The sequence below is a fragment of the Exiguobacterium sp. s143 genome, assembly GCF_018618895.1.
In the GTDB taxonomy this organism is placed as follows: domain Bacteria; phylum Bacillota; class Bacilli; order Exiguobacteriales; family Exiguobacteriaceae; genus Exiguobacterium_A; species Exiguobacterium_A abrahamii.
In genome coordinates this window covers 172,891-230,561 of record NZ_JACSMX010000002.1, presented here as the reverse complement: position 1 = coordinate 230,561, position 57,671 = coordinate 172,891, and the positions used below count along the sequence as shown (strand labels likewise).

The window sequence follows — 57,671 nt, the reverse complement described above, 5'->3', positions numbered from 1 at the left end:
ACCCTGTCCCTTCTCTCCTATTGTTTCATATTCTTCCCATGAAAGCCATTTCAAAATTGTTTGATTCCGGCAGTTCGTTTGATTTCCTCCTGGAGTCGACGACCTTCCGTCACCAATTGGCTCGCTCCTTGCTTCACACGATTTCCTTCTTCAGTGATTCGATTGATATTCCCTTTGATTTGATCGATTCGCTGCGTCGTATGATCAATGTTCGTCTGCAAGGTTTGCTGACGAATCGTAAAGCGCTCCATCAGTTGTTTTAACTGCCGAATATCCTGAGACAGCTTCTTTTTGTAAAGACTGAATCCGAACAACACGAGTCCTATGATAGCCAATAAAATAATACCTAACGTAATCCAAATCATGACTTCTCCTCCAATACAGTTTCAATCGCACGCGTTAATTCTTCGATTGATGCCGTTCCTTCGAGTCGGACAGTAGCTACTCCAGCATATAAGGAATAGCGACGTTCAAACAATCGTCTCACTTGTTCCCGTTCTGTCACGAGTGGACGATTCGGATCAGCGGCGATACGTTCCCAAATCAAATCAAAGGGTGTATCGATCCAGACGACTGTTCCGGACTCCTGCATGTACAGTCGGTTCTCTTCTCGTTCGATGATCCCGCCACCTGTGACAATCACTTCGGCTTTACTACTCTTCAACAATTCGCTTTCATGTGTACGAAACCCTGCTTCGCCATGCTCAGCGAAAAAAGCGGTAATCGTTTGTCCATGTTCCTGTTCGAACCGTTCATCCAATTCGTCGACCTCGTACTGTGAACCCAATCGATGTCCGACGGCTGTTTTACCACTTCCCATAAACCCAATCAAATAAACCTTACTCATGTGTGACGACCGCCTCGATTCTTTGACCATTCTCTAATCTCGCTTCCATTTTAAAGCCTTTATCGGTCGCTGTACAGCTGACTTGTCCGATTGGGTAGTGGAGGGTCTCGTCCTTCGTACAATCTGCTTTCGCCGCTCGGATGAGAGACTCGAGTTGAAGGGCTTCTTGCTCTAACTGATGATGCCGCATCTCTTCGTCAATTTGCTGACAAGAAATCAAGAGCACGACTCCCATTCCTAGAAGTAACAGTAACGTTTGAATCAAGATGAATCCTTCCTGACGCATCGGAAGGAACGTCTGCTGTCGTTCAACTGAATCGAGAGAATCTCGGCATCCCCTGTCACGGTATAGTGTTTGACGTCGCGGGCGTATGTCAGTTCACCTCCCTGTTCTTTCTTGAGACGTAGTTGATCTTGCACACGGACGAGACGCCACTTTTCAGCCGTCTCTCCCGGATTGACGTCCATTCCACGAATCTCGTCTCCGACGCGCTCACACATCGTACTACGCCACATCAGTCGTTCCACGGTATGAAAGAACAATTCTTCATTCATTCGGTTGACTTCCGGCGGACGAACGAGTGGGGTCAATGTCAAGATTGCCAGCAGAAGAAGTGGGCTCAGCCATAGGACGAATGAGAGTTCGAGAAGGGTCATTCCGGATTCCGCTCGCAAGACACATCGTTTCATTGCACCACGCTCCTTGTTTCAGGACATAGGACGCTGTTCGGTTTTCAACTTGATCCGTAGCCATCTGCTCAAGCTGTTCCGTCTCTTGTTCCCATTTCATTTGTTTCGTCCGTAAATCGAGATAAGGATCAATCGCTAACATCATAAAGATACCGATTGCAACGATCGAGAGCATCACTTCAAGCAAAGAGAAGCCCGCTTGGCGTTCGTTCTGCATACTTCTCACCTCACTTTACGGATTGCCATTTGATAGTTCCCAAGTAAGAATTTGATTTCATATTCGGCTGTTGCCGAACGGCAAGACCAAGTCGCTGCATAAATCGAGTGATAGCTTTTAAAATAGATGATGCGATTCGAGGGTGGAACGGTACACGTATGACCATTTTGGAATGTCCGTTGCCATAACAACCGGTCATCCGCAAGGACAAGGTATCCTGTACCGTCTCCTCGAAATCGAAACTGCATCAATGATTGATCTTGCTTTGAGTACTGCATCAGTCGAAGTGTCTGAATATCTTGTTCCATCAGACGAACCTCTTGTTCAAGCGGAATCCAGTCCGGTCGTTTCTCAAACAGTGCCGGTAATAAAAAAACAAGTAAACAAGCAATGATTGTCAGCACCGCCGTCATCTCAAATAAGGTAAATCCACGTTCACTTCGTAAGTTCGCCAGTCTTCGGATCATACGTATACGTCTCCTGATCACAGACGAGGGCATTCGGTTTATCAGCTGTTCCGCGATTGATCGTCTGAAGCGATTCTGGGTACTTCTTCTCTTTGGCATAGTAAAGGTTTACTTCTGACCGAATGACTCGAATGTTCGCCTCACAACTGACACCTTTCGCCTGGTCCTTTCCACTTGTCATCGTTGGAATCAAAACGAGCAGTAATAACGAAATGATCAATAAGACGGCTGCCATCTCAAGTAAGGTGAATCCATCCTGTCGCTTTAAGAATTGTTTCATCGTATCGTCTCCTCTGTTTAGAATGGAAGCTGCTGTATCGCTAGCTGTATCGGATAATACAAGATGAGAAACAACGTTCCCGTCATGATCGTCAATCCACCGTACAAAATCGGCTCGATCCATAACAACTTTTTCTCTAGTTCCTCTTCCATCGACTCATGTAAGAGTGTCGCTTGTTCAAGCAACAACGGTCCAAGATCGCCACTTTCCCGTGCCAAATGGACGATTCCAATCGTCTCGGCTTCGACGATCTCATCTTCGCCAAGCGCTTCTGCAAGTGGTTCCCCTGCCTGTTGTTTAGCATGTAGACGAGCATAGAGATGCCCTTTTTTATTCGCTTGTCCTTGCTCTAGATGGCGAAAGGTCTCTTCGAGTGAGAAGCCAGCATCGATGAATGATCCTACTTCGATCGTGAATAAATAGCTGTAGTAGAGGCGAATCAAACGCTGTAGCGGTTTCAGTCGTAAAACACGGTTTAACGGAAAGAAGCGAAAAAAGAGGTACCCGGAGGTCAACAAAATAACGGGAATACTTGCGAGCAGATATTTCGCAGAGGGGTGAAGAAGGAGATGCAGAAATGAGGGGAGAGTCTTCGGGTCCGACATCTCGAGGAGAGACGGAAATACGTAGAGGGCGTAAAAGAAGAACAGAAGGAATAGACTGGTCGCTAGAACAAGCGGATACCGAATCATCTTCCAAAACTTCGATCGCATTTCTGTTTCGAGGTCGAGCAGTTTCACGATTTGGCGAAGAACGAGCAATGGTCGCTCTGTCCTTTCTCCAACGAAAAGAAGTCGTTTTAAGGTATTCGTTAACGCAAGCGGTTCAAGCGATGCTGCAAAGGAGTCTCCTTTCTCAAGACGTTGTTCCATTTCTCCGACTACTTCCGCGAACGGCTGACGCTCGAATCGTTTTAAAATGAGTAACGTCTCTTTCGCGGAAATGCCTTTTGATAACAAACGGTGATATCGTTTTAAGAACCGACTTTGATCGCGGCTTGTAAGTTTCTGACGGTACAGCGGACATCCTCTCCTTTTCGCTCGAGATGAATGATACGTTGACAGACAGCTAGTTCTGACTCTTCGATCCCTAAACTGCGCAATCGCAATCGCGCCTCATCAATACTTCCAGCGTGTAATGTAAATAACACGACGTGACCACTAAGTGCGGCATTCATCGTCAAACGTGCTGCCTCTCTCGTCCGCACCTCACCAAAAGCAATCCAATCCGGATCCGCTCGCAATATTTCCTCAAAACATCGCGTAGCAGTGAAGCCTGCTTTTTCATTTAGTTCCAGTTGCAAGACGTTTGGTACCGTACACTCCACCGGATCTTCAATCGAGATGATTCGCTTTTCTTCCATCGCACTCATCAAGGAATATAACATCGTCGTCTTTCCTGCACCTGTCGATCCAGAAATGACGATACACCCGTGTCGTTGTTCAGCTAACCAAGCAAAGTCCAATTGATCGTGTAACGTTCGTAAAGCCGTTTCTTGAGAGACCGTCGAACGATAAAATCGCCACGACATCGCATCCCCTTGTCGACTCGGCAACAACGAGACACGCATTCCCTTTTTCCCGTGCGGATACAAACCACTTTGCGGAATCCGCTCATTTTGTTCCTTTAAGTTCGCCTCATAGCGAACATGACTGACAAGCGTTCGATAACGCGTCAATTCCACCTCTTCTTGTTCACACAAACCGTCACCCGTTCGACAAACGATTCGGACGCAAGCTTCATTCGGTACGAAATGAACATCTGTTGCACCAAGTGATTCGAATCGTTCCATGAGTTGTGTCGTCCATTCCTTCATTTCTCTTCACCTCCCTACCGCAAACAATACACAAAAAAAAGAAGCCGACCAAACCGGCTTCTTTACGATACGTGTGCGATTGTCCGATGTTTACGCTTCGCCAATGTCTCAAGACCTGGTTTATCGTATCCGATAACAAGTTGTTTTCCATCAGTGATGATTGGGCGGCGTAATAATTTCGGATTGTCACTCATGAGGCGTAATAACTCACTGAGTTTCATGTCTTCAATATCAATGCCGAGATCCTTGAAGGCTTGACTGCGTGTTGCGAGCAAACTTTCAATCCCATCCGTCGATAATTTCAACAGTTCCATGAGTTCATCAACTGTTGGAGCATTTCTGAACAGATGACGTTCCTCTACATCAACATGTTCCTCTTTTAACCATGATTTCGTTTTACGACATGATGTACAGCTTGGGTATGTGAAAAAGACTAACTCATTCGTCATTTTTGCTCCTCCTCTCAAAGTGTGGGGTTTCATTACAGTTACTATAGCACGTCAATTTGACTTTGTACACCTTTTGTACAACTATTGTACAACTTTTTTTGAAACTTCATCTTTTGTTCACAGTTATTCCTTAACAATCACTAGAACAGGATGGACGGATGATTGTTTGCTTGGTAAAATAAGTACGTATATTGACTATCTGTCGGATTTAGGGGGTTATAGGAATGGGGAGAATGTACCGCGTACTCGGTTTCTGGACTGGTATCATCGCAGTCATGGCATTTATCGGCGCATTGGGTGGCGATGCAAGCTCAAGTGAGCATACGGATTCATTTTTAGTCATGGGCTTCGTCTTCTTAGCACAAACTGTCTTTTTTGCAGCGCTCGGTTACTTGCGCTTAACTGAAAAAACGTATGTCTATATCTTTGGAGCTTACTTAACTGTATTTTTCATCGTCTTTACGTACTGGTCGAACTTCCAGATGTAATGAAAAAAACTCGTCATCCTTTTGGATGGCGAGTTTTTTTAGTCAGAGGAATGGATTCGATTTCATTTCTTGACGAATCGTCGTACTCGGACCATGCCCTGGATAAACCGTCGTATCTGCCGGTAGTTCCGCGATGAGTCGATCCAGTGAACGCATCAATACGTCTTGATCCCCACCGTGTAGATCCGTTCGTCCGACGCCTTGCTGGAACAGGAGATCTCCACCGAACGCGATCCGTTCTCCTTTAAAGTAGAACGTCACACTTCCTGGTGAGTGTCCTGGCGTCTCAAGTACATGCATCGAAAAGCTACCGATCGTCAATCGTCCTGGTTGCAACAAATGATCCGCTGGTTTCATCCGCATCGGTGGCATTCCAAATTTTGCTGAACCATTCCATTCTGGATTACCGAGCCATCCTGCTTCTTCCGGATGCACGTAGACAGGGGCTTCCGTGAAGCGTCGTAACATATCCACACCACCAATGTGGTCAAAATGCGCATGCGTCAACAAAATCGCTTTTAATGTTGCTCCCCGACTTTCAATCTCATCGAAAAACCGCATATCTTCTGTACCCGGATCAATGAGGAGACATTCCTTATCTTTAAATAACAAATAACCATTCTCAGATGCCATACCGGAAGTGATCATTACGATTTCCATTCTATAAAACCCCTTTACAATAGACTCTTCTCCTACTATACACGAAATTGTCGAAAGTTCCTGCAACGCCCTCTCGACTTTATCCCGCGAGTCGGATAAACTAAAAAGTGAGATTTAAGTGAAATCTTCGTGAAATTCATAACGTGATTGTTTAAGGGGGAGTACGTCATGCATTTGGATCAACCAATCGGTTGGCTTTTCTTCTTCGTCGCACTCGTCGGCGTTTGGGCCGTCGTTCGTTCACTTAAGAAACGCCAAATGTTTCCACTCGTATTCGCAGGTCTGACTGTCGTCTTATTCGGCTGGTTCGGGATTGCGACATTGATTTACGGCGGTATTCCATCGTAATCAAGATACGCTAAAAAGAGGCTGACTCAAAAGTCAGTATCTACAAAGATAAGGGAGGCAGATTGATGATCTGCCTCCCTTATCTCGTAATAAAAAGAATGACGCGTCACACGCCACTCCTACAGGGAAAAGCGCATTTATGCGCTGTCAGAGACGAACAAGACCCGCTTTCCTGCTTAAATGAAGCAGGAAAACTGGCTTGTGTCTCGTCTGAGGAAAGGGCGTGAAAAGATGCGTCATTTTTTGGTGTCAGCCCTTTTGTCTAAAATCTGAAGAGAGATGCCTCACGCATCTCTCTTTTTATTTGCCTTTCTACAAAAAAAAAAACGAATCCACTCGAAAGTAGATTCGTTTTCCTCATCTTATTTTGAAGTTTGAAGGAAACGGAGCAAGTCACCATAGATGACTTTATCCGAAAGTCCTAACTCCTTCTCGGATTGTTTCGTAGATTGTTTACACATCTCCGCTAACTCTCCATCTTTTACTTCTTCACCTGTCTGACGATCATAACATGTTTCCTGCGTATAGACCGTTTTGTCTGTTATGACGGAACCATCGCGGAACAGCGCATAATCCTTGTGCTGCTTCGAGAAGAGATCGGTACCGAACAATACTTCATTCTTGAAGTCTTGTCCTAACAGATGTAGCAATGTCGGTTTAATGTCGATTTGGCTCGCGACGTCTTCATGTTTCACACCTTTCGTTTGACCCGGTAAATGGATCACGAATGGTACACGTTGCAATTGCGCGACATCATACGGTGTCAACTCATCTTTGTTCATGAGTTCTGCCATCGCAGCATTGTGGTTCGTCGAGATACCATAGTGGTCGCCATAGACCATGAAGATCGTGTCATCCCACGTACCATCTTTTTTCAGACCCTCGATGAATTTACCGAGTGCCATATCTTGATACGCTAGTGCCTGAACATAATGGTTCAACGTCGTAGAACTTGTCTCAAGCGGTGGTACGAGTTCATCTTCTGGTTTTGGCATCTCAAATGGATAGTGGTTCGTCAATGTGATGAACTTCGAATAGAACGGACGTGGTAAATCTTTCAACATCGGCAATGACTGTTCAAAGAATTTATCATCGAGCAAGCCCCACTCCGTCAAATCTGCTGGATCACCTAGGTCATAATCCGTCTCTGAGAAGAAACGATCGACGCCAAAGCTATTGTAGACGATGTCTCGGTTCCAGAACGATTTGTTGTTTGCATGGAAAACAGCTGAATAATAGCCGTCTTCTTTCAACATTTCAGGAGTTGCCCGGAATTCGTTTTCTCCGTTCGTAAAGAATGCTGCACCGCGTCCAAGTGGATAGATCGAGTTTTCGAGAATGAACTCAGCATCTGCCGTTTTCCCTTGTCCTGTGTTGTGATAGAAGTTATCCCATGAATGCGATTCCTTGATCAACTTATTCAGGTTCGGTGTAATCTCTTGTCCGTTTGGTGCTTTTAATCCAACTGCAAAGGATTGTGCCGACTCAAAGGAAACGACGATGACGTTCTTTCCTTTGTACTTTCCGAACATAGCTGGGTTCGGTTCGGCATGTTTTGAATCAATGAAGCTTTGAACTTCCGACAGTTCAGAACTGTCTGCGAGTGCTTTTTGCGCAGATGTCTTCGACTGAATGAGTGCATCATACATATGGAAGTTAAATGTTCCGATGTTTTTAACGAGCAATTCTCGGTCGAAGGCACGTGTGAGCAATTCTGGACGTTCTGTCTCAGCGAGCGTCAAGTTTCCAAGGAAAACGACAACTGCTGCAACGAATGCGAGAATCGCGCGTCCACGTGACGCAACATTTTTTGACATGTCCATTTTCCGTAGGAAGAACGGTAAGATGATCAAGTCTCCGACAATCAATAAATCGGACCAGTTCAAGAGTGACCCGAGCGATGCAGAAACGGTCTCTGCATTCGATGTTTGGAACAATACCGGCAACGTCAGATAGTCATTAAAGAAGCGGAAGAAAATGATGTCCGCATATAAAATGAGTGTCGCGACGAACAATGTACCGTAGATGAACCATTTTTGAACATTTCCCCGGAAGAAGAAGCTGAACCCGAACATGAAGAGCGCTGAACTAATTGGGTTAATTAGTAGAATGAATGCTTGCGCAGAGTTTGTTACGGGAACGTTGAAGAAAAGTGTATACGCTAAATACGTTTTTAACCAAATCAATAAGGTCGCAATCCAAAAGAGCTTATGCTCTTTATAGGTGCTGCGAACGCCTTGACCCATCTTTAGGCGCATTCGCGACCAGATGTTTGCGTCTTGCTGCATAAAAACCTGCCTCCTAATTTACATGTGCTTTCTGCTTTCAGTTCACACAACTTACATCATAATTTACATATACCCATATCACGTGAAAATTTTACGCTTAGTTTTACAAAAATGCAACTGGAATCCGGAAGATACTTAACAATCACATAATTACTGTACGTTTGTAAACAAAAAAAAGATTCGCCGAAGCGAACCTTTTACTGAAATTGAATATTATCATTTTTTGAGAAACATCTGCTTCGCAAGCCATGCACAGCCGATGACTCCGGCATCGTTTCCAAGCTCGGCAATCTTGAACGTCGTCGATCCGAAAACCCGTGGTAAAGCAAAGCGTTCGAACTGTTGACGGAGTGGTGCAAGCAATGTCTCGCCCGCTTTTGAGACACCACCACCGATGACGATGATTTCCGGGTTGATACTGTTCGCTAAGTTGGAGATGGCAAGACCGAGGTGGAACGTCACTTCTTCTACGACTTCCGTTGCGATCCGGTCCCCTTTCTCATACGCTTCGAATACGTCTTTCGCCGTCACTGCCTTGATGTCGTTGAGTAACGTTTCCTTCCCTTTACGCTTCTCAAGACCAAGACGGGCAATCCCTGTTGCTGACGCGATCGTCTCAAGACATCCTTTACGACCACATCCACATAGAACGCCACCTTCAGGCAACATCGTGATATGACCGATTTCTCCAGCCATTCCGACTGTACCATGCACGATTTGTCCGTTCGTGATCAAACCACCACCGACGCCCGTACCGAGTGTGACCGCAAGGAGTTCGGTTGCACCACTACCGGCACCTTTCCACATCTCACCGATTGCCGCTGCGTTCGCATCATTTTCAAGAACAGCCGGTAAACCCGTCAAACGCTCGAATTCACCGATGAGTTCAAAATTACTCCAACCGATATTGACCGCTTTCTCAACGACACCTGTATTGAAATCAATGAATCCCGGCGCACCGATGCCCGCTCCAACGAAATCTTCTGGTCGTTTATTGCTCTCTTGACACTTCTCAAAGAAGGATTTTGCGATATCTCCAGGAATTTGTACGCCATCATTCAAAACGACCGTCTCGATTTCCCACTTTTCTACGATGATCCCTTGCAAATCCAAAATTGCCATCTTGACTGTCGTTCCGCCGATATCAATGCCGAGTAACCATTTCATTGCTTCGTCTCCCCTATACTCATATAATGTCTGCTTCCTCATTTTACCGGACATAACTCGTTTGCGCAAAGGGTTGCACAACCTTAAATGTTATCGGATTGTGAACGCTTTAATTCATGTCGCAAGATTAGTTTTGCTGAATCGTACTGTCGTTGTTCCAAAACGCCTGCTTCTTGTAATTCATCGAGTTCAAGCATCATCATCGCGATATCGGACGCCCGGTCCCCAAGATAGATGAATGTCCCGTATGTCTTGAGTAATTGCTGTACGTCATACAGTGTCTTCATCGACCATCGGCTCCTTTACATAGGCATGTAGCAAATCATATGTCGCTTGTAACGACGTCTCATGCGTACGTTCGTACGAATGACTCGATTCGATTCCCGGACCGAACAATCCGTGCCGGACGTCGTGACCCGCACTTACTGCTGCTGAGGCATCCGAGCTATAGAACGGATAGATATCAACTTTATATGGAATACTATTTCGTTGTGCTAAGCGCGTTAACTGGTGTCGTAAAGCCAAGTCATATGGACCTGAACCATCTTTCGCACAGATCGAGACCGTGAATTCATCCGAATGCTGACCGTCTCCTAGCGCTCCCATGTCGACCGCGATGTATTCTGCGACCTCGTCCGTGAATCCAGCATTCCCACCGAATCCGACTTCTTCGTAATTTGAAATCAGAATCTGGACCGTGTGTGGTAGTTCGATTGTTTTCCATTCCTTGATCAATTCAAGTAACAAAGCAACGGATGCTTTATCATCGAGATGGCGCGACTTCACGAATCCCGTTTCCGTATAGAGGAATCGCGGATCAAACGTTACGATGTCTCCTACTTCAATCCCCGCAACGCGCGTCTCTTCTGCTGTCGTCGAACGAATGTCTAATCGTACTTCGATATTATCAGCGGATCGTTCCGTTTTGTTCGTCTCGCGCGACGTATGAACACTCGAATGATGGAACACGATCGTACCTGAAACCGTTTGACCGTCCATCTTGTGAATGAGACAGTTCTCTCCTTCGATCGCTGTCCAAGCATATCCCCCTAGTTGTGATAAACGAAGTCGTCCTGTTGGTAGAATCTCTTTCACCATCGCTCCTAGTGTGTCGACGTGTGCCGTCAGTAACCGCGTACGCGTTGAAGCACCAGGTAGTGTCGCTAAAATCGCTCCTTTTTCAAGTTTTCGATACGTGATCCCTTCTGCGATCAATCGCTTTTCTACATATGTAATCGCTTCTTTTGTCGAACCTGTTGGACTCGGAATCGAGACAAGCTCTTCAATCGTACGTATGACTTCTTTCATGTTCATTCGCTCCCTTTCAATCGGACTACGACGTGATATCCGCTTTGTTCTCATGATAACAAATATTCATTCTTTGCCGATACTGATATCCTACGGATACCATGCGAAAAAGCTGTAGCACTTTTTTTGCTACAGCTTCTTTCCACACCATCTGAAGAACTTAGACATACTTCTTCATCCAAATATCATCACGATATGTGCCGTCTTCTAATTTTACGGAATCTGGATCTTCGGCATATACTTCAAAACCGAGCGACTCATAAAGATTTTGTGCGGCTTCGTTTCCTGATAAAACGGCAAGAATGACTTGCTCGACGTCCGGTAACTTCTTCGCTTCCTCGATTAAGGCTTCCATTAAAGCGCGACCAGTACCTCCGCGATATTCAGGTGATACGTATACTCCAGAAATCATCGCTTTATGCGATTCACGTGACAATTCATATGGTTTGACCTGACCAAACCCAAACAATGTATCACCGTCGAACATACCAAGCCAAACCTCATCGGAGTCGGGTTCTCCCTCAAGTCCTTCTTGTACTTCGCGGAGCGGGGTTTGCTGTTCATCATCAAACGAATGACCGAATGCATCTGGATGATTTTTTAATCCCTCAAGGCGTAGATTCCAGTATTGTTCTGCATCCTCTTTAGTTAGTTTTCGAAAAGTATACATGACTGTCGGTTCTCTCCTTTTTGGGTATCATGACGTACAAAAAAATGACGTAAAAATGCTTCTATCTCTTACTTAACCCTTTTCTAGTAAAATAAAACCTAGATTTTTTTCTTTTTACTACCGGACGAATAGATGTGATTTTTGATGTATTCGTTCTCTACATCAAAAAAACTCAAGTGTGGACAATATGAAGCAAGTCCGACACTTGAGTTTTTTGCTACTTTATTTCGTAATACCTTCATCATGATGCGTACGCTTATCCTTGCAAGACGGGTTCAAGCGTCTGACGTAATACATCAGCAGAATGATGGAATTTCTTCAACTCTTCATCCGTCAATGAGACTTCAATGATTTCACGCACACCTTGACGATTGATGATGGCAGGAACTCCAATATGGATACCGGAAATTCCGTACTGCCCATCGACATGCGCACCGACCGTCAACAGACAGTTCTCATTTCCGAGGATGGCACGAACGATCCGAACGAGCCCAAGCCCAATCGCATAATAGGTTGCCCCTTTGCGCTCGATGATATGATAAGCAGCATCTCGGACGTTGATGTAGATTTGATCAAGATCTGCTTGAGAATAACGATCGTCTTCAGCAAGTAGTTCATCAATCGTTTTTCCATAAATACGGCTGTTACTCCAGGCAGCGAATTCCGTATCACCATGTTCGCCAAGAATATAGGCATGGGCATTTCGGGAATCAATGTGAAAGTATTCTCCGAGCATTTGACGCAGGCGTGCTGTATCAAGCACCGTTCCTGATCCAAATACGCGGGATTTCGGAAGACCAGAATATTTCCAGGCAAGATGCGCCATGATATCAACCGGATTAGAAGCCACGACGATGATACCATCAAAATCGGAATCCATGATTTGACGAATCATTTCTTTCATGATCAACGCATTCTTTGCAACGAGATCGAGTCTTGTCTCACCTGGTTTTTGTGGAGCGCCTGCCGTGATGACGACGACTTCCGCTTCGCGGCAGTCCGCGTAGTCGCCAGCCCATATTCGCATCGGTGAAGAGCTAAATGGTGTTCCGTGGTTTAAGTCCATTGCCTCGCCCTCTGCTTTGGCTTTGTTGACATCAATGATGACAAGTTCTTCACAAAGTCCAGCTGTTGACATCTGATAGGCAAAGCTTGAACCGACTGCACCAGCTCCAATGAGGGCTACTCGTGTCACTTTCGCATGTAATTCCATATCGTTATGTCCACCCTTCCATTCGTCCTAAGAGTTTGTTAACTATCTCACAAGTAAATTGTAACATCTTTCACATTCTTTGTATCATGTGAAATTAATCACATTTGTCCATTTTGTGTCATTGATATCCTAACATAAGGAATTACATACTCATATACTTTCCAGTTACCAAAATCGAACGATGATAAACCCGATTCCGCTTGCCAAACCACTCGTTAAGACATTGACAGCGTCATTCCCTAAAAATCGAATGCCTGAAACGTAAGCTGTCGGTTGACCATGGTGCTCTCGCTTTTCCGTGTATTCCCCACAAATCGTACATCGGTAAACGCGTTGCCCTACTGCTCCAAATAGTGTATCCAGTAGGCTCCCGAGTACACCGATACTTGTTACGAGTAAGACGTGTCTTAAAGAAAGAGAAAATATCCAATGCGCTGCTACAGCGATGAACGCAGCTCCTGCAATCGTACCGATCGTTCCAATCAGCGACATCGCTCCACTTGTTCCTGCTGGTACCCGTCGTAACGTTTTGAGAGACCACGGATCACGTCTTGAGAGCGGTCCGATTTCAGATGCCCACGTATCAGCATTCGATGCTGCGATGACGAATAGAAATAACAAGAGATACGCAAAATCCATCGTCATGGCATACGCTAAGGCAGCAACGAACGCTACCCCTCCATTCGCAAGGACTTGCCATCCGTCACGCGCGCCGTCTTTCTCAACGATGGAGTCGACCGATTGTTTTCTAGATCGTCCGACCTTCGATAACAAGCTCGAGCTACCAAAGAAGAGTAAGAGTACTACTAATCCTTGCCAACCGAATCCGAATGAGACACCACTACCGACGAGCAGGGTCATGATCGCACCACTTGTCGTCAATAAACGAAAAGATCGTCCGGTCCAAGCCAGCAATAGACAAAACAAAATGGTCGCGCTTAGCATCGGATGACCTCTAAGTCAGTAACGATCAGGTCAACTGGAATATCAAAGGCTTCCACTTCGAAATCTGAAAGAAGTTGTTCAGAAAAGGCAATCGATACTTTGCAACCTGTATATGTCACGAGTGCACGATCGTAATAGCCTCCTCCCCACCCTAACCGATATCCGTCCCGTCGATAAGCACGACCCGGAACAAGGCAAAGCTCTGCTTGAGCAAGTGAAGCGCGACGTGCTGAAGCGGTCGGTTCAGCAATCCCCATCTGATTTGCATGCAGTTGATCTTCTGGTCCATGTTCATAAAAGACCATCTCGTCTCCGACTACTTTTGGTATCAAGACCGTCTTTCCCTCTTGCCACGCTTGTTCAATCAGCATTCTTGTATCACATTCATTTCGAAAAGCTAACGTGATCGCGACACAGGTCGCTTGTTGCCATTCAGGTAACAACAAAACATGTTCGTGAATCAATCGTTCCTTTTCCGCACGGTTCTCCATCACATCTAGTCGTTCTTTAATCAGACGGCGTACTTCTTGTTTGTTCATAGTTGTCTTCCTTTCCACAAAAAAAGCCATCACACGAAGTGACGGCTTCCATCTCAATTATTTCACTTCACGGTGAAGTGTGTGCTTACGGAGACGTGGGTTGTATTTCTTCAACTCAAGACGCTCTGGGTTGTTACGCTTGTTCTTTTTAGTGATATAAGTACGGTCACCAGTTTCAGTGCAAGCTAATGTGATTTTAACGCGCATGGGATTCCCTCCTATCTAGCTCTCGATGTATCAAGTGATTTTGCTTTACATAAGGTTAAGCATACTCAAGTATCGTACCAAGAAAGGAAAGGAATTGCAACTGTTCATCCGTTCTTTTTCGGATTCGTCACGTGTTGATATGGTTTTTCAAGGTTCTCTTCAAAACGCAGCGGCTTCTTTTCGACGTGATACTCTTGCTCCACCCCGTGACGTGACTCTTCTCGTTCTAGATAAACAACCGCTGATTGGCGCAACGCATCTCCTTCAAGTCGTTTTAAGGCAACGACCAGACCACCTGAACGATCAGGAGAACGCTCACTTTCGACATCGTAGACGTTACTGACAAGTGGCAACTCTTTGATCTTCGCGATAGCTTGGGCAGCTGATGCGGTCTCCATGTTGAAGTTGTGGATAACTGCGAAATCAACGATCTTACTCAAGGCTTGCGCTTGGCGTAAGAAGGCTAAATTTAGTGCCGCCAGTTGGTTATAGGTCTGAACGAGCGGTAGACCTGTCACTTGCACTCCGTAAACGTGAACACCTTCTTCAAATCGATACGCTTCCGGATGTTCCGTGACGACATAGACGTTCTCACCAGCAGCAGCGAGCCGTCGAGCGAGCTCTGAAGCTGGCCGGTCTGACGCATCATATTGTCGGACGAACAATAAGATGGCGTCTGTATTCCAAGATTTCTCACGTTTCACTGCCACGTAGTAATCATGTGCCGTCAAGAAGACATCCGGTTCAATATCTGAATCTTGAAGGAAAGGATATTCGCGATATCGATCATCCAACCATTCCACCGTCAGCTCCTCCGCATCCAGTCGACGCTCGGTTTCTTCAAAACGTAAGATGTGCTCACGGAAACGATTCGCAGCATATTGCGCTGTCGTCTGTCCATCGAGGATGAATGGCCAGTCGCTCGAGACAGCAAGGAGGTATTCTCGAATGAGTTGACGCTTCGCTTTGACAGTCAATGCATCTTGATGACGATTTCGAGCTACGACACCTGCTAGTCTCTTCTCAAGCTGATGGAGATGACGAATCATCCAGTCATTCCGTTCGTTGATCCAGACTTCCGCGTAGCCTTTTCGTCCCCACGTTCCCATCGCGACGTGTGCCGTGTCGATGTCTTGGAAGTGACGTTCGAGGAAGATCGCCGGTGAAATCGACTCAATTCCTTGGTCTTCTAAACGTTCCATCGCTTTACCGAGGAAGTCGGGACCTTCAAACCACCAGTGACCGAACAATTCGGCATCAAATGGTGCTGTGACAAGGAATGGTGGGAAGTCTTGTCCTTGATGCGCATCTAAATGTTCACCGAGTGCTTGTGCGAAGTCTGCTGCGTGCTCACTTGTCCGTTGCCATGCCCAATCACGGACGTAATAGTCTTTTTGATCCGTTTCTCCTGTTACGCGATGCAATTTCAATCCTGTATCATAACGTAAGCCTTCCGGGTGCATGAACTCAGCGATTTGATCCCACTCTCGATCGTACGCAAGGTCACGATAAAACTCGCGGTAATCCGGATGACCCGGGTATCCGATGACAGAGCTCCAAATCTTCCCGGAAATGATTTGATCACGCGGGAACAGTGCCACACCGTGCGGCGAATAGACAGGTGCTCCGATTCCGTGTTTCGGTGACGGATCCGCGTTTAAGATGGAATGTTCGTCAACGAATGTATAACGAATGCCCTCTTCATACAAAATACGATCAAGTCCTGGCGTATACGCACACTCTGGCATCCAAAGACCAGATGGACGGAATCCGTAATGACGTTCGAAACAGTTCAATCCCGTCTGAATTTCAGAACGTGCCGCTTGTTCGGACAACATGTGCGGACTGAATCCGTGCGTCGCTGTACACGTAATCAAATCGAGATAACCTTGCTCCTTGTAATGACGGAATGCGCGGTTCAAATCTTTTTCCCAGTGAAGGAACGTATTCAATAAATCTTGATAGCGTTCTTGATAGAATAGAAGCGCATCTCGTTCCTTTTGAGCAAGCTCTCGCTCTAGTTCCTGGCGAATCAAACGTAACGTATCCTCGATATGCTCGATATACCGCTCTTGAATCAATGGGTCGGCAAGCATCTCGATGACGGGTGGCGAAATGCTGACCGTCCAGCCGAGCGGACGTGACAAGCGATCGACCTCCCACAATAATGGGATATAGGTTTCTGAAATCGCTTCATACATCCACCGTTCTTCTAGACGATGTGCCTCTTCATGACGGATATATGGTAAATGTGCATGTAAGACGAGTGAAAAATATCCTTTTCGCATAGCTTCTCTTCCTTTCCCTCTCTCTAATTCCATTACCGGACGCGATCGAAATAGGAATAAGGGCGTAATACTTCGACCCATTCCGGTTGTTCGACCTCTCCGTATTGCCAATGATGCACGACTTCCGCGAACCGTCCATCCGTGACTGGCTCGTCACGTGGCGTTTCGACTGGTTTTGAACGCAGTACTGGAACAAAGTCCCCGTCGATCGTTTGAATGCCCCATTCGATGATGTATGTAGTATTCGGGGCGACTGGTCGAACGAACCAAGCATTCGTCATTTCTGGTAGCTCGAATTGATACGTCCGATTTGCCTGTCCTTGTTCATATTCAACAAGCGTGACATCAATGATGCGTAATTCTTTACGGAACGAATCAAACGTCGTGTGATAGTGCGTCTCTAGCAACTGTTTCGACAGTTCAGATAATTCCCAGTAGACGTATAACGCTGTCGGTGACTGAACGATGGCGTGGAGGATGTCATCCTCGTAATGTGTCGCCATTCCAAACGCGTCACGTTCTAGCGAAGGTACCACTTGCACAGACGGTACGACGTCTAATACCGGTGCAGTCGACTTTTTTGTCTGCTTGACCGTTTTTGATTTTACTTTCGGCGCTGCTACAGAAGGTTGTTCTGTTAACGATTTACGATATTTAGTCCAAGCATATTTGATTTTCCCTTCAGTCGTATCCAATTGAGCTGCGATTTGTTTTGTTGTCAGCCCTTGTTCCTTCATTTTAATGATTTGCTCAAGCATTCCCAATCACCTCTCTGTCATTATTCACTTCTTTCCTATTCTACAAACGTGTTTCGAATCCCTTTACAAAAAAAGTAGGCAGAGGAAATTCCTCCTGCCTACTTGATTCATCCGTTTAAATCATAATGTTTTCCTTTTTCGAGATAGATCAGATGCTCCCCGACGTTCGTCAAGTGATCACCCATCCGCTCGATGTAGCGGCAAATGTTCGTGAATTGCATGACTTCATCGACGACGATCGGCTGAAGTGACATATGACGCATGTACTGGCGAAGTGCCTTATATGTCGTCTCATCAATGACGTTATCGAGATCAGACAAGGCTTTTGCTTTCTCGACATCTCCGTCACGATAGGCGACGATCGCAGTTTCCGTCATATCCAGTAATGTCTCGAATGCTTCCTTCAACAAAGAGATATCAATGACATACGGGAACGTTTCGACACGAAGAACCGCTTTTGAGATATTCCCCGCATAATCTGCAATCCGTTCGAGATCCGACGAAATTTTCATCGCGGTGATGATTCGTCGTAAATCCGTCGCAACGGGTTGTTGCTTCGCGATTAATAAAATCGCATCATCGTTGATTTCAAGTTCAAGATCATCGAGTTCATTATCGTTTTCGATGACACCACGCGCGATGTCTTGATCATATTTTTCGAGTGCTTCTGCCGTTGTTGCGATCTGTTGCATCGTCTTACGAGCCAGTAAAAAGACCTTTTGATCGAGTATTGCAAGATTTTCTCCAAAAATCGTACGGTTCGCTGCCATTCGTCTCGTCTCCCCTTCTTATCCGAATCGTCCTGAAATGTAATCTTCCGTCCGTTTGTCACTCGGATTTCCAAAGATCCGGTCTGTTTGATCGAACTCGACGACTTCACCATTCAAGAAGAACGCTGTTTTGTCCGAAACACGTGCAGCCTGTTGCATGTTGTGTGTCACGATGATGATCGAGTAGTCTGATTTCAATTCTTGGACGAGTTCTTCTACTTTTAATGTAGAAATCGGGTCAAGTGCCGATGTCGGCTCATCCATCAAGATGACATCTGGTTCGATTGCAAGGCAACGTGCGATACAAAGACGTTGTTGCTGCCCACCAGAAAGACCATAGGCATTTTCGTTCAAACGATCTTTGACTTCATCCCAGATCGCTGCACGACGTAAACTGCGTTCGACGATCTCATCGAGGATTTTTTTGTTTTTGACACCGTGGACACGGGGACCATAAGCGATGTTGTCATAAATTGATTTTGGGAATGGGTTCGGTTGCTGGAAGACCATTCCGACCGATGTCCGTAATTCTTCGACACCGTATTCTTTATCAAAGATATTACGTCCGTGATACTCGATTGCACCATTCGTCCGTACGATCGGAACGAGTTCGACCATTCGATTCAATGTTTTGATGAATGTCGATTTCCCGCAACCAGACGGTCCAATGATTGCCGTGACTTCATTTTTCTTAATATCGAGATTAACATCTTTCAGCGCATGATCGTCACCGTACCATAAGTTTAAGTCTTTGACGTTATAGACGCTCTCACGTGCTGCTACTGGTTGGTTCATACGCTCTGTCCCTTCTGTAACGACTGATTTCGTATTCAGCTTCGTATCCATCATCTGTCTTCCTCCTTAAAAGAAATCCCTTCTATCTATCTCGTTCGATTAGTAGCGTTTTGAGAATCGGTTCCGGATCCAGATTGCAAGTGAGTTCATCGTCAAGAGGATGACCATTAAGACGATGATGCCTGCCGCTGCAAGTCCTTGGAAGTCCGCTTGTGGACGACTTGTCCAGTTGTAGATTTGAATCGGTAATGCTGTGAACTCTGAGAAAATACTTTCTGGCGCACGAGCAATGAAAATCGCAGCTCCGACCATGATGAGTGGTGCTGTCTCACCAATCGCTCGAGATACAGCCAAGATGATCCCAGTGATGACACCCGGTAGTGACGCCGGAAGAACGACTTTGAACGTCGTTTGCCATTTCGAAGCACCGAGTGCAAGTGATGCATGACGCATCGCTTGTGGAACGGCACGGATTGCCTCTTGGGACGAGACAATGACGACCGGAAGACTCATCAACGCGAGTGTCAATGCTCCTGCAATCAATGTTGAACCGAAGCCCATGTTACGTACGAAGAACGTCAAACCAAGTAAGCCGAAGACGATCGATGGTACACCTGCAAGGTTTGAGATGTTGACTTCGATGAATGAAGTCATCCGACTCTTTTTCGCGTACTCTTCTAGGTAAATCGCTGCCCCGACACCAATGATGAAAATCATCGGGATGATGAGGAGCATCAAGAAGATGGAGCCCATTAACGCCGGATAAATCCCGGCACGTTCCGAACGGCGTGATGGTGCATTTTGTAGAAACTCAAGTGATAACCATGATGCACCGTCACGGATGACGCCGAACAAGAGAATACCTAAGACGACGAGACCGAAGAACAGTCCAGCAAGGAAAATGACTTTTGTGACATTGTTGACGACGAGTCGCTGGCTAATGGATTTCTTCACCGCGACCGGATCGATGAATTTCTTTGAGACAGGTTGCTTTTCTGGTAAGGCCATCTTAGTACTCCTCTCTGAAGCGGCGTGTGATCCAGTTCGCAAGTAAGTTCATCACTAATGTGAAGACGAACAAGAGTGTACCAACCGCATAGATACTGTAATATTCGACAGTTCCAAATCCAGCATCACCTAGGGCGACCTGAACGATATACGCTGTCATCGTTTGGACTGGCTCGAGTGGATCGATCGCAGCTGTCGGATTCGAACCACCAGCGATCGTTACGATCATCGTCTCACCGATTGCCCGTGACATACCGAGTACGATCGATGCAATGATCCCTGATAAAGCAGCTGGAACGACGACTTTCAATGCAACTTCAAGACGTGTCGAACCGAGTGCAAGCGCACCATCGCGAATTTTTTTCGGAACGGAGCTCATTGCATCCTCAGAAATCGAAGCGATCATCGGAATGATCATGATCCCGACGACGATCCCCGGACTGAGCGCATTGTAAATTTGAATACCTGGAATTAATTTTACGAGTAATGGTGTGACGAACGTCAATGCGAAGAATCCGAAGACGATCGTTGGAACACCTGCTAACACTTCAAGAATTGGTTTTAAGATACGGCGTGCGCGGTCTGACGCGTACTCACTTAAATAAATCGCTGATGTGAGGCCGATCGGCACGGCAACTAGCATCGCAATCACGGTAATCTCAAGCGTACCGACGACAAGTGGCCAAATTCCATACTCTGGTTGTGAGTTGAGTGGATACCAGCTCGTACTGCCGAAGAATTCCTTGAACGGAACGACTTCGAAGAAGTGCTCTGTTTCAATGACTAACGTGAGAATGATGCCGATGGTCGTAACGACCGAGACGAACGCACAAAGGAATAACACGATTGGCATGACGCGTTCCATGACGTTTTTCATACTATATTTTTGCTGTCGGTTCTGTTGAATCAGCTCGCGAACCGATTTATTTTGTGTTGAACTCATCCTTCTTCACTCCCTACTCCTTCTTGACATGAGAACGGGACCCAACCGGTACAGACTTCCCCGGTTGGGCCATCCTCATGACTCGATGATTTATTTCATTGCGTCTTCAATTGCTTTTGCGTTTTCATCGTAACGATCTTGCGGCATTTTGATATATCCGACTTCTTCAGCAAGATCACCAGCGTTTTCGTTCGTGAACTGAACGAAGTCAGCGACTTGTTTTTTGTCTTTCATCGATTTGTTATTGATGTACGTGTAGATTTCACGTGACAGTGGATAAGAAAGATCTTTGATCGTTTCTGGTGTTGGATCGACTGCGTCTTTTCCTTCAGCAGAAAGTGGTACTTCCTTCAACTTATCTTTATTCTCAGCGTAGTACGCATAACCGAAGTATCCGATTGCGCCTTTCGTTCCTTCAACACCTTTGACGAGAACGTTATCGTCTTCTGATAATTGAACATCTTTACGCATGTCTTTTTTCTCAAGTACTTCCTCAGAGAAGAAGTCGAATGTTCCTGAATCTTTCCCTGGGCTGAAGAATTTCAATGGTTCAGCCGGATAAGAAGAATCGACATCTTTCCAAGTCTTGATGTTCGGATCGAGCCAGATTTTCTCGAGTTGCTCCATTGAGAGTTCTTTTACCCATGTATTTTCTTTGCTGACTGCGACAGTCAAACCATCATATGCGAGTGCCATTTTCGTGAATTCAATGTTGTTCTTTTTCGCTTCAGCCGCTTCTTCTTCTTTAATTTCACGTGACGCGTTTGAAAGATCTGTTTCACCAACGACGAAGCGTTTGAATCCGCCACCTGTACCAGAGACACCGACTGTGACATCTACGTCAGGTTGTTCCATTGAATATTCTTCACCGACAGCTTCCATGATCGGGAAGACAGTAGAAGAACCGTCGATTGCGATTTTTCCTTTTAAATCAGATGAACTAGCAGAACCGCCTTTATCGTTACCACATGCTGCCCCCACTACTGCGATTGATGCTACCGTTGTGATGAGTGCTGTTTTTTTCATCCAAGACATGATTAATTTTCCTCCTCGAAAGTATGTCGCTGACGATGCTACGACTTTTTATCCGTTTTCCTTACAAGACTTATACTACGGATGAACTATTAAAACGAAATGAATCCAACGTAAAAGAATTGTAAAGGCGTGTTTTTTAGTGTTTACAATTCGAAATCCATTAGAAAAAAAGGTCAATGCAAACAAAAAAAACGAGAGTGATTGCTCACTCTCGTTTTCCATCTAGTTAATTTGGCTTAGTTTGCCATGGTACGTCCTTCACATTGAAATACGCTTTGACAAGATCGTGACCGATTTTCGAGTTAACGGTTTCTTGTTCCATATAAGGAAGGAACACAGCCCATGCCATCTCTGGATTATCGTACGGTGCCCAGCCGACAAGGTTCGAGTTCAATGAACGAACTGGTTGTCCACTTCCATCACGTAAGGCGATTCCATCGTCACCATAGACACTAACCTGCGCTGTACCTGTTTTCGCAGCTGCATCAATACCGGTTTGTGCGATGATTTTTGCTGTACCACGCTCTCCTTTGACAACGCGATGTAATCCTTCACGAACATGATCAATGTTATCTTGACTGACTTCAATTCGATTCAAATAATTCGTCTTAAAACTATAATCAACTTGTTTTGTCCCTTTTTCAATCGAATTCGACGCGAGAACTTCTTTTAAGAAGTGCGGCTGAACACGATAGCCACCGTTGGCAAGCGTTGAAATATACTGTGCGACTTGTAGCGGCGTAAAGGCATCATATTGTCCGATGACTCGGTCCATGAGTAGCGTGACACGGTCAGGTGTTCCTTGAACACCCTTTGCTTCGTACGGTAAATCTACACCCGTCGTCACTCCAAGCCCGAACTGACTATAGTAATTCTGCATGATCGCAGCTGCTCCGTCTACACTCGCTCCGGCAATACCGTTACTTGGGTACTTCGCCATCCGCATCGCAATGTTGAACATATAAACGTTTGATGAACGCTCAAGTGCCGTTAAATCCGTGATTGCTCCCATGTTGACGTACGATGCTTTTTTCGTACCCCCGATTGTAATCGGAGCATCATTGATGACTTCGTTTTGACGGATAACGCCCTCCTCGAGCCCCATCGCAACCGTTGCACCTTTGATCGTCGAACCGATTTGAAGCGACGTTAAGACGTTATTGATTGCGACATCCGAAAACTTACCAGTTGCTGGATCCAACTTTTGACCAGACATCGCAAGAATCTCACCTGTCTGTGGATTCATGACGACGGCGTAACCTTCTTTTAGATAACGACTACCCATGCCACGTCCCATTTTAATGGCTTGTTGCATGATTTGGTCGACTTGTTTGTTGTATTCCGCATCCACGGTCAGAACGAGATCTTTACCGGACTCGCCTTCCTCGCGTTTTGGATCACCGACCGGCTCTCCATTGAACGTCTCATACACATCGTATGCGGGTTTCCCGCGCAGTAGATCTTCATACTGTTGTTCAAGGAATGATGTTCCGACACGGTCATTCAAGCTGTAGCCTTTTGCTTTGAACTCCGCTTGTTGTTCTGCTGGAATCTTCGAATACTTCCCGAAGATATTCCGAAGTGTTCCTTCATATGGATAAGAACGCTCGTAGAACGGTTCCACCGATACACCCTTTAAATCTTCTAGATTTTCATCGATGATTGCCATCTCTTTTGCGGAAGCACCGAGTTTGACGAGTTGTGGATCAAGCGCGTAACCGACTTCCATGTTGTGTTTGATCGCAATGACTTCCATTGTTTGATCGTCATAATCAATATCGTCTTTCGTAATCGCATCTAATCGAATTTGATCCTGTTCTGCGATTGATAGTTTACTTTGTGCTTCTGCTGAAGGATATTTCTGTTTGACGGCTTCTTGATAACGACGATCAGACTCTTTCGTGTTCGTCGCGATCCAGAAATCCTTAATATCACGCTCTGTGACTTTCCAATCTTTTTTCGGTAGATCAATGATTGCTGCAAGACGCTGTGCAATCTCAATGCGTTCATCGACTTTCGTCGTTTGTGCTCGACGGTAGACGATTGAGTATTTAGAAATCGTATCAACCAAAAGACGACCATCCCGGTCATAAATCTTTCCGCGTGGCACTTCATATTTTGATGCGATCATTTCTGTTTTTTGAACTTCCCGCGAAATTTTCTCACCATTGACGATTTGCACGACTCCTAAACGGAAAATCAAAATCGCAAACAATAAAAAAACGACGAAGAACATTAAATTCAGACGAAGCGGCAGATGATTACGCCGTCTTCCTCGTACGGTAATTCGTTTAGCCATGGCGTACTCCCCTATCGTTCAAAAGTCATCTTGTTTCATTATATAGAAGGAAACTTTCCATAACAACCTATCCCATCATTTTCCGCATTAAAAAAAGCGTATCGTTCACAATTGAACGATACGCTAGTTTTCACATTACTTCGCGTCAGCGTAAAGCTTCGCTACGTGATCCCAATCAACGACGTTGAAGAACGCATTGATGTAATCAGGACGACGGTTTTGGTAGTTGAGATAGTATGCGTGTTCCCAAACATCAAGACCGAGGATTGGTGTTTTGCCTTCCATGACTGGTGTATCTTGGTTTGGTGTCGAAACGACCGCCAATTTTCCACCGTCAACGATTAACCAAGCCCAACCTGAACCAAAACGAGTTGTTGCTGCTTTCGCGAATGCATCTTTGAATGCATCGAATGATCCGAATGCTTCGTCGATTGCTGTCGCGAGTTCGCCTGTTGGAGCAGCGCCATCGTTCTTCTTCAACAGTTTCCAGAAGAATGAGTGGTTCCAGTGACCGCCACCGTTGTTACGGACTGCAGTTTGAATGTTTGCTGGGAGAGCATCCAAGTTTTGAAGAAGTTCTTCAAGTGACTTTCCTTCATGTTCTGTACCCTCAAGCGCCGCATTCACGTTCGTGACATACGTGTTGTGGTGTTTCGTGTGGTGAATCTCCATCGTACGAGCATCGATATGTGGCTCAAGCGCATCATAAGCGTAGCCGAGTTCTGGTAATTCAAATTTTGACATGTTCATGTCCCCCTTTGTGCTATTTTCGAAAACTTCAATACCCTTTAAGACTAGCAAAAGAACCTGTGTTGACGCAAGTCAAGACCCTCGGATTTACTTGACTTCTCGTGGAGCAAAAACTGAGACACCACCACCTGGAACTGGGAAGACACCAAATCCTTCATCGTCGATCACGACAGGGTGATCTTGATGGTTCGTATAGTCGAACCATTCTTGGCCTGCCCGTTCTTCACCAACGAACATCCGTTTTTCACACATATCGGCATTCGACAATAAGACCGCACAGCCAGAGTTCTCAATTTCCTCAACTCCACGACGAACCCAACCGACACAATGTGGATCATCGAGATAATCTTCTTGCTCACCATATGCTTTGTGATACCGTGCATAGAGTAAAGCATCGATCATTTCTTTTTTCCCTTCTACCGGATGTGGTCCTTGCACTCCATAATAGTCACCGTAGAAGACACATGGGTAACCGTCTTTACGAAGTAAAATCGCCGCGTAAGCGTGTTGTTTGAACCAGTCATCCACCCACGACTCAAGTGATTCCCCCGGTTGAGAATCGTGATTGTCGACGAACGTGACGGCATTCGTCGGGTGTGATTCGACAAGGGTATCTGCAAACAATGTCGTCATATCAAACTCCTGTCCCAGCTTCGAAGCTTCATGGAACTTATAATGAAGCGGAACATCGAACAAATCGATCGTATAGTCGACGCTATCAAGGAAATGACGACAATCATCGAGATCTGATTTCCAGAACTCACCGACCATATAGAAGTCACCTTCACTTTTTTCAATCATTGATTTTGCGAATTCATGAACGAATTCATAGTTGATATGTTTGATGGCATCGAGTCGGAAACCTTGGCAATCAATTGTTTCTTGGAACCAATGTCCCCAGCGGATCATTTCTTCTCGGACTTCCGGGTGATTATAATCGATGTTCGCGAACATCAAATAGTCATAGTTTCCGAATTCATCATCGACTTGATCATTCCAATCTTTATTTTTACCGGAAATTTTAAAGACACCCGTCTTTTCTTCACGGGCATCAAAATCCGTTCCATTGAAAAATTCATGTGTCCAGATGAAATCTGAATATTTTCCGTTACGTCCTGGGAACGTAAACTTCGTCCAAGCTTCGATTTCAAACTCTTCTGAAATTTCTTTCGAACGATCTTCCGGATGGACTTCGACGACATTGATCGTCTCGAGTTCATCGGCTGCTGCTTTATGGTTCATGACGACATCAGCGTAAACAGCGATATCGTTCTCCCGAGCAACCTGGATCGCTTCGACGAGTTCATCTTTCGTACCGTATTTCGTACGGACCGTTCCTTTTTGATCAAATTCGCCTAAATCATAGACGTCATAGATGCCATATCCTGTATCTTCATCCGATTGACCTTTTGACGCCGGTGGAATCCACACGGACGTGATGCCGGCAGCACGTAATTCAGGCGCCCGCTCTTTCAAGCGTTGCCAGTGCTTCCCATCATTCTCTACATGCCACTCAAAAAACTGCATCATCGTATGGTTACGTTCCATCTCTCTTCGCTCTCCCTTAGTTACTATAGTATGAATATTATTACAATATCTTTACTATTCCCCGGGGGAACAAAAATAAACGCTTCCCGTTTTTCAACGAGAAGCGTTCTACTGAATGGACCCTGCAGGGCTCGAACCTGCGACCGGACGGTTATGAGCCGTCAGCTCTAACCAGCTGAGCTAAGGGTCCTTAAGTAATAGTAGCGGCGGAGGGAGTCGAACCCACGACCTCACGGGTATGAACCGTACGCTCTAGCCAGCTGAGCTACACCGCCATGATGTATGTTTCTTACTCTTACTAGATTACGAGATGTGGCGAAACTTGTCAATATGCTATTTCAAAAAAATAAACAGCTGATTTCATTTTTTTGAAATCAGCCGTCATAAGAAAATCGTATTTCACTTAGTTCGTTAAAGCCGTCCGCTGTTCAAGGACGAGATCCGTGATGTTGACAGCGTGATCGCCAATTCGTTCGAGGTTTGACAAGAGATCGACGAAGATCATCCCTGCTTGTCCCGTACATTCGCCAGCGTTAACACGAAGGACGTGATGCTTCCGGAATGACCGTTCGAGTGCATCGAGTTTACCTTCGAGTTCTAGAACTTTGCGAGCTCGTGTGACATCATCCTCTTCGACAGCGCGTACGGCACAATCGACGATTTCTTGCGTCAAGGCATACATGTCATCAAGCTCTTTCTTCGCAGCTGATGTGAACTGAATTCGGTTGACGATTTGGAAATCGACTAATTCAACGATGTTTTCGACGTGGTCACCGATTCGTTCGAAATCATTGACAGCGTGCATCAGTAACGAGTGTTCATTTGATTCACGCTCTGATAAATCATGTGCCGCTACTTTAACGAGATAACTCGTGACTTCTGTATTTAAATGGTTGATCGCATATTCAATCTGCTCTGATTCTGAAACATCTTTCTTATCATGCGATTGCGTGTAACGGTGCGCTTTTGCAAGTGCGTCTTTCGAGAATTCTCCCATTCGCAATACTTCGAGCTTTGCTTGATTCAAAGCAAGTGCCGAAGATTGGTTCAAGATGTTCTGATCGAGATGACGCGGTTTCGAATCAATCGTCGTATCCGTACCCGGTACGATTTTTTGTACAAGCCATGCGATTTGCGCAATGAACCAACATTGAATCAACGTATTGACGACATTGAATGTTCCATGTGCAAAGGCGATTTGCATTTTTGGACCTAAATCAAGCGCGCCTGTGATCGACGTAATGAAGCTTGAGAAGATTGGTAATGCAATCAGGAACAATACTGTTCCGATAATGTTGAAGATGACGTGTGCCGCTGCTGTCCGTTTAGCTGCAATCGACGCACCAAGTGCTGCAAGTACTGCTGTGATCGTTGTTCCGATGTTATCACCGAACAAGACCGGAAGTGCCGCTTTGATATCGATCATGCCACCAGCGTACAACTCTTGTAAGATGCCGATCGTTGCTGACGACGACTGGACAAGAACAGTAAAGATCGTTCCGACGAATACACCAAGCAATGGATTATCCGACATCGATACCGTCAACTCACGGAACCAGACACTTGACTCAAGTGGAGCCATTCCGTCGCCCATCAATGTCAAACCATAGAACAATGCACCGAAGCCAAAGAAAATCTGTCCGATGTATTGAACCCGTTCTTTATTGAAGAAGAAGATCAAGAAAGCACCAATTGCGATTGCTGGAAGCGCAGCTTCCTTGACGTTAAAGCCGATGATGAAAGCCGTAATCGTTGTTCCGATGTTAGCCCCCATGACGACTCCGATTGCCTGTCGTAAATTCATCAGACCCGCACTAACGAGTCCGACAACGATGACGGTCGTCCCTGACGACGACTGTATCAAAATCGTGACGACGATACCCGCTAGGATACCTAACAGTGGATTTGTCGTATATTTATCGAGGATATAACGTAATCGGTCTCCTGCTGTTTTTTGGAGCCCATCTCCCATATACTTAATACCGAATAGGAAAATCCCGAGTCCACCTATGAAGGTGAAAATCATTTCCTGCAAATCATAGTTCATCTTGCCAGCTCCTTTATTTCATGTGGATTGATGTGTTTGTAAAGTTTATTTTCTCAACTCCCCCATTATGTAAAGGTCTGTTGAACTTGTAAATAGTTTTTGAGACATCCGTTTGTTAAGGTTTTATTAATCTGTACCATCACATAAAAACCCTTTATTACCAACAAAAATTAAACAATTAAAATCTGTTATAAAACAGTGGAAAGAGTGATTCACTTGTCATTTTTACGTCAACTGATTAATTACTTACAAACTTCTTTAATTCCAAATCGTCCGTTTTTGCGTCTTCGTTTGGCAGATGTTTCCCTTTATTTTTGTGGATTAGCTTGGATTTCATTTTGGACGACGGTCATTGATTCCTTCTTTTTACAAAAAAACATCCCGATCATCGTTTGGTTCATCCTTCATTTCATCTTTATCGCAATCGCTGTATTACTTTACGTATTGTTTATGGCGTATCTAACGAAGGGGTTCGTCCGATTGTTACTTCCCCGTCCGTGGGCATATCGCCAAACGTTTCCTTATACGGTTGCAACGAATATCTGGTCTTTCCCACTCGGTATGCTTCTATACCAACTCGATTACCCTTGCTTCGGAATCGGGATACTCGTAATCGGACACTTCGTCTACACATTAGTACCATTATGGATTGCCCGTTCCTCAAAGCCACGCGCTTCACGTAAACCTCAATGAGTATTAAAATCAGGCGTCCGACGGATTGACGGACGCCCTTCTTTCATTAAACAATTGTAAATGTTCAATTTTCGTTCTTGTTTCTCGATTTTTAGGGAATAGTTCGATATGATAGAAAAGGTAAACATAAACAATATGGCGGTATGCCACAAAAGGAGATTTTCGATATGCCGAAAATGGTCCATCGCTCTAAGACTCGTCCCGTTCGTGTAGGGGACCTTGTCATTGGTGGAAATAATGAAGTCATCATCCAAAGTATGACGACAACTAAAACACACGACGTCGAAGCGACAGTCGCTGAAATCCTACGTCTTGAAGAAGCTGGTTGCCAAATCGTCCGCGTCGCTTGTCCGGAAGAACGTGATGCGCTCGCACTTGCAGAAATCAAAAGCCGAATCAACATTCCGCTTGTCGTAGACATCCACTTCAACTATAAACTTGCGCTTATGGCAATCGAAGCTGGCGTCGATAAAATCCGGATCAACCCGGGTAACATCGGTCGTCGCGAAAAGGTAGAAGCCGTCGTTACAGCAGCAAAAGCGAAAAACATTCCGATTCGTATCGGAGTAAACGCTGGTTCACTTGAAAAGCATATTCTTGAAAAATATGGCTATCCAACTGCTCGTGGTATGGTCGAAAGTGCTTTGCACCATATTAAGATCCTCGAAGACCTCGACTTCCATGACATCATCGTCTCGCTTAAAGCATCAGACGTACAGTTGGCGCTTGAAGCGTATCAGCTCGCTTCTGAATCATTCGACTATCCACTTCACGTCGGGATTACGGAATCTGGTCCACTTCGCTCTGGTTCATTAAAATCAGCAGCGGGACTTGGCGCGATCTTGTCACGCGGAATCGGAAATACAGTTCGTGTATCTCTTTCAGCGGACCCTGTCGAAGAAGTAAAAGTCGCAAAAGAAGTCTTGAAATCATTTGGTCTCGCAGCGAACGCAGCGACATTGATCTCATGTCCAACATGTGGTCGGATCGAAATCGATTTAATGTCAATCGCTGCAGAAATCGAAGACTATATCGAAAACATCCAAGCGAACATCAAAGTTGCGGTTCTCGGATGTGCGGTCAACGGTCCTGGTGAAGCACGTGAAGCTGATATCGGTATCGCTGGTGCACGAAACGAAGGATTGTTATTCCGTCACGGAGAAATCATCCGTAAAGTACCGGAAGCAACGATGGTCGAAGAATTGAAGAAAGAGATCGATGCGATCGTTCTCGAAAAACAGGCTGAAAAAGAAGCCGAAAAAGCGAACCATGCATAAGTTGAAGACTCCTCCCTCGCGAGGAGTCTTTTTTCGTATCTCGATTTCGACTATGTTATACTAAGTGAAGAAAAATTTTTAGAACGTGGGTGACTGTAAATGAAAATTGGAATTGACATCGATGGAACGATCACACATCCATCCTCTTGCTTCACTTACATGAATAAATATCTCGGAACTTCGATTGACTTCAATCAGGCGTCCGAGTATGAATTGCATACGTATACCGATATGAATCAAATCGAATTTTGGGACTACATGGTGAACTCCGGTCACGAGACCGGCATTTATCGTGAATCCATCCCTCAAGAACATGTTCGCCACCACTTATGGAATTTGCGGAAGCAATATGACCTCCATTACGTAACAGCACGATCGGAGCTCGTTCGTCCTGTAACAGAAGAGTGGATCAAACAACACGAACTTCCTCTTGATTCCTTGATCATGACGGGATCACACGACAAAGTACAAGTCGTCCGTGATTTATCACTCGATTTATTCATGGAAGATCGATTAGAGAATGCTGTGCAAATCGCAGAAGACACATCGATTCCTGTAATCTTGTTCGACGCACCTTATAACCGTAAAGCCGTACCGAATAATGTCATTCGTGTCGCTTCATGGAATGAGGCCGTTTTAGAGATTCAAAAATTTGCACCGATTCGTTAAAAACAGCCGATTAGGCTGTTTTTTCCATTTTTATGTCATTGCATGACTTGATATCGTACAATGACGATAGATTGAAACTTTGATATAGGAAGGGCTTCGTGATGCTTGCGACAGTGAATATCTTTTTTATTAATATCTGTATTATTTTTCTCGTTTCTACGTTCACCTTTTACCTACTTCGTGATCGTTTGCCAATTCAACCTGACTCAAAAATGTCTACTCGTCTCTATTTCGGACTTTCCAATGGTATGACTGGCATTCTACTTATGCATAATGCAATCGACTTAAATGGAGCATTGATTGATTTACGGTTATTACCACTCGCTTTGTCCGCTTTGTTCGGTGGTAATATCAGTATTGCCGTGACAGGGCTGATGCTCTTGATCTACCGATTCGTGATTGATAGTGGCGATTCACTAAACGCTCTGTTTAGTTCTGTCATCACACTACTTGGATTTCTAGTACTTTCTTTTATTTGTCGTCGATTCATCAAACGGCAAGGGTATTTCTTTTCTGCCATCGTCACGGTCGGTTCCCTACTCGTACTCTCGCGATTGATTATGAGCAACTCCCCAGCGGATGCCTGGGGAACGATTTATATTCCATATTTCATTTTAACGATTGGTGGAGCCTTTTTGTTTTATCGTTTGTCTTCACTTCTTCAGCAGCATTTTGTTCTTTATTCTTATCAATCCTATCTTGCTTCGACCGATCAATTGACGCGGCTCGCGAACCGCCATGTCATTTTAGAAAAAGTCACAACGCTCGAAAAGAGTAAAGATTCTTGGGGAGTCATCTTGTTTGATTTGGATCACTTCAAGAATGTAAACGATACACATGGTCACGCGATAGGAGACGCTGTCTTGCGCCACTTTTCAATCTTATTGAACGAGCATTGTCCGGCACCCGTTACGGTCGGTCGATATGGTGGTGAAGAATTCATCGTCATCGTTCCAGACATCGAACTGCATCCTCCTGTCGTCCTAGCTGAAACAATCGTAACAGCCGTTCAGCAAACACCTTTCGTCATGCAAGATCATGCCGTATCCATTACGGTATCCGCAGGAATTGCTTACGCTCATCAACAACCAGCTGAAACAGTATTTAAGCAAGCGGATAGCGCTTTGTACGAAGCAAAAGCACAAGGACGAAATCAGTATCGCCTGTATCAATCGAAATGAATACTAAAAAGCCACTTCTCCTCCGAGCGATTCGGACTGAAGTGGCTTTTGTTGGTCAACGGACCGTTCCTTCATTCGTCTTTTGCAGTAGACAGATGATTTCTTCAAGTGGTACCGGTTTAGCGAAGAAATAACCTTGGAATAGATGAATACCGATTTCCTTGGCAATGCGTACTTCTTCTCCTGTCTCAACTCCTTCGACGATACATTCGACATGCATCGACTGGCTCAGTTGAAAAATCGACTCGAGGATGGATTGTCGTTTCTCCGATTCACCGATTTGTTCGATGAATTGCTTCGGAATCTTTAATTGACGTAACGGTAACAAACGCTCGAGAACATGATAGGATGCGTGACCAGTTCCGAAATCATCGAGTGACAACGGGAAATCGAGCGTTTTGATTCGTTTGAGCGCTCGATGAATCGATTGACTCTCGAAATCAAGTGACTGACTCTCTGTGATTTCAATTTTAATCTGTTGCGGTTTTAAGGCATACTTCAGTAGCGTTCGTTCGATGAACGGCATGAACGATTCACTCGTCAACTGGCGTGGTGATACGTTGACAGATAACGTAAACTCGTCTGGAACCAGATCGATCAATGCTTTGCGTGTCTTACAGCTTTCCTCAAAAATCCATTCTCCTAGACGAATGATTAAATCACTTTTTTCAGCAATCGGAATGAATACGGATGGTCGATCTGCTCCTTGTAACGAGGTCTTCCAGCGAACTAAGGCCTCAAGACCGATGAATTGCTCTGATTGAACATCGTATTGTAATTGATAAACCAGATGAAAATCCGTTTCGATGTTAGCTTGGGCTAGGGATTGTGCTGCTTTGACTCGTAATTCTTGATCCTTACGCCATTCTTGGTCAATACACATCACACGTTCGTTTTGTTGCGCTGCTTCTTGTAAGGCAGTCAATAATTGCTGCACCCGACGCTTTCGATTGTTGGTCGCCCCTTCGCCATTATCAATGACGATGGATATGTTGACATAGACATGATGCCCCTCGATTTCGTATGGTACAGAGATTTCTTGGCTCAATTCTTCCATCGCTTCCTTACACGCCACCTCGTCCGGCTTTTCCATGACGATCAATAACGTCCCTGCTTCAATCCGAGCAAAAGCTTGATAAGGAGGTAGTTGTCTCTTGAGTCGCTCGATACAGGCGCGTAGTACTTGTAACTGAATATCTTCTCCAAAATAACGTGCCAGCTCATAGTAGTTTTCTAAATGAATCCCGACAAAAATGAGCTGTTGTTCGGGTATTGGAAAATCAATTTCGTTTAATCCTTGGCGATTCAAGACACCTGTTTCTTCATCACGTCGCGCCGTATCGTGTAATTGTATCGCAAGGTCATTTAACCGATTTAAATTGCGAATATGCAAGTGATTGATGACAAGCGCAATCGATACGCCAATCACAATCATGCCAATCCGTCCATAATGGTCTGTCGGATCAATTTCTACCGTCACGGTATCGGCATTCCACATGACATACAAACTAGTTGCGATGGCAATCGCGATGGCGTACCACATCATGATTCGTTGATACGAGATTAAAGCGATCATCAAAAACAAAAAGCTACTTGCCCAAACGGTAACTGCCGCATAAGGTAAAAAGCTAATCGATGTAATCGGAACGACGAGCAACATCAAAGACAATAAGTGCGTTTGCAAAACGGTTTCCATTTTGCGACGACTAATATAAAAAATAAATAGACCCATGACGATTAAAAATGAAATGATGACAGAACGACTCAAATACGCATTCTTAATTGTCTCTTCTGTCGTCGTATAAATGATCAAAGCACCAACGAACATCATGAATAAGGCAAAATTTCCAATCCACCATTGTTGTTTCCGAACGATATCCTCCATGCTTTCCCCCTCCTTTCCGTCTGATTTTCCGTATAAAGGTTTCGACATCGCTTGATGATACTCCTGTCAAATGGAATGTGTCAATTCTTTCCTAAAAAGAAAAGTCTTCCCTCATACGTATCGTGGAAGACTTTTCTTTCAAATTGATGTTTTTATAGCTCGACTCTTCCTAACTCCTCGATGACATCCGTTGCTAGCAAGCTGCTCGGATGCATGTGTCGTTCGACTTGTCGAGAAGCACGTGCATACCACTCCGCTCCTTGCGCTAGTGTTCTTTCGATATCTCCTGTTGGATGTTGTGCAAGAAGGCTGGTTAATATGCCAAACAGCGTATCCCCACTTCCTCCTTTGGCGAGACCACTTGATGCACCAGAGACTACGAATCCGCCTCCATCTGGTTTCGCGATTAAGATGACATGGGACTTCAAAACGACAGTTACTTGATGCAAGATGGCATAGTCGGTTGCCTGACCAAAAAGATCATCTTGAATACTTGCGACACTCTGGTTCGTCATCCGGGCGAATTCACCGATATGCGGTGTGACGATGATTGGCGCGGTTCGTTCGGGATAACTTTCTTTTACTAAAGCTGCAGCATCTAGTACAACCGGCAAATCACTCTCAAGCAGATAGTCCACCCATGTTTCGACTGCCTCTTGCGATAATCCGGGACCGATTCCAACTGCTGAGATGGAGGGGAGCATCTCCTGAATTGCTGGTAATGTCTGATCAATGACCATCGCTTCCGGCGCTTGGACGATGATTCCATGTTTCGCAAGTGCCGTCGTTGCCACTTGTAGTTTACCGACTCCTGTTCGTAAGGCTGCCCGTGTCGCGAGTTGGATGGAACCCGGCATCGTCTCACTTCCACCAATCAATAGAGCCGTCCCGTACGTTCCTTTATGACCGTATGGTTCCCGCTTGAACAAGGCGGTCACACCATTAGGTGATACGCGCCATTCACCAAATGTCGGTAATCCGATATCAATCGTTTCTGATTCGCCATAAAACGGTGCTGTCCGTATTAAAAAGGCAGATCGTTTCATTGCATGCAGTTGAAATGTCACGTCTGCGCGAACCGCTGTCTCCTTAAATTCCGTTGCGTGATCCGTCGGTACTCCGCTCGGCACATCCACTGCATAGATACGTGCCCCTTGTCGCTTTTGTTCCGATACGAATTCACATTGCGCTTCGAACACCTGATTCACCCGCTTTGGATCAAATCCCGTTCCATATAAGGCATCTAGAATGACATCATATTGACCACACGGTTGTTCGGTCACGAGTCCAAACGCTTCTGCATAATGGACATGAACGATAGATGTATCCGAACGATTCTCTCCAAATGGTGCATGTAGTGTGACATCAAATCCGTCGCGTATCAATTCGCGTCCAATGACATACCCATCCCCACCGTTATTGCCTGTCCCACATAAAATCAAGATTCGCTCCGTCTTCCTATGACGCTCTTTGATACGTGTTGCGATGTGACTTCCAGCTCGTTCCATCAGCACTTCAAGTGGCAGTCCGGATGTCCGTGCCCACTCATCGATTTGTCGCGCTTCTTGTGTATCATAAATCATCTTCTCATCACCTCTGTTCGACTATTCCCGTTTTGAACAGGACTAGTCTTTTAAAACGCAAAAAGAGGACGCCCGACCGGGCATCCTCTTTCATTTAAGATGTCATGCGTTGACAATTCGCACAGCGTCCATAAATTTCGAACTTATGATCCTCGACTTCAAAGCCAGTCTCTTGGACCGGAGAAACCCATTCCATCGGACAGACATTCAATGTTTCCGTCTTGCCGCAGATTCGGCATATCAAATGATGATGATGGTGTCCTGAAGCACAAGCTGCTCGGTATTTCATCTCACCGTCTAATTCCGTCACTTCTAATAAGTCGATTTCCGAAAAGTCATTCAAGTTTCGATAGATTGTATCATAACTTAACGAAGGATGAGACGTTCGAAGAGCTTCTGCTACTTCCCGCGCACTGACATAACGATTCACTTCAAACAGATACGATAGCAAATCGAGACGCTTCGGTGTCATTTTAAACCCGGAAGCCTTCATGCGTTCACGCGCTTGTTCGATGTTCGTCTTCATGTGTTTTCCCTCCTATCCAAAAACGTTCCAACAGCATCACGATGATCAGCTCAAGTACCGCAAGCAAGACGATCATTCCACCTGGTGCTAAATCGAACTGATAGGCCAGGATGAGTCCGAGTACTGTCGCAACCTCACCAAATATGATAGCTAAAAAGATCGTCGCCTTAAAACTCTTCGCAATTCGAAGTGCTGCCGCAACCGGTAACGTGATTAAGCTTGAGACAAGCAAAATCCCAACGATTCGCATACTGATCGCAATGACAAGCGCAACGACGATCATAAAGAGAATATGCACTAAGCGAAGGCGAATCCCGGAAACGCGCGCCTGCTCCTCGTCAAAGGAGAGGAACAACAATTCCTTATAAAAAGCAAAGACGAAGATGACGACGACGACCGTCACGATAAGAATCGTGTACACATCCGTCAAGGCGACAGCCGAGACCGTTCCAAACAAGAAGGAGACGAGATCCATTGAAAAGCCGTTCGCGAGACTGATGAATGTTGCTCCAAGCCCCATCCCCGTCGCCATGATGATCGGGATTGCGAGTTCTTGGAAATGCTTGTACTTCGCACGCAACCAATCGATCGTCAGTGCCGCGATGACCGACGTCACGATTCCTAAATACAGTGGATTCAAGTCCGCTAATTGTGCGACCATTCCAGAGATCAATAGACTGAGCGCAATTCCGGCAAGGGTGACGTGTGATAGTGCATCTGCGATCAAGCTCATCCGCCGGACGACAACGAACGAACCGATCAATGGTGCCGTGAATCCGATCAGAATGGCAGCCACTAAAGCGTACTGTAAAAACTTTAACGTCATGAACGCTTCAATCATTGGACACTCTTCCCTTCGTGAACGAGGACACGTCCCGGAACCGGATAGAGGGAGCGGATCGTCTGTTCATCTAGTTCCCAGTATTCCTTGATGCCACAGTTACACCCTAAACGTCCATCGACCAGATGAATCACATCCGTGACAAGTTTACTGACGAAGTGAATATCATGCGTGACAAGAACGAATGTCCGGCGCTTATCTCGACGAAGTTCTTCTAAGATCTCATAAAATTCTTTCACGTATCGCTGATCGACACCAACGGTTGGTTCATCCAAGATCATTAAATCAGGATCGTTGACGAGCGCACGTGCGATGAAAACACGTTGTTGTTGACCACCGGATAGGTCGCCGACTTTTGAATCTCGTCGCTCCCACATTCCGACCGTTTCGAGGGCCGTTCGTACTTTGTCTCGATCGTCGCGAGATAAGCGACGAAAGAGTCCTTTTTTGGCGTACAGTCCCATCTCAACGACTTCTGCGACAGTCACCGGAAAACCGGAGTTGAACGCTGCCGCTTTTTGCGAAACATAGCTAATCCGCCACCATTCATTGAATTGTGATTGGGATTGTCCAAATAAACGAATCGTTCCTTTCGGTTGCAATAACCCTAATATACATTTGATCAACGTCGATTTTCCGGATCCATTTTCCCCGACAATGGCTAAAAATTGTCCTTGCTCGACCTGAAACGAGACTTGATTCAACACCCGACGATCTGGGTAATCATAGCTGACTTGATCAATCTCGATGATTGGTGTTTCCATTTATTTCCACTCCTTCCGTTTTCGTAAAACGGAATAATTACGCCTTAATCAACTGTCTTATTATAGCGCCCGCCAATTATTGGTGCAACTCTAGCAACTTCCTATCCTCCTTAGAAAACATTCAAGGTACAATAAAGAAAGAAGATAGCTGTTTCCGGCTTGTTCAGAGAGGGAATTCTTTTAGTGCACGCATCGCAGAGAGGAGTCGGAGTCATTTGAAACAAGAACTTGCAGTCATCGATATCGGTTCCAACTCGATTCGTTATGTTATCTTCCATCCGATCGCTTCTGGTCGCTATATCGAGAAGATTAATATTAAAGTCGTCGCCCGATTATCTGCTCACATCAACGAGGATGGAGCACTCGATGATGAAGGCATCGCCTTACTCGAAGAAACGTTACATCGTTTTTATGAAGTTGGTGTCACCCATGAAGTCGAAGAAACGATCTGTGTCGCGACAGCAGCCATCCGTAATGCAACGAACCGAGATGCCATCGTTGAATCCGTTACAGAAAACACGCCTTTTTCCATTCAGGTTCTGACAGATGAACAAGAAGCATACTATGGCTATTTTGCCATCATCAATTCGACCTTCTTGACTGATGGCTTTTCTGTCGATATCGGTGGTGGTTCCATGGAAGTCACCTTGATTGAAAATCGCGAAATGGTGGCGTATCACAGCTTTCCATTTGGTGCCGTCACCTTGACACGGCAATTCGTTTCGGACGAGACACTAAGTGCCAGCGATAAGAAGAAATTGGTGAAATTCCTACGGGAACAATTCGAATCGATTCCATGGCTGAGTGATAAAAAGCTTCCTTTAATCGGTGTCGGTGGTTCTGCCCGAAATTTCGTTCGGATCCATCAGTCGAATCAGGACTATCCCCTTCGAAGTGTTCACCAATATCAAATCAAAGCGAAAGAACTCGCGAAGATGGTCGACGATCTCGAAGGAAAGTCGGCGAAACAACTATCGAAAATCGAAGGACTCTCAAAAGATCGAATTGATATCTTCCTGCCGGCATTGATTGCGATTCAAGAGTTAGCCCATCACATCGAAGCGGAAGAATTCGTAATGAGTAATCTCGGTCTTCGCGAAGGTCTTGTTTACGAGTTCGATGTGCAGGACGAAGCATACCGTCGGATTGAAAACGTACGTGAGCAAAGTCTCTATCAGCTCGAAAGCGACTATAAGGTCAATCGAGATCGTGCGTCATATATTGGAACACTCGCCAAATCGATGTACCGACAGCTCGTCACGCTCGACTTGATTTCAGAACGCGCGTCTGATCTACGACTGCTCGATTCAGCAAGTCGCTTATTTTATTGTGGACAATACATTAATCCAGATACACGATCGGACCAGACGTTCTACCTGTTGACGAATACCGAATTGAATGGCATGACGCACAAGGATCGCGTTGCTCTCTCGCTCGTCAGTTCCTATTCTTCTGCCAAACGGATGAACCAGCTTGCGAAACCTTTCAAGGACTGGTTTACGGAAAAATCGCTGGATCGCTTCGACCTACTTGGATCTCTCCTCAAATTAAGTCACGCGCTCGACGTGACGGAGCGAAAAGCTGTCGATCATTTGGAACTGTTCCTTGAAAAGGATCAACTCCAATTCGTCCTCGATACAGGGGATCATGATTATGGATTCGAAGTCGAAAAAGCGGAAAAACAAAAGAAACACCTGGAACGAATCATTGATTGTACGATTACCTTCGAAACGAAAGGAGATCTTCCTTCATGAAGCTCGACATACCTGAACATTTCAATAATCGTGAGCTCAGCTGGCTCCAGTTCAACAAACGTGTGCTGGATGAAGCGTTTGACACACGCAATCCGCTAATGGAACGTTTTAAGTTTCTCGGTATCTTTAGTTCCAATTTAGACGAGTTCTATATGGTACGAGTCGGTGGTTTAAAGGATGAAGTACTCGCCGGGTTCAATAAACCAGAAAATAAACAACAGATGACACCCAAACAACAGTTACGTGCAATCGCAGCGAAAACAAAAGAGTTAGTCGATCGGCAATACGAAGCATTTCAAGCAATCAATCAGACGTTATCCGATGAAGGCATTACATTCTTGAAATACGACGCTCTGACTTCGGAACAAACGACCTATGTAAAATCCTTTTTCCGTGAACAAGTCTTTCCGGTACTCACGCCCGTTGCCGTCGATGCCTATCGTCCGTTCCCGATGCTCTCGTCAAAGTCACTCAACATTGCGACGGTGCTTGAGGCAGAAGACGGGACAAAACGAAATTTGGCGCTCGTACAAGTACCTGCTGTCTTGCCACGATTCGTCGATTTACCGGTAGAAGATGACGAGACGACGGCTGTCATCTTACTCGAAGACGTCATCATCGCCTTCATCGATAGTCTATTCAAAGGTTATCGTGTGTTGTCTGCCATGCCGTTTCGAATTACGCGTAATGCCGACCTTCCGTTTCATGAGGAAGGTACGCATGATTTATTAAAGCTGATTGAGAAAGAATTAAAAAAACGGCGTTGGGGAGTCGCCATTCGACTCGAAGTTCAAAAAGCTGCCATCAATACCGAACTGCTCAACATGTTACGCGATGTACTCGATTTACAGGAACGCGACATCTTTGCCGTGGATGGTCCGATTGATTTAACGTTCTCCTTTGCCTTCTACAGTCAAATCGGTATTGAATATGATCATTTGATTTATCAGACGATCATGCCGGTCGACCCACCGGCACTCGATAGTTCAAAAAATCTGTTTAATCAATTACTCGAACGCGACTATCTCTTGCATCATCCGTATCATACGTTTGATCCTATCGTCCGGTTCATCGTCCAAGCGGCGAATGACCCGAACGTCCTTGCTATCAAACAAACACTTTATCGCGTATCTGGTGATTCTCCGATCATCAAGGCCTTAAAAACGGCAGCGGAGAACGGGAAACAGGTCACCGTTCTCGTTGAACTGAAGGCTCGATTCGACGAGGCGAAGAACATCGAGTGGGCGAAGCAACTAGAAAAGGTCGGCGCCCATGTCATTTACGGATATAGTGATTTAAAGACACACTCAAAGATCACGCTCGTCGTCCGACTCCACGAAGGCAAGATTCAGCGTTTCGTCCATCTTGGTACCGGCAATTATAATGATTCGACGGCGAAACTATACACGGACGTCGGATTATTGACCGCTCGGGAAGAGATCGCCGAAGATGCGACGAACTTCTTCAATTGGTTATCCGGATACGGGGAACAGCCAGAATGGAACGTCATTCAAACTTCACCGAACGCAATGCTTGAGAAGTTCCTGTCATTGATTGATGAAGAGATTCATCATCATAAAAAGCACGGAAATGGTCGAATCGTTGCCAAGATGAATAGTCTAACGGAAAAAGACATCATTTTACGGCTTTACAAGGCATCGCGCGCCGGTGTCCAAGTCGAACTCATCGTTCGGGGCGTCTGTTGTCTGCGTCCTGGCATTCCAGATGTTTCGGAGAACATTCGCGTCATCTCGATTGTCGATCGTTACTTGGAGCATTCACGCATCTTCTACTTCCATCACAACGGTCAGGATTTGATGTATGGATCAAGCGCGGACTGGATGACACGCAACATGCGAAAACGGATTGAAATCTTGTTCCCGATCATGGACGAAGAACATAAGGAGTATTTAAAGGATTGCCTGGCCCTCGCCCTGGCTGATAATGTGAAGTCGCGTGAGCAGGCAGCGGATGGATCTTATCATTACGTGAAGGACGGAAAACAGAGCTGTGAATCCCAGTTGCTGATTCAAGACTATACGAGCGGCAAACTCAAACAAAAACCTAGTTTTACAACTCCATTAACACAAAAGTGGATCACGATCGAAAAGAAAGAGGACAAAGTCATTCTTGATCAAAATGCTACATGATGTTGGTCATGTTTTACCACGTACTCTACTTCAAATGCTGATTTACAGCAGAAAGGACGAAATGTATGCTTCAGCAAATCTTATTATCCCTTCTCGCCGGCGTCATCTGCGGCGTCGTGTTCACAGCACTGAAACTGCCGATTCCTGCCCCACCTGTTTTTCCAGCCGTCGTCGGAATCTTCGGTGTCTTCCTTGGGATGAAAATCTATCTATTTTTAGTAGAACGCTTTTTCTAATCCAATCAAAAAAAGTTCTCTTTGCTGCCAGCGCAGAAAAGAGAACTTTCTTTGATTCTTTTTAAGGTTTTAATGATTAAATGTCGATCGTGGGAGCTCTGCTTGAATAGGAAAAGATTTTACTCACTCTCTTCCGTTGCTGCTGCCGTATCCACCGCATGAAGCATCTGTTGATGTAACCATCGGTGACAGGTCGGGCAAACCGTCTGATATCCTTCTGGTGTCAAATGCCATTCCAGTAACGACTGCCTAGACTCCTCACAATGCATACATTGACGCGCGACTTGTTCCAGATGATTTCGCTCCTTGAAGCGCTCGATTCGACGTTGTTTAGATTGTTCGAGTGTCAGTACATCCGTTTCGAAATACCCATACTGCCATGAATCAAGCAGACGCGTGCGAAACACGCCTTCGACCGGTCCAGTTTTAAGACCAAGTTGATCGAGTGGTCGTCCAAGTAAGGGATGACGTAAATCCACACTGATGAGATCAAGGCACACATATGACCCTTCTGAGTCGTCAGCATTCGTCAACCAAAATGGATCTTCTGGACGTGTCGTATACTCGGTGAACAAGGCTTCAGCATACGCCATGATACCGTCAGTCGTCGCAAGAAACACCTCTTCTCCCTCTACCAGTTCTGCCGGCAAATAAAACGGTTCCTTTGTTTCATAGTAGTGGACAACAGCTTGTCGTATCGCAAAACTAGTCTCATCAACGACGAGTATATGACACATCACAGACACCCCTTTATGAGTTATTCGACTGGTGCTCCTAGAATCGGTAGACGCCAGTCTGCATCAAACGCACCCGAACGTAACATATCGATTTCTTGTTTATACGGTGCCACTTTTTTCTTTGGATCGAGACCAATGTATGGCGTCTCTAAGATTTTCGGTAAATGTGCCAGAGCAGTATGATGCACGACACGATGTAAGGCATCAAATCCAATCTCACCAAAACCAATATTTTCATGACGGTCCTTTCGAGCACCACGGATATTCTTTGAGTCATTCACATGGATGACACCAAGACGATCCAGTCCAACGATCCGGTCGAATTGTTCAAGAACACCATCTAAGTCGTGCACGATATCGTATCCTGCATCATGCACGTGACATGTATCGAGACAGACGGACAGACGATCATGATGTGTGACGCCTTCGATGATTTGAGCAAGTTCCTCGAAGGTTTTTCCGATTTCCGATCCTTTTCCAGCCATCGTCTCAAGCGCGATCTTGACCTGTTCGTCACCTGTCAGTACTTCATTGAGTCCTTCGACAATCCGTTTGATTCCGATTTCTTCCCCAGCACCTACATGCGCACCAGGATGTAATACGATGTGTTGCGCCTTTTCAAGCGCTTCTGCTCGTTTAATTTCTGCTGCTAAAAACGAAACGGCGAGTTCGAATGTCTCGGGTTTCGTCGTATTCCCTAAGTTGATGATATACGGCGCATGCACGACGATTTCCTCTATTCCATTAGCACTCATATGTTGCAATGCTTCTTGAATCCGTAACTCTTCCATCGGCTTACGGCGTGTATTTTGAGGTGCTCCTGTATAGACCATCATCGTCGTTGCACCGTAAGATGCCGCTTCCTCACTTGCACCTAACAGCATTTTTTTCCCCGAAACGGAGACGTGTGAACCTATTTTCATATTCTTTTCCACCTTTCTCTTTTTACAGTGTACCAAATCTTAAAAACAACAAGACACCCGAAAAATGTTTTTTCATTTCACGGGTGTCATCAATGGAATTATTTTGATTTGCGTGCGTTTTCTTTACGTTGCGCGCGACCGACACCACGTTGTTCTTTGATGCGTTCACGTTTTGCTGTTTCTTTCAACTTATATTGATGCTTCTTCTTATAACCTGGTTTAACGCGCTTTTTCGCTTTTGCTGCTTCACCCGACAGACGGCTATGCGCTGTCTTCGAGACAGCAGTTTTCATGTGCGGCTTCGCACGACGACGTTCTTTGACCTCGACGATTTGACTGCCTTTGACATCAACGTTCGTGAATTGAATGCCACGGTCCTCTAAGCGATTGATCATACCGTTCTCGTGATCTTCAAACAATGTGTATGCCAATCCATCTTGATCGACGCGACCTGTCCGACCGACACGGTGGACGTAGAAGTCTAAATCTTTTGGAATACCATGGTTGATGACGTGTGAGACACCTGAAATATCAATTCCGCGTGCTGCAAGATCCGTCACGATGACGTATTGATACTTCGCATCGTTGATTTCTTTGATGGCTTGTTTACGACGACGTGCCGGAAGATCTCCGTGAAGGGAACCAACGTTCAGTCCTGCTTCTAGGAACAAAGCTTCGACTTCGATTGCTTCTGCTTTTGTATTCGTAAAGATTAGACAGATATACGGATTCAGCGCTTTCGCGACTTTCAACGTCAATTGTGAGCGCTCACGATGCTTGACCGGAATCGTATGGTGAACGATTTTCTTCGCTGTCTGTTGTTTTGGATCCACATGCGCATAACGCGGGTTGTTCATGTATTTTTTCAAGAACGGTTGCAATTTCTCAGGAATCGTTGCTGAGAAGACCATCATCTGAAGCTGTTCTGGAAGAGCTTGCGCAATCCGGTCAACTTCTGGCAAGAAGCCCATGTCGAGCATTTGATCCGCTTCATCGATAACGTAGTGCTTCACGAAATGTGGTTTTAAAGCCTGTTCTTTAAATAGGTCTAAAATACGTCCCGGTGTTCCGATAACGATTTGAGGTGAGACTTTCACACGACCGATTTGACGTTCGCGATCCATTCCACCTGTAATAAGACTCGTCTTGATGAAGTCTGGTTCCTTCACGAGTAACGATTTCAGTTCTTCATGAATTTGCCAAGCAAGTTCGCGCGTTGGAGCAACGATGATTGCTTGTAATTCTTGAAGCTTTGAATCGACGTTTTGAACGATTGGAAGAAGGAACGATAACGTTTTTCCTGTTCCTGTTTGTGATTGACCGATGATATCGCGTCCCTTTACTGCAGCTGGGATGATCCGCGACTGAATGTCGGTCGGTTTTGTGATGCGGGCGTCATCGAGTGCTTCGATGACGAACGGGTGTAATTGATAATGGCTGAATCCATTCATGAATTGACACCGTCCTTTCCTTATTTGCTGAGGCTTCTGCCTCTCGATTAGTTCAACATGGTTATGGGTCTACTACCGTCATACAGATAGGAGTACGTATAAAAACGAGTTGGAATCTTTTTGTTTTTCGTATGAAGCTTCAATGCACTGAAGGCGACTTTCATCATCTCATCAGCACTCTGGACGACCGTCGCATCCATCGATTTCATGTCAACAGCTTCTAATATAGCACGATTCCCGTCTATGCCGACAATTATTTTTCCTTTGATACCTGCTTTTTTCAATGCTTCGAGGACACCTAGCGCAATATCGTCATTGTGACAATAGATGGCATCAAACGGAATTCCCGACTCAATCACCTGTGTCATGACCTGTTCTGAAGTGACGGGGTCGTAATCCCCATTCACGGATTCGACGATTTCAAGTTCCGGCTCACGCTCAAGACCAGTCAAAAATCCCCGGTGTCGTTCATTCGTCGTATTGACGTTTGCCGTACCCGCGACTTCAATGATGTCGGCCGTAGCTCGTCCCGTCTGCTTGATGCGTTCGTGTTTGATGAATGAGGCAAGCTGTTCCCCGATCAATTGATTATTCGAGGTAATCGAACTGACGACTGCATCGGAGCGAATCAATCGATCGATCGCGAAGACCGGAATCCCAGCACGAGCTGCCTCTTCTAACGTACTAGCAATATAGACATCATCAAGCGTCGTCACGAAGATTGCATCTACCTTCATTCGAATGAACTCTTGAATTTGCTCGCGTTCATTGATGCGTGAATTATGAGACGTCGCGACGACTGCTTCGTATTTATTTAGTTTGGCTTGTGTCTTGAACGCATCGACGAGCCGTTGCGCAAATTCATGTTTATCATTGACGATCGTGAAGCCGACGAGATGACGGCGTGGACTCGGATCCGGATTGACGAATAAATTGGAAATGAACAAAACGGATGAAATCCAAACAATCAGGACGAATAACCAGGCCTTATTGAATTTCATTCCGTTTGCTCCTTTCGAGGTAAGTGGACTTGAATCGTCGTACCGACACCCGGCTTACTATCAAAGATCATCTTGCCTTTATGATCACGAACGATTTGTTTCGACATGAAGAGTCCAAGTCCATTGCCATCGACTTTTGATGTCTTGAACGCTTGACCGACATGATCAATCTGATTTCCATCCATCCCTACCCCATTATCCTGAACAATGAAGACGACTTCTTCTGGATAAACGTGGACATGCAGATGACAGATTCCATCCGGTCCTTTAAACGCGACAGCTTGAAGGGCATTTCGAACACAGTTTGCTAAAATCTGCAAAATCCCCTCTTCTGATGCATAAATCTTTGGCATGAAGGACGGTGTATAAATCTTGCAGTCCGCTTCGTAATGATGAGCTTCCGCTTCTAAGATATATGTCAGCTTCTTCATTAAATCATTCATATCAATCGTCGTTTTTTGAAGTGCGTTGTTTTCGCCTTTCGATAAATCAAGCATCGTTTGAATCATGCCATTTGCTCGATCCAGTTCCGATAAGGCGAGAATCAACATTTCTGGATCACGATCCTTTTCTGCTGCTAACAACTGTAACGTCATCTTGACTGGCGTTAGTGGATTGCGGATTTCGTGGGCAATTCCTGCTGCTAGTTGACCGAGTGATGCTAATTTTTCTTGATGTAACATCGTTTGTTGTTGACTCAACTGCTCAAGGCGCGCATTTTCCATCCGTTGAGCGTACTCGTTATAGGCAGCAACGAGTGTCTTGACTTCGTTTGATCCGGCACGCTCGAGAACAATCGGTTTGGGTGAGGTGCTTTTCTCGATCTTCTTCACAAGTTCAAGCATCGGTGCTGTCAATTGTTTTGACATCAAATAGCCGACGATCAGACTGAGGACGAGCGTCAAGGCAGCGATGATCAAATACTGTTGCCGTGTCGTGTAGACTGGTTCATAAAAGACGCTTCGTGGCGTTCGAACGAGAATCTTCCAATCCGTCACCTTCAAATCTTTCGCGAAGTAATACATGTCCTGGTTCGTACTAAAAATCTCAGAAGGTTCTACCGACTGAAACGCACGTTCAATGACACTTTTCGATAATAAGCGTTCTTCATCCGGTACTAGATTACTAGATGTGGCTAACAATTCTTTTTTACTATTGAATAGGTAGGCGATCGTCTGATCGTCAAATGATTCAAGCGAATTCCGAAAAACGATCGAGTTCATGACACTTAACCCACCACCAAAGACACCGACGCGTTCATTGCCGTCTCGAACCGGAACGAACATATAGGTGACAGCATCTGATTCCATCGTATACAACTTACTCATATGAAAGTCCGTACTCGTCAACGTTTGCAAGAATTCATCGTCTTTTAGGATCGTACTGTTTTCTATACGTCGATCCTCACTTGAGAACCAAGTGACTTGCTTCGTCTGTCGATCAAAGTAGAAGAAACTCTTAAATCCTGTATCGATGTCTAATAGATTCGATTCTTCAATTTTTTGTTTCAGCTTGTCGGGGTTTTTGACATTCAACTGCAAGCTCATGATCTCTTCATGCAGATTCCCGACATTGTCGCGAATCGCATTTCCTGAGACCTCGACACTCTTCTCGCTCTGTTTCTCTGTTTGTTGCTCGACGCGGGAAATCGTGACCCGGTCCGCAGTGAAGGCAAGCGCTGAAATGACAAGACAAATCAGGATGAATAAGACGGCGGTGATTTGAAAAAAATACGACCGCATCATTTTCTTAGACTCCATCCCTTCGCCTCCCTTTTGAATAATTGACAACTTCATTAGTATAGCATGTTCTGTGGATGAAACAGACTCCTCTATTTTCATTCAGCTTCAATCAATGGTACACTCTAACTAATCATTCTTTTTCACAAAGGGAGAATCCATAACTATGCTAGTAAAAAAAATCAGCCCCCGCGGCTATTGTTACGGTGTCGTCGATGCAATGAAACTTGCACAACAAGCGGCATTGAATAAAGACTTGCCACGTCCGATCCATATTTTAGGGATGATCGTCCACAACGCTCACGTGACACGTGAGTTCGAAAATATGGGTGTCATCACTGTCGATGGTCCCGATCGCCTCGAAGCGTTAGAGACGATTCAAGAGGGTACTGTCATCTTTACCGCACACGGCATCTCACCTGCAGTTTATGCACGTGCTGCTGAGAAGAACTTACATGTCGTCGATGCAACATGTCCTGACGTGACGCGTACGCACGATTTGATTCGTCAAGTCGTCGCGGATGATTATGAAGTCATCTACGTCGGCAAACACGGACACCCGGAACCTGAAGGTGCAGTCGGTGTAGCACCAGAGCATGTGCACCTCATCGAAAAAGTCGAAGATATCGATGAACTCCCGCCACAGCTTGCTCACAAAAAAATCATCGTCACGAATCAGACGACGATGAGCCAATGGGATGTCCAAGCTTTGATGGAACACGTTCGTAAAAAATATCCGCATGTAGAAGTACACAATGAAATCTGTAACGCAACACAAGTCCGGCAAGAAGCGGTGGCTGATCAAGCAGGAGATTGCGATCTCGTCATCGTCGTCGGTGATCCGCGTTCGAACAACTCGAATCGCCTAGCACAGGTATCCTTCGATATCGCAGGAACTCCAGCGCATCGGATTGGTGATTTAACGGAACTTGATTTGACTTGGCTTGAGGGTGTGACTCAAGTTGGTGTCACATCAGGTGCATCAACGCCAACACCAATCACGAAAAAGGTCATTGATTTCCTCCAACAATATGATCCTGCTGATATCAGTACGCATGACAAGACACCATTCCTTGAATTACGACGCATCTTGCCTAAAGTTAAAGTACTTTAATCATTACAATCGATACAGCAAAACCGAGTCGCGATCCTCATTCGCGACTCGGTTTTTTTGTTATGGAATATGACGATATCATCGACGTATTTCATTCGATTCATCATAAAAACTGAAACGGATTCGTATTCGCTGTTGAAATCAGCAGCTCGACATCGATTTTTTTCTGTTCGAATCGACGCTTCAATTCGTTGACGACGCCTTCCTTCATAACCGACTCCACATGATGTCCCGGATCGACGACTGCTAGTCCAAGTGCCATCGCATCATGCGCCACATGGAAATAGAGATCCCCTGTCACAAGGACATCTGCTCCCGCAAATGCTGCAGTCGAGACGTACTTATTGCCGTCACCACCAAGTACTGCTACTTTTTGGATGTGGCGTGATTCGTCTCCGACGAAGCGTAAGTTTTGTACACCAAACGCATCGCGAACATGCTCTGCAAATTCCCGCAACGTCATTGCTTCCGGTAACCGACCAATCCGTCCAAGACCAAGTGATGTTGCCGGACGTTCTTGACGAATGAGATCATAGGCGACTTCCTCATATGGATGAGCCTGTTTCATCGCTCGAATGACTTGTTTCTGATTCAGTTCCGTGACGATCGTCTCGATTCGGACTTCTGAAACGCGTTCGAGTCGTCCTGCTTCACCGATATACGGGGTAGCTTCCGTCAACGGTCGGAATTGACCCGTTCCATTGACGTGGAATTGACAATCACTGTAGTCTCCTTCTTTTCCTGCTCCCGCTTGTGCAAGGGCTGTTGAAACATGCTCTACAGCCTCAGTCGGTACGAAGACACTTAGTTTATATTGTGTGTTTTCAAATGTCGGAGCTAGTACTTCACAAGACTCAAGACCAAGCGCATCTGCCATCCAGTCATTGACCCCGCCTGGTGTCACGTCAAGGTTCGTATGCGCAGCATACACCGCAATATCGTGTTTGATACATTTTGTGACGATCCGTCCTGTTGCAGAACGATCCGTCACATTTGCTAACTTACTAAAAATCGGTGGATGATGCGCGATAATGAGATCGACCTTCTTTTCAATTGCTTCATCGACGACAGACTCCAAGACATCAAGTGTCACGAGCACACGTTTGACGTCCTTGTTCAATGTTCCGATTTGTAGACCAATCGGATCACCTTCGAGTGCGAATTTTTTCGGAGCAAATGCTTCAAACTGCTCAATGATATGGTTCCCATTCACCATTAGTTCGTCACCTCTTCCATCTTTTGAATCAATCGTTCGATGGCTTCGATTTTTTCAGATAAAACCTCCGTTGCTTGCCCTTGTTTCATCTGAGCTAAGATATACTCTCGCTTTTGTTTTTCAATCTGCCATTTTTCAATGAATTCTGGTGCACGTTCCCGCATTAACTGTGGTCCAAAGAACAATTCCCACTGACGTGTTGTTTCGTCCTCTGAGTAAAGTGTTTCATCTCCACGTTCTGCAACGAGAATTTCATAGATCTTTCCGTTCTCCTCGACAATGGCTTCAGACAATAACGCATATGAATTCGTCAGCAACCACTTCCGAACATCGACTGCATCGACATTCGGTTGAAGAATCAAGCGTTCCTCACCTGACAACCGATCTTTTCCTTCCTCAAGGATAGAGGCAATCAGCGTTCCGCCCATTCCCGCAATCGTAATCGCCGTTGCTTCGCCCGGTTTCAAAACCGATAAGCCACTTCCTAAACGGACATCAATCTGTGATTCAAGACCAACAAGCGCCACTTGTCCTTTTGCCGCTTCCATCGGTCCCTCATTCACCTCTCCTGCAATCGCACGCTCGATTTTCTTTTGTTGTACACAAAAACAAGGTACGAATGCATGATCTGATCCAATATCTGCGAGGATCGCTCCTTGTGGAATATACGACACGACTTTTTGGAGTCGTTGATCCAATACGACGTTCATTTGCATCATCTTCATCCTTCCTATTTTCCGAAAAACTCTCTTTTAAAAATAGCGGATTTACGCTAAAAAAGATACCATACACCACAAAAAAACATCCATCTCGTAACGAGATAGATGTCCTTGTTCTTATTTCTTAGCAGCTAACCATTTGGCTAGAACAGCTGCTTCTTCGTCATTCGCAAGACCGCCAGGCATTTGCCCTTTACCGTTCATTGCGATGTCTTTAATTTCATCTTCTTTCAGCTTCGCGCCGATCTTTGTTAAGTTCGGACCTGTTCCGCCTTCTAAGTTTCCACCGTGACATCCTGTACATCCTTTAGATGCAAATAAGTCTTCCGGCTTCATTTCTGCAGTTGACGGCCCTTTGCGAGCTTCCTTCACCTGATCGACCCCAAAGTAAGACAATGAAATCATAGCGATGATGGCGATGACTGCGATCGCCGCGAACGGTACTAATGGATTACGCATTTGGATTCCCCCCATATTCTATACCCAACCAAGTTGGTGACTGAATGGTATTCCCCGTTACTATTCTACTGTAAAAAAAACAGGGAAGGAAGAAAAAAACGAAACTTTTTTCTTCCTTCCCACTAAAATTTCATATATTCTTCACACTTTGAATTAATCGAGGAAATCTTTCAAGCGTTTCGAACGACTCGGGTGACGTAACTTCCGAAGTGCTTTTGCTTCGATTTGACGAATCCGCTCACGTGTAACGCCAAATACTTTTCCGACTTCTTCAAGTGTCCGTGTCCGACCATCGTCAAGACCAAAACGAAGACGAAGGACGTTTTCTTCACGATCCGTCAGTGTATCTAACACATCTTCGAGTTGTTCTTTCAAGAGTTCGTATGCTGCAGCATCTTGTGGTGCCGTCGCATCTTGGTCCTCGATGAAATCTCCGAGATGTGAATCGTCCTCTTCCCCGATTGGAGTTTCAAGAGAAACCGGCTCTTGCGCAATTTTCAGGATTTCACGGACTTTTTCCGGCGTGATTTCCATCTCTTTCGAAATTTCTTCCGGTGATGGTTCACGTCCGAGATCTTGCAAGAGTTGACGCTGGACACGAATCAATTTATTGATCGTCTCAACCATGTGAACCGGAATTCGGATTGTCCGCGCTTGGTCAGCAATCGCACGTGTGATTGCCTGACGAATCCACCATGTTGCATACGTCGAGAATTTATATCCCTTCGTATAGTCGAATTTTTCGACCGCTTTGATCAGACCCATGTTGCCTTCTTGAATCAAATCAAGGAACAACATACCGCGTCCGACATAACGCTTCGCAATCGAAACGACGAGACGTAAGTTTGCTTCCGCCAATCGTTTTTTTGCTTCTTCATCGTTTTGCTCGATTCGTTTAGCGAGTTCGACTTCGTCTTCTGCATTCAACAGATCAACGCGGCCGATTTCTTTTAGATACATCCGGACAGGGTCATTGATCTTGACACCAGGAGGAACAGACAAATCGTTTAGATCCGCCTCTTCTTTTTCGTCCCCTGTGCCGTCATTGTTGACCTTGATACCTTCTGTTTCAAGCAATTGAAGGAATTCCTCGAATTGCTGAGCATCCATTGATTCGAACGAACTTAGTTTGTCTTCGATCTTTTGGTGTGACAATTCACCATTTTTATGTCCGAGCGCGATGAGTTCCTCTTTCGCGAGACGGAGTAATTCAGCTTCTGATCTTGCTTTTTCTGCCATCGAACCATACACTCCTTCCACATCATGCAGCAGGTCATCGATCTTTTAAACGACGCTTCCGTTCTATGATCGCCTGCATCAGCTCCGCTTGAGCACGGATATCTGTTTGTTGATTCAATCGTGACTTTTCTTCTTCTAACAACCGACGTTGCTGTTCATTTTGGACGGCACGAATGTAGTGACTGAGTAAATCAGGATCATACTCAGGCATCAGCATGAACTCTAAATCCGCTACGATTCGTTGCAAAGAAGCGTCGTGCAACATCGTCAAAAAACGATCAGGACTTCCTTGCGTACCTGCTCCGTAAAATTCATATAGCTTGCCGGCAATCAATTGGTGTGCCGGATCATTGAATTGGACACCTAGTTGCTCTCGCACTTCAAGACATACTTCTTCTGAACGGATCATGTAGGCAAGCAAGAAGCGTTCTGCCTTTTTCCAGTTCGCGAACGTTCGGTCAGGAGGTGCTGTCGGTAGAGCAGTTGGGCGATCGGAAACGATTTGTTCTCTCTTCGGTTGTTGGACGGTTGGACGCACTTGTGCGATCAAGGAGTCTTTCGAGAGTTTAAATTCCTCAGAAAGTTTTCCTAAATAAATGTCCCGTAACAACGGATTGGATGTTCGACCAATCTCTTCAAGCATAGTTTCAATATATCGAACGCGTTCTCCTTCTAATCGCAAGTTTTTTCCTTGTCGAAAATAAAAAGATTTGAATTCAAGACTTGAAACCCGTTCTTGTTCGATCCAGTGTAAAAACGTCTCTTCGCCCTGATTCCCAATGAAGGAATCCGGGTCTTCGCCATCCGGTAAACGGATGACGGAACAGTCGACGGCAACGGCTTCAAGCAATTGTAGGGCTTTTAACGTCGCAGCGCGTCCTGCCTTGTCTCCGTCATAACAAATAATGACTTCATCGACGATACGTGCTAGGTTTTGGGCATGAACCGGTGTTAAGGCTGTTCCTAAAGAGGCTACCGTATAAGGTATACCCGCTTGAGCGACACGCACAACATCAAGATTCCCCTCAACGAGGACGACTTGTTTGATTTTGCGCATCGCCCCTCGTGCTTGAGCGAATCCGAATAACAGTTCACTTTTATTGAACAAAGGTGTTTCCGCTGTATTGACATACTTCGGATCACGACCATCAATCGAACGTCCACTAAATCCGACGATCGTGCCATCACGATCGGAGATAGGAAATACGACTCGACCGTTGAATCGATCTCGATAATCGCCATCGCGTCCGATTGAAATCAATCCCGCTTCGACCATCTCATCTAAATCAAACCCACGCCGTGCCAAGGAATCCACTGTAAAACGATCTTGATCCGGTGCATACCCGAGTCGGAACTCACGCATCGCACCCTCACGGATACCACGATTCTCTAAATAGATTCGTCCCGCGTCGCCTGCTTCCGTTTGAATCAACACCTCATGATACAACTCGGTGACGATCCGATGTGCCTCGCGCATCCGGAACTTCTTTTCCTGTTCAGGTGTCGATTCCGATTGTTCGAATCGATCCGGCTCCAGTTCTGGAAGTGTGACATCGCTGCGATCAGCTAATTTAGAGACGGCTTCCTTGAAACTCATTCCTTCTGTTTCCATGACAAAAGTGATCGCGTTTCCACCTGCACCACATCCAAAACAGTAGTACATCCCTTTATCAGGAGAAACAGAAAAGGAAGGTGATTTCTCAGAATGAAACGGGCAAAGCCCTGAATATCGATTCCCTTGTTTTTTTAATTCTACACGTTCTGAAATCAATTCGACGATGTCCGTTGCTTGGCGGACCTGATCGACGATTTCATCAGGAATTCGCTTCATTCCGTCCTCTCCCCTTTCCTTGAGAACTTATCCTTACATGACCATACCCGCAATGAAACGGAACGATGACTCGTTCCGTTTCATTAGAAAAAGGGCATTATCTCATTTATCAGCTAAACAAGTATACTATGTTCCTGACTGCTTGACTAGTCATGCGCTTTCCCGGAAATTCCAGTCAAAATCAGATTCGCTGTTTCCTCGACTGCTTTATTCGTCACGTCGATGACTTGGCAACCGATTCGTTCGTATAAATTCCGTGCGTATTCGAGTTCCCGGTTGATTCGGTCCATCTGCGCATATGCTGCTTCTGGTTTGAGTCCTAATGAACGCAGGCGTTCCATTCGGATGTCGATCAACTTTTCCGGTGAGATGAGTAGTCCAAAACATTTTTCTTTTGGAATGTCGAATAGCTCCGCTGGCGGGATCGATTCAGGTACGAGTGGTACGTTCGCTACTTTATATCGCTTCAAAGCCAGATACTGCGAAAGTGGTGTCTTTGATGTACGCGACACCCCGATCAAGACGATATCCGCACGTTTGATACCTTTTGGATCACGTCCATCGTCATACTTGACAGCAAACTCAACCGCTTCGATTTTTCGGAAATATTCTTCATCTAAGCGATAGATTAAACCTGGCTCTTCCTTCGGTTGCATCTGCAAGCGATCTTCCATCGTGTCAAGCAATGGACCAAGTAGATCAATCGCTTTTACACCGTGGGCACGAGCTGTATCTGCAAGCAGACGACGATGGGTCGCATGAACGATCGTAAAAGCAATCGTCGCTTGTTCTTCTTTCGCATGAAGAACCAAGTCATAAATGACTTGATCATCATCGACGAACGGAATGCGGACCGTCTCGATGGCTTGTTCCGGGAATTGGATTGCAGCTGCGCGGACGACGAGTTCACACGTCTCTCCGACAGAGTCACTCACGACATAAATCCGTTGACGCATCAGGAACCCTCCTTAAATTTCTTCATCACGTGCTAAAGCGACCAACACTTTCGTCATGTTCGTCTTCGTCATTCGACCCACGACTTTCAAGACGCCGTTCTCCTCTTCGACGACTGGCATTGAATCAATCTGCTTTTCGATCAGTTTCATACCGGCACCAATCAACGTCTCCGATTTTTCACAGACCGTCAAATTCGGCATCCGTGTCATGATGATATTGACCGGTAACGAGTCTAACTCTTGATTACCGATTGCCGCACGTAGAAAATCCTTACGTGACAACACACCGACCAACGCATGGTCCTTACTGACGACGAACAGCGAACCTACATCTTCAAGGAATAAGTGAACGATCGCATCGTATACGGTCATCCCTTCATGAATGACCTTTGCCGACGACATGAATTCGCCGACGGTCAAGGTGTCGAGTTTCTCATGAAGCATGGACGCATTTTTCTTTCCAACATACATATAGCCGACACGTGGACGCGCTTCTAGCATGCCGGTCATCGTTAAAATCGACAAATCGGGTCGTAACGTCGCCCGTGTCAAGGAGAGTGCAGAAGCAATCTGCTCTCCCGTGATCGGACCGTTCTCTTTGACGATTTGGAGTATCTTTTTTTGCCGTTCATTTAACTTCATCGGCTCATCCGTCCTTTTTCTTTACGCTAAAGTAAGTGCATTGAACCGGGCGACTGATTCGATGGCTTGCGCAAATCGTTTCATTTCGCTAAGACGGTTCGTGCGGACTGTTTCGTCGTCCGTCATGATCATCGTACCGTCAAAGTATGCTGTGATCGACGGAACGGTTGCCTCAAGTGCCTCAAGCGCTCGTTCATAATCAAGTGACGCGATCGCTTGATCGACCTCTGGTAAGGTCTTCTCAATCGCCTCATGTAACGCGCGTTCCGCATCATTTTCAAAGAGCGCTGGATTAACAGTTGTGGCGTCTTCTGCTTTTTTCGAGATGTTTAAGACACGGCTGAGTTGTTCGACCGTTTTCTTGAACGATTCTTTTTTCGTCGCACTTTCAAGCATCGCAGCACGCTGCTCATTCGCTTCGACTGTCAACGTATGATCAAGAGCGGCTTCGACGACATCATGACGGAAGTTCATTTCCGATAGACGGTATTTCAAGCGTTGTGCAAAGAAGTCTTGTAATGCAGCTTGAACTTCTTCGGCATCCTTCGCGTAAAGACCTGCTGCCACCTGTTCTGAAACGACGAAAGCAATCAGTTCAGTCAATGTCAGATTCAACTTACGATCTGATAAAATCTGAACAATCCCTTGTGCTTGACGACGCAATGCATACGGATCCGCTGATCCACTTGGAATCATACCGACACCAAAGAATCCAGCGACGCTGTCCATCTTATCGAGAATCGCATAGAGTGTTCCTGTCGGTGTCTCCGGACTTGCATCCCCCGCGAAGCGTGGCATGTAATGTTCACGAATCGCAGCCGCGACTTCTGGATCCTCATTCTTCATGTTCGCATACCGCTCACCCATCAGACCTTGTAATTCTGTGAATTCATAGACCATTTGACTGACGAGATCGAATTTATAGATTTGTCCTGCACGTTCAACACGTGTTTTGTCCGCACCGACACGATCTGCAAGTGCGAGCGCCATCTGACGGACGCGACGGACTTTTTCGCCTGTCGTTCCTAATTTTTCATGGAAGACGATTTTATCAAGGCGTTTCGCCTGTTCATCGATATCTGCTTTTTTATCTTCTTCATAGAAGAACTGCGCATCGGCTAAACGGGCACGGATGACTTTTTCGTTTCCGCGTGCGACGTTTTCAAGATGTGTTGCGTTTCCGTTTCGTACCGTGACGAAATAGTGGAGCAACGCACCGTCACGTTTGACCGGGAAGTAACGTTG

At 45.5% G+C, this 57,671-nt stretch carries 59 protein-coding genes and 2 tRNA genes (1 of these 61 running past the window's edge); 10 read left to right on the top strand and 51 right to left on the bottom strand.

The window, feature by feature from the left end:
• Positions 1–50: 50 nt before the first annotated feature.
• From KNQ03_RS09420 to KNQ03_RS09375, 10 genes are all read right to left on the bottom strand, one after another.
• Entirely contained in the window at positions 51–365 is a 315-nt protein-coding gene (locus KNQ03_RS09420; protein ID WP_023467565.1) for a hypothetical protein, read from the bottom strand.
• A complete protein-coding gene (locus KNQ03_RS09415) occupies positions 362–847 on the bottom strand; it encodes a shikimate kinase (protein ID WP_214724465.1) in 486 nt (161 codons plus the stop codon). The genes KNQ03_RS09420 and KNQ03_RS09415 overlap by 4 nt, the downstream gene beginning before the upstream one ends.
• A complete protein-coding gene (locus tag KNQ03_RS09410) occupies positions 840–1,112 on the bottom strand; it encodes a hypothetical protein (protein WP_231884698.1) in 273 nt (90 codons plus the stop codon). The genes KNQ03_RS09415 and KNQ03_RS09410 overlap by 8 nt, the downstream gene beginning before the upstream one ends.
• Positions 1,109–1,402 (bottom strand): hypothetical protein, encoded by a 294-nt coding sequence (locus KNQ03_RS09405; RefSeq protein ID WP_058704323.1) that lies wholly within the window; start codon positions 1,400–1,402, stop codon positions 1,109–1,111. Before KNQ03_RS09405 ends, KNQ03_RS09410 begins: the two co-directional genes overlap by 4 nt.
• The gene (locus tag KNQ03_RS09400) at positions 1,395–1,754 is read right to left on the bottom strand and encodes a type II secretion system protein (RefSeq protein ID WP_064300292.1); all 360 of its coding nucleotides are present in this window, start codon (positions 1,752–1,754) and stop codon (positions 1,395–1,397) included. Before KNQ03_RS09400 ends, KNQ03_RS09405 begins: the two co-directional genes overlap by 8 nt.
• Before the next feature lie 5 nt (positions 1,755–1,759).
• Complete coding sequence (locus KNQ03_RS09395; protein ID WP_149426968.1) at positions 1,760–2,221, bottom strand: type II secretion system protein; 462 nt, start codon at positions 2,219–2,221, stop codon at positions 1,760–1,762.
• On the bottom strand, positions 2,190–2,501 hold the full coding sequence (locus KNQ03_RS09390) for a competence type IV pilus major pilin ComGC (protein ID WP_023467559.1): 312 nt from the start codon (positions 2,499–2,501) through the stop codon (positions 2,190–2,192). Before KNQ03_RS09390 ends, KNQ03_RS09395 begins: the two co-directional genes overlap by 32 nt.
• A gap of 17 nt (positions 2,502–2,518) precedes the next feature.
• Positions 2,519–3,460 carry a type II secretion system F family protein gene (locus KNQ03_RS09385; protein WP_244290104.1) on the bottom strand — a complete coding sequence of 314 codons (942 nt, stop codon included), beginning with the start codon at positions 3,458–3,460 and terminating at the stop codon, positions 2,519–2,521.
• Positions 3,461–3,474: 14 nt separating this feature from the next.
• Positions 3,475–4,317 carry an ATPase, T2SS/T4P/T4SS family gene (locus KNQ03_RS09380; protein WP_149426967.1) on the bottom strand — a complete coding sequence of 281 codons (843 nt, stop codon included), beginning with the start codon at positions 4,315–4,317 and terminating at the stop codon, positions 3,475–3,477.
• Positions 4,318–4,379: 62 nt separating this feature from the next.
• On the bottom strand, positions 4,380–4,766 hold the full coding sequence (locus tag KNQ03_RS09375; RefSeq protein WP_023467556.1) for a Spx/MgsR family RNA polymerase-binding regulatory protein: 387 nt from the start codon (positions 4,764–4,766) through the stop codon (positions 4,380–4,382).
• A 224-nt stretch (positions 4,767–4,990) separates the two neighbouring features.
• Between KNQ03_RS09375 and KNQ03_RS09370 the strand changes: the two genes are divergently transcribed.
• Positions 4,991–5,254, top strand: a complete 264-nt coding sequence (locus KNQ03_RS09370) for a DUF2626 family protein (RefSeq protein ID WP_023467555.1) — start codon at positions 4,991–4,993, stop codon at positions 5,252–5,254.
• Positions 5,255–5,296: 42 nt separating this feature from the next.
• Here the strand turns inward: KNQ03_RS09370 and KNQ03_RS09365 are convergent, their stop codons facing one another.
• On the bottom strand, positions 5,297–5,914 hold the full coding sequence (locus KNQ03_RS09365; protein WP_214724463.1) for an MBL fold metallo-hydrolase: 618 nt from the start codon (positions 5,912–5,914) through the stop codon (positions 5,297–5,299).
• 168 nt (positions 5,915–6,082) lie between these two features.
• Here KNQ03_RS09365 and KNQ03_RS09360 point away from each other — a divergent pair, with 168 nt between their 5' ends.
• Complete coding sequence (locus KNQ03_RS09360; RefSeq protein ID WP_023467553.1) at positions 6,083–6,262, top strand: DUF2759 domain-containing protein; 180 nt, start codon at positions 6,083–6,085, stop codon at positions 6,260–6,262.
• Positions 6,263–6,624: 362 nt separating this feature from the next.
• Here the strand turns inward: KNQ03_RS09360 and KNQ03_RS09355 are convergent, their stop codons facing one another.
• From KNQ03_RS09355 to KNQ03_RS09250, 22 genes are all read right to left on the bottom strand, one after another.
• A complete protein-coding gene (locus KNQ03_RS09355) occupies positions 6,625–8,550 on the bottom strand; it encodes an LTA synthase family protein (protein ID WP_023467552.1) in 1,926 nt (641 codons plus the stop codon).
• A gap of 216 nt (positions 8,551–8,766) precedes the next feature.
• A complete protein-coding gene (locus tag KNQ03_RS09350) occupies positions 8,767–9,717 on the bottom strand; it encodes an ROK family glucokinase (RefSeq protein ID WP_149426965.1) in 951 nt (316 codons plus the stop codon).
• Positions 9,718–9,800: 83 nt separating this feature from the next.
• Positions 9,801–10,004: a YqgQ family protein gene (locus tag KNQ03_RS09345; RefSeq protein ID WP_023467550.1), complete on the bottom strand. Its 204-nt coding sequence runs from the start codon at positions 10,002–10,004 to the stop codon at positions 9,801–9,803.
• Positions 9,988–11,025 (bottom strand): M42 family metallopeptidase, encoded by a 1,038-nt coding sequence (locus tag KNQ03_RS09340; protein ID WP_082874221.1) that lies wholly within the window; start codon positions 11,023–11,025, stop codon positions 9,988–9,990. The genes KNQ03_RS09345 and KNQ03_RS09340 overlap by 17 nt, the downstream gene beginning before the upstream one ends.
• Before the next feature lie 160 nt (positions 11,026–11,185).
• Positions 11,186–11,695, bottom strand: coding sequence for a GNAT family N-acetyltransferase (locus KNQ03_RS09335; RefSeq protein ID WP_023467548.1), 510 nt, complete (start codon positions 11,693–11,695; stop codon positions 11,186–11,188).
• A gap of 256 nt (positions 11,696–11,951) precedes the next feature.
• A complete protein-coding gene (locus KNQ03_RS09330; protein WP_214724461.1) occupies positions 11,952–12,908 on the bottom strand; it encodes an L-lactate dehydrogenase in 957 nt (318 codons plus the stop codon).
• Between the two features lie 165 nt (positions 12,909–13,073).
• Entirely contained in the window at positions 13,074–13,853 is a 780-nt protein-coding gene (locus KNQ03_RS09325; protein ID WP_214724459.1) for a DUF92 domain-containing protein, read from the bottom strand.
• Positions 13,847–14,392, bottom strand: a complete 546-nt coding sequence (locus KNQ03_RS09320) for a 5-formyltetrahydrofolate cyclo-ligase (RefSeq protein ID WP_214724457.1) — start codon at positions 14,390–14,392, stop codon at positions 13,847–13,849. The genes KNQ03_RS09325 and KNQ03_RS09320 overlap by 7 nt, the downstream gene beginning before the upstream one ends.
• 57 nt (positions 14,393–14,449) lie before the next feature.
• Positions 14,450–14,599: a 50S ribosomal protein L33 gene (rpmG, locus tag KNQ03_RS09315; protein WP_012369771.1), complete on the bottom strand. Its 150-nt coding sequence runs from the start codon at positions 14,597–14,599 to the stop codon at positions 14,450–14,452.
• A gap of 104 nt (positions 14,600–14,703) precedes the next feature.
• A complete protein-coding gene (locus KNQ03_RS09310; protein WP_214724455.1) occupies positions 14,704–16,887 on the bottom strand; it encodes a 1,4-alpha-glucan branching protein domain-containing protein in 2,184 nt (727 codons plus the stop codon).
• A gap of 32 nt (positions 16,888–16,919) precedes the next feature.
• Entirely contained in the window at positions 16,920–17,645 is a 726-nt protein-coding gene (locus tag KNQ03_RS09305) for a DUF4912 domain-containing protein (RefSeq protein ID WP_064300297.1), read from the bottom strand.
• Between the two features lie 107 nt (positions 17,646–17,752).
• Positions 17,753–18,415 (bottom strand): phosphate signaling complex protein PhoU, encoded by a 663-nt coding sequence (gene phoU, locus KNQ03_RS09300; RefSeq protein ID WP_050678392.1) that lies wholly within the window; start codon positions 18,413–18,415, stop codon positions 17,753–17,755.
• 18 nt (positions 18,416–18,433) lie between these two features.
• On the bottom strand, positions 18,434–19,210 hold the full coding sequence (gene pstB / locus KNQ03_RS09295) for a phosphate ABC transporter ATP-binding protein PstB (RefSeq protein ID WP_053454494.1): 777 nt from the start codon (positions 19,208–19,210) through the stop codon (positions 18,434–18,436).
• Between the two features lie 99 nt (positions 19,211–19,309).
• On the bottom strand, positions 19,310–20,218 hold the full coding sequence (gene pstA, locus KNQ03_RS09290; protein WP_029341063.1) for a phosphate ABC transporter permease PstA: 909 nt from the start codon (positions 20,216–20,218) through the stop codon (positions 19,310–19,312).
• 1 nt (position 20,219) lies between these two features.
• Positions 20,220–21,161 carry a phosphate ABC transporter permease subunit PstC gene (gene pstC / locus KNQ03_RS09285; protein ID WP_047396437.1) on the bottom strand — a complete coding sequence of 314 codons (942 nt, stop codon included), beginning with the start codon at positions 21,159–21,161 and terminating at the stop codon, positions 20,220–20,222.
• A gap of 90 nt (positions 21,162–21,251) precedes the next feature.
• A complete protein-coding gene (locus tag KNQ03_RS09280; RefSeq protein WP_047396434.1) occupies positions 21,252–22,196 on the bottom strand; it encodes a PstS family phosphate ABC transporter substrate-binding protein in 945 nt (314 codons plus the stop codon).
• Between the two features lie 226 nt (positions 22,197–22,422).
• Positions 22,423–24,495 carry a peptidoglycan D,D-transpeptidase FtsI family protein gene (locus tag KNQ03_RS09275; RefSeq protein WP_214724453.1) on the bottom strand — a complete coding sequence of 691 codons (2,073 nt, stop codon included), beginning with the start codon at positions 24,493–24,495 and terminating at the stop codon, positions 22,423–22,425.
• Between the two features lie 135 nt (positions 24,496–24,630).
• Positions 24,631–25,239 carry a superoxide dismutase gene (locus KNQ03_RS09270; RefSeq protein WP_064300301.1) on the bottom strand — a complete coding sequence of 203 codons (609 nt, stop codon included), beginning with the start codon at positions 25,237–25,239 and terminating at the stop codon, positions 24,631–24,633.
• Between the two features lie 93 nt (positions 25,240–25,332).
• Entirely contained in the window at positions 25,333–26,793 is a 1,461-nt protein-coding gene (locus tag KNQ03_RS09265) for an alpha-amylase (protein WP_149426957.1), read from the bottom strand.
• A gap of 116 nt (positions 26,794–26,909) precedes the next feature.
• Positions 26,910–26,983: transfer RNA gene (locus KNQ03_RS09260), tRNA-Ile, on the bottom strand.
• Positions 26,984–26,994: 11 nt separating this feature from the next.
• A tRNA-Met gene (locus KNQ03_RS09255) sits at positions 26,995–27,068 on the bottom strand.
• A gap of 128 nt (positions 27,069–27,196) precedes the next feature.
• Positions 27,197–28,840, bottom strand: coding sequence for a Na/Pi cotransporter family protein (locus KNQ03_RS09250; RefSeq protein WP_214724451.1), 1,644 nt, complete (start codon positions 28,838–28,840; stop codon positions 27,197–27,199).
• Between the two features lie 207 nt (positions 28,841–29,047).
• Between KNQ03_RS09250 and KNQ03_RS09245 the strand changes: the two genes are divergently transcribed.
• The 4 genes from KNQ03_RS09245 (at position 29,048) to KNQ03_RS09230 (ending at position 32,660) form a co-directional block, all read left to right on the top strand.
• Positions 29,048–29,533: a hypothetical protein gene (locus KNQ03_RS09245; RefSeq protein WP_214724449.1), complete on the top strand. Its 486-nt coding sequence runs from the start codon at positions 29,048–29,050 to the stop codon at positions 29,531–29,533.
• A 167-nt stretch (positions 29,534–29,700) separates the two neighbouring features.
• Positions 29,701–30,810, top strand: a complete 1,110-nt coding sequence (gene ispG / locus KNQ03_RS09240) for a flavodoxin-dependent (E)-4-hydroxy-3-methylbut-2-enyl-diphosphate synthase (RefSeq protein WP_023467533.1) — start codon at positions 29,701–29,703, stop codon at positions 30,808–30,810.
• Between the two features lie 99 nt (positions 30,811–30,909).
• Complete coding sequence (locus KNQ03_RS09235) at positions 30,910–31,479, top strand: hypothetical protein (RefSeq protein ID WP_251133342.1); 570 nt, start codon at positions 30,910–30,912, stop codon at positions 31,477–31,479.
• Between the two features lie 101 nt (positions 31,480–31,580).
• The gene (locus KNQ03_RS09230; RefSeq protein ID WP_256443273.1) at positions 31,581–32,660 is read left to right on the top strand and encodes a GGDEF domain-containing protein; all 1,080 of its coding nucleotides are present in this window, start codon (positions 31,581–31,583) and stop codon (positions 32,658–32,660) included.
• Positions 32,661–32,715: 55 nt separating this feature from the next.
• Here KNQ03_RS09230 and KNQ03_RS09225 read toward each other — a convergent pair whose 3' ends face one another.
• The 5 genes from KNQ03_RS09225 to KNQ03_RS09205 all read right to left on the bottom strand — a co-directional run bounded on the left by KNQ03_RS09225 (position 32,716) and on the right by KNQ03_RS09205 (position 38,259).
• The gene (locus KNQ03_RS09225; protein WP_214724445.1) at positions 32,716–34,545 is read right to left on the bottom strand and encodes a GGDEF domain-containing phosphodiesterase; all 1,830 of its coding nucleotides are present in this window, start codon (positions 34,543–34,545) and stop codon (positions 32,716–32,718) included.
• Positions 34,546–34,697: 152 nt separating this feature from the next.
• Positions 34,698–36,128, bottom strand: coding sequence for an NAD(P)H-hydrate dehydratase (locus tag KNQ03_RS09220; protein WP_214724443.1), 1,431 nt, complete (start codon positions 36,126–36,128; stop codon positions 34,698–34,700).
• A gap of 94 nt (positions 36,129–36,222) precedes the next feature.
• Entirely contained in the window at positions 36,223–36,654 is a 432-nt protein-coding gene (locus KNQ03_RS09215) for a Fur family transcriptional regulator (protein ID WP_023467528.1), read from the bottom strand.
• On the bottom strand, positions 36,626–37,495 hold the full coding sequence (locus KNQ03_RS09210; RefSeq protein ID WP_064300309.1) for a metal ABC transporter permease: 870 nt from the start codon (positions 37,493–37,495) through the stop codon (positions 36,626–36,628). Before KNQ03_RS09210 ends, KNQ03_RS09215 begins: the two co-directional genes overlap by 29 nt.
• A complete protein-coding gene (locus KNQ03_RS09205) occupies positions 37,492–38,259 on the bottom strand; it encodes a metal ABC transporter ATP-binding protein (RefSeq protein WP_023467526.1) in 768 nt (255 codons plus the stop codon). Before KNQ03_RS09205 ends, KNQ03_RS09210 begins: the two co-directional genes overlap by 4 nt.
• 215 nt (positions 38,260–38,474) lie before the next feature.
• Between KNQ03_RS09205 and KNQ03_RS09200 the strand changes: the two genes are divergently transcribed.
• The 3 genes from KNQ03_RS09200 to KNQ03_RS09190 all read left to right on the top strand — a co-directional run bounded on the left by KNQ03_RS09200 (position 38,475) and on the right by KNQ03_RS09190 (position 42,399).
• A complete protein-coding gene (locus KNQ03_RS09200; RefSeq protein WP_149426951.1) occupies positions 38,475–40,013 on the top strand; it encodes a Ppx/GppA phosphatase family protein in 1,539 nt (512 codons plus the stop codon).
• Complete coding sequence (locus KNQ03_RS09195; protein ID WP_214724441.1) at positions 40,010–42,163, top strand: RNA degradosome polyphosphate kinase; 2,154 nt, start codon at positions 40,010–40,012, stop codon at positions 42,161–42,163. The genes KNQ03_RS09200 and KNQ03_RS09195 overlap by 4 nt, the downstream gene beginning before the upstream one ends.
• A 65-nt stretch (positions 42,164–42,228) precedes the next feature.
• Positions 42,229–42,399 (top strand): XapX domain-containing protein, encoded by a 171-nt coding sequence (locus KNQ03_RS09190; protein ID WP_023467523.1) that lies wholly within the window; start codon positions 42,229–42,231, stop codon positions 42,397–42,399.
• A gap of 119 nt (positions 42,400–42,518) precedes the next feature.
• Here KNQ03_RS09190 and KNQ03_RS09185 read toward each other — a convergent pair whose 3' ends face one another.
• The 5 genes from KNQ03_RS09185 to KNQ03_RS09165 all read right to left on the bottom strand — a co-directional run bounded on the left by KNQ03_RS09185 (position 42,519) and on the right by KNQ03_RS09165 (position 48,271).
• Positions 42,519–43,136, bottom strand: a complete 618-nt coding sequence (locus tag KNQ03_RS09185) for a hypothetical protein (RefSeq protein WP_058712879.1) — start codon at positions 43,134–43,136, stop codon at positions 42,519–42,521.
• Between the two features lie 20 nt (positions 43,137–43,156).
• Positions 43,157–44,059: a deoxyribonuclease IV gene (locus tag KNQ03_RS09180; RefSeq protein WP_149426949.1), complete on the bottom strand. Its 903-nt coding sequence runs from the start codon at positions 44,057–44,059 to the stop codon at positions 43,157–43,159.
• A 98-nt stretch (positions 44,060–44,157) separates the two neighbouring features.
• The gene (locus KNQ03_RS09175) at positions 44,158–45,510 is read right to left on the bottom strand and encodes a DEAD/DEAH box helicase (protein ID WP_214724440.1); all 1,353 of its coding nucleotides are present in this window, start codon (positions 45,508–45,510) and stop codon (positions 44,158–44,160) included.
• Positions 45,511–45,557: 47 nt separating this feature from the next.
• Entirely contained in the window at positions 45,558–46,511 is a 954-nt protein-coding gene (locus KNQ03_RS09170; RefSeq protein ID WP_149426948.1) for a sugar ABC transporter substrate-binding protein, read from the bottom strand.
• Positions 46,508–48,271: a two-component system sensor histidine kinase NtrB gene (locus KNQ03_RS09165; RefSeq protein WP_149426947.1), complete on the bottom strand. Its 1,764-nt coding sequence runs from the start codon at positions 48,269–48,271 to the stop codon at positions 46,508–46,510. The genes KNQ03_RS09170 and KNQ03_RS09165 overlap by 4 nt, the downstream gene beginning before the upstream one ends.
• Before the next feature lie 145 nt (positions 48,272–48,416).
• On the opposite strand from KNQ03_RS09165, the gene KNQ03_RS09160 reads away from it, so the two are divergent.
• A complete protein-coding gene (locus KNQ03_RS09160) occupies positions 48,417–49,364 on the top strand; it encodes a 4-hydroxy-3-methylbut-2-enyl diphosphate reductase (RefSeq protein ID WP_029341043.1) in 948 nt (315 codons plus the stop codon).
• A gap of 103 nt (positions 49,365–49,467) precedes the next feature.
• Here the strand turns inward: KNQ03_RS09160 and KNQ03_RS09155 are convergent, their stop codons facing one another.
• The 8 genes from KNQ03_RS09155 to glyS all read right to left on the bottom strand — a co-directional run.
• Entirely contained in the window at positions 49,468–50,580 is a 1,113-nt protein-coding gene (locus KNQ03_RS09155; protein ID WP_214724438.1) for a Nif3-like dinuclear metal center hexameric protein, read from the bottom strand.
• On the bottom strand, positions 50,580–51,299 hold the full coding sequence (locus tag KNQ03_RS09150) for a tRNA (adenine(22)-N(1))-methyltransferase (protein ID WP_350464432.1): 720 nt from the start codon (positions 51,297–51,299) through the stop codon (positions 50,580–50,582). The genes KNQ03_RS09155 and KNQ03_RS09150 overlap by 1 nt, the downstream gene beginning before the upstream one ends.
• A 117-nt stretch (positions 51,300–51,416) precedes the next feature.
• Complete coding sequence (gene cccA / locus KNQ03_RS09145) at positions 51,417–51,758, bottom strand: cytochrome c550 (RefSeq protein WP_029341040.1); 342 nt, start codon at positions 51,756–51,758, stop codon at positions 51,417–51,419.
• A 153-nt stretch (positions 51,759–51,911) separates the two neighbouring features.
• Entirely contained in the window at positions 51,912–52,997 is a 1,086-nt protein-coding gene (rpoD, locus tag KNQ03_RS09140) for an RNA polymerase sigma factor RpoD (RefSeq protein ID WP_023467512.1), read from the bottom strand.
• Positions 52,998–53,031: 34 nt separating this feature from the next.
• Positions 53,032–54,828 (bottom strand): DNA primase, encoded by a 1,797-nt coding sequence (gene dnaG / locus KNQ03_RS09135; protein WP_149426945.1) that lies wholly within the window; start codon positions 54,826–54,828, stop codon positions 53,032–53,034.
• A 146-nt stretch (positions 54,829–54,974) separates the two neighbouring features.
• The gene (locus KNQ03_RS09130; RefSeq protein ID WP_047396410.1) at positions 54,975–55,784 is read right to left on the bottom strand and encodes a pyruvate, water dikinase regulatory protein; all 810 of its coding nucleotides are present in this window, start codon (positions 55,782–55,784) and stop codon (positions 54,975–54,977) included.
• A gap of 12 nt (positions 55,785–55,796) precedes the next feature.
• On the bottom strand, positions 55,797–56,426 hold the full coding sequence (ccpN, locus tag KNQ03_RS09125) for a transcriptional regulator CcpN (protein ID WP_035398363.1): 630 nt from the start codon (positions 56,424–56,426) through the stop codon (positions 55,797–55,799).
• 21 nt (positions 56,427–56,447) lie between these two features.
• Positions 56,448–57,671, bottom strand: the 3' portion of a protein-coding gene (glyS, locus tag KNQ03_RS09120) for a glycine--tRNA ligase subunit beta (RefSeq protein ID WP_214724436.1). The gene runs 837 nt beyond the window's last position; only the last 1,224 of its 2,061 coding nucleotides appear in the window; its start codon lies beyond the right edge, outside the window; the stop codon is at positions 56,448–56,450.

Bases quoted from the DNA above. Each gene is read 5' to 3' on its own strand.
- KNQ03_RS09355 (WP_023467552.1), bottom strand. From the start codon at position 8,550: ATGCAGCAAGACGCAAACATCTGGTCGCGAATGCGCCTAAAGATGGGT.
- KNQ03_RS09280 (WP_047396434.1), bottom strand. From the start codon at position 22,196: ATGTCTTGGATGAAAAAAACAGCACTCATCACAACGGTAGCATCAATC.
- KNQ03_RS09175 (WP_214724440.1), bottom strand. From the start codon at position 45,510: ATGAATGGATTCAGCCATTATCAATTACACCCGTTCGTCATCGAAGCA.
- KNQ03_RS09185 (WP_058712879.1), bottom strand. From the start codon at position 43,136: ATGTGTCATATACTCGTCGTTGATGAGACTAGTTTTGCGATACGACAA.
- cccA (WP_029341040.1), bottom strand. From the start codon at position 51,758: ATGCGTAATCCATTAGTACCGTTCGCGGCGATCGCAGTCATCGCCATC.
- KNQ03_RS09155 (WP_214724438.1), bottom strand. From the start codon at position 50,580: ATGGTGAATGGGAACCATATCATTGAGCAGTTTGAAGCATTTGCTCCG.
- KNQ03_RS09165 (WP_149426947.1), bottom strand. From the start codon at position 48,271: ATGGAGTCTAAGAAAATGATGCGGTCGTATTTTTTTCAAATCACCGCC.
- KNQ03_RS09150 (WP_350464432.1), bottom strand. From the start codon at position 51,299: ATGATGCAAATGAACGTCGTATTGGATCAACGACTCCAAAAAGTCGTG.
- KNQ03_RS09275 (WP_214724453.1), bottom strand. From the start codon at position 24,495: ATGGCTAAACGAATTACCGTACGAGGAAGACGGCGTAATCATCTGCCG.
- KNQ03_RS09195 (WP_214724441.1), top strand. From the start codon at position 40,010: ATGAAGCTCGACATACCTGAACATTTCAATAATCGTGAGCTCAGCTGG.
- KNQ03_RS09405 (WP_058704323.1), bottom strand. From the start codon at position 1,402: ATGAATGAAGAATTGTTCTTTCATACCGTGGAACGACTGATGTGGCGT.
- KNQ03_RS09230 (WP_256443273.1), top strand. From the start codon at position 31,581: ATGCTTGCGACAGTGAATATCTTTTTTATTAATATCTGTATTATTTTT.
- KNQ03_RS09330 (WP_214724461.1), bottom strand. From the start codon at position 12,908: ATGGAATTACATGCGAAAGTGACACGAGTAGCCCTCATTGGAGCTGGT.
- KNQ03_RS09310 (WP_214724455.1), bottom strand. From the start codon at position 16,887: ATGCGAAAAGGATATTTTTCACTCGTCTTACATGCACATTTACCATAT.
- KNQ03_RS09375 (WP_023467556.1), bottom strand. From the start codon at position 4,766: ATGACGAATGAGTTAGTCTTTTTCACATACCCAAGCTGTACATCATGT.
- KNQ03_RS09360 (WP_023467553.1), top strand. From the start codon at position 6,083: ATGCATTTGGATCAACCAATCGGTTGGCTTTTCTTCTTCGTCGCACTC.
- ccpN (WP_035398363.1), bottom strand. From the start codon at position 56,426: ATGAAGTTAAATGAACGGCAAAAAAAGATACTCCAAATCGTCAAAGAG.
- KNQ03_RS09220 (WP_214724443.1), bottom strand. From the start codon at position 36,128: ATGATTTATGATACACAAGAAGCGCGACAAATCGATGAGTGGGCACGG.
- KNQ03_RS09180 (WP_149426949.1), bottom strand. From the start codon at position 44,059: ATGAAAATAGGTTCACACGTCTCCGTTTCGGGGAAAAAAATGCTGTTA.
- KNQ03_RS09345 (WP_023467550.1), bottom strand. From the start codon at position 10,004: ATGAAGACACTGTATGACGTACAGCAATTACTCAAGACATACGGGACA.
- ispG (WP_023467533.1), top strand. From the start codon at position 29,701: ATGCCGAAAATGGTCCATCGCTCTAAGACTCGTCCCGTTCGTGTAGGG.
- pstA (WP_029341063.1), bottom strand. From the start codon at position 20,218: ATGGCCTTACCAGAAAAGCAACCTGTCTCAAAGAAATTCATCGATCCG.
- KNQ03_RS09210 (WP_064300309.1), bottom strand. From the start codon at position 37,495: ATGATTGAAGCGTTCATGACGTTAAAGTTTTTACAGTACGCTTTAGTG.
- KNQ03_RS09320 (WP_214724457.1), bottom strand. From the start codon at position 14,392: ATGAACAAACAAGAAGTACGCCGTCTGATTAAAGAACGACTAGATGTG.
- KNQ03_RS09270 (WP_064300301.1), bottom strand. From the start codon at position 25,239: ATGTCAAAATTTGAATTACCAGAACTCGGCTACGCTTATGATGCGCTT.
- phoU (WP_050678392.1), bottom strand. From the start codon at position 18,415: ATGGCAGCGAACCGTACGATTTTTGGAGAAAATCTTGCAATACTCGAT.
- KNQ03_RS09390 (WP_023467559.1), bottom strand. From the start codon at position 2,501: ATGAAACAATTCTTAAAGCGACAGGATGGATTCACCTTACTTGAGATG.
- rpmG (WP_012369771.1), bottom strand. From the start codon at position 14,599: ATGCGCGTTAAAATCACATTAGCTTGCACTGAAACTGGTGACCGTACT.
- KNQ03_RS09235 (WP_251133342.1), top strand. From the start codon at position 30,910: ATGAAAATTGGAATTGACATCGATGGAACGATCACACATCCATCCTCT.
- KNQ03_RS09190 (WP_023467523.1), top strand. From the start codon at position 42,229: ATGCTTCAGCAAATCTTATTATCCCTTCTCGCCGGCGTCATCTGCGGC.
- KNQ03_RS09160 (WP_029341043.1), top strand. From the start codon at position 48,417: ATGCTAGTAAAAAAAATCAGCCCCCGCGGCTATTGTTACGGTGTCGTC.
- KNQ03_RS09130 (WP_047396410.1), bottom strand. From the start codon at position 55,784: ATGCGTCAACGGATTTATGTCGTGAGTGACTCTGTCGGAGAGACGTGT.
- KNQ03_RS09365 (WP_214724463.1), bottom strand. From the start codon at position 5,914: ATGGAAATCGTAATGATCACTTCCGGTATGGCATCTGAGAATGGTTAT.
- pstC (WP_047396437.1), bottom strand. From the start codon at position 21,161: ATGAGTTCAACACAAAATAAATCGGTTCGCGAGCTGATTCAACAGAAC.
- dnaG (WP_149426945.1), bottom strand. From the start codon at position 54,828: ATGAAGCGAATTCCTGATGAAATCGTCGATCAGGTCCGCCAAGCAACG.
- pstB (WP_053454494.1), bottom strand. From the start codon at position 19,210: ATGAACCAACCAGTAGCAGCACGTGAGAGCGTCTATAACGTCAAAGAC.
- KNQ03_RS09335 (WP_023467548.1), bottom strand. From the start codon at position 11,695: ATGTATACTTTTCGAAAACTAACTAAAGAGGATGCAGAACAATACTGG.
- KNQ03_RS09370 (WP_023467555.1), top strand. From the start codon at position 4,991: ATGGGGAGAATGTACCGCGTACTCGGTTTCTGGACTGGTATCATCGCA.
- KNQ03_RS09225 (WP_214724445.1), bottom strand. From the start codon at position 34,545: ATGGAGGATATCGTTCGGAAACAACAATGGTGGATTGGAAATTTTGCC.
- KNQ03_RS09305 (WP_064300297.1), bottom strand. From the start codon at position 17,645: ATGCTTGAGCAAATCATTAAAATGAAGGAACAAGGGCTGACAACAAAA.
- KNQ03_RS09340 (WP_082874221.1), bottom strand. From the start codon at position 11,025: ATGAAAGAAGTCATACGTACGATTGAAGAGCTTGTCTCGATTCCGAGT.
- KNQ03_RS09420 (WP_023467565.1), bottom strand. From the start codon at position 365: ATGATTTGGATTACGTTAGGTATTATTTTATTGGCTATCATAGGACTC.
- KNQ03_RS09395 (WP_149426968.1), bottom strand. From the start codon at position 2,221: ATGATCCGAAGACTGGCGAACTTACGAAGTGAACGTGGATTTACCTTA.
- rpoD (WP_023467512.1), bottom strand. From the start codon at position 52,997: ATGGCAGAAAAAGCAAGATCAGAAGCTGAATTACTCCGTCTCGCGAAA.
- KNQ03_RS09415 (WP_214724465.1), bottom strand. From the start codon at position 847: ATGAGTAAGGTTTATTTGATTGGGTTTATGGGAAGTGGTAAAACAGCC.
- KNQ03_RS09170 (WP_149426948.1), bottom strand. From the start codon at position 46,511: ATGAAATTCAATAAGGCCTGGTTATTCGTCCTGATTGTTTGGATTTCA.
- KNQ03_RS09400 (WP_064300292.1), bottom strand. From the start codon at position 1,754: ATGCAGAACGAACGCCAAGCGGGCTTCTCTTTGCTTGAAGTGATGCTC.
- KNQ03_RS09380 (WP_149426967.1), bottom strand. From the start codon at position 4,317: ATGAAGGAATGGACGACACAACTCATGGAACGATTCGAATCACTTGGT.
- KNQ03_RS09250 (WP_214724451.1), bottom strand. From the start codon at position 28,840: ATGAACTATGATTTGCAGGAAATGATTTTCACCTTCATAGGTGGACTC.
- KNQ03_RS09325 (WP_214724459.1), bottom strand. From the start codon at position 13,853: ATGCTAAGCGCGACCATTTTGTTTTGTCTATTGCTGGCTTGGACCGGA.
- KNQ03_RS09205 (WP_023467526.1), bottom strand. From the start codon at position 38,259: ATGGAAACACCAATCATCGAGATTGATCAAGTCAGCTATGATTACCCA.
- KNQ03_RS09350 (WP_149426965.1), bottom strand. From the start codon at position 9,717: ATGAAATGGTTACTCGGCATTGATATCGGCGGAACGACAGTCAAGATG.
- KNQ03_RS09215 (WP_023467528.1), bottom strand. From the start codon at position 36,654: ATGAAGACGAACATCGAACAAGCGCGTGAACGCATGAAGGCTTCCGGG.
- KNQ03_RS09265 (WP_149426957.1), bottom strand. From the start codon at position 26,793: ATGGAACGTAACCATACGATGATGCAGTTTTTTGAGTGGCATGTAGAG.